Source organism: Streptomyces sp. BK79 (genome assembly GCF_044142145.1).
GTDB lineage: Bacteria > Actinomycetota > Actinomycetes > Streptomycetales > Streptomycetaceae > Streptomyces.
On the sequence record NZ_JBHVOC010000006.1, the window covers coordinates 223,710 to 279,949 of the forward strand.

53 protein-coding genes (1 of these 53 only partly in view) are annotated in these 56,240 nt (G+C 73.1%); 30 read left to right on the top strand and 23 right to left on the bottom strand.

Translation table 11 applies throughout. The annotated features are described in order from the left end of the window. Window positions 1–10: 10 nt before the first annotated feature. Window positions 11–766: a decaprenylphospho-beta-D-erythro-pentofuranosid-2-ulose 2-reductase gene (locus tag ACFIF2_RS09780; RefSeq protein ID WP_395572132.1), complete on the bottom strand. Its 756-nt coding sequence runs from the start codon at window positions 764–766 to the stop codon at window positions 11–13. Between the two features lie 19 nt (window positions 767–785). Beyond that, on the bottom strand, window positions 786–2,195 hold the full coding sequence (locus ACFIF2_RS09785; RefSeq protein WP_395572133.1) for an FAD-binding protein: 1,410 nt from the start codon (window positions 2,193–2,195) through the stop codon (window positions 786–788). 133 nt (window positions 2,196–2,328) lie between these two features. Here ACFIF2_RS09785 and ACFIF2_RS09790 point away from each other — a divergent pair, with 133 nt between their 5' ends. The 4 genes from ACFIF2_RS09790 to ACFIF2_RS09805 are packed head-to-tail and all read left to right on the top strand — an operon-like array spanning window position 2,329 to window position 5,186. Continuing rightward, on the top strand, window positions 2,329–2,838 hold the full coding sequence (locus ACFIF2_RS09790) for a phosphatase PAP2 family protein (RefSeq protein ID WP_395572134.1): 510 nt from the start codon (window positions 2,329–2,331) through the stop codon (window positions 2,836–2,838). Continuing rightward, window positions 2,831–3,781, top strand: coding sequence for a decaprenyl-phosphate phosphoribosyltransferase (locus tag ACFIF2_RS09795; RefSeq protein WP_395572135.1), 951 nt, complete (start codon window positions 2,831–2,833; stop codon window positions 3,779–3,781). The genes ACFIF2_RS09790 and ACFIF2_RS09795 overlap by 8 nt, the downstream gene beginning before the upstream one ends. Continuing rightward, window positions 3,775–4,260, top strand: coding sequence for a GtrA family protein (locus ACFIF2_RS09800; RefSeq protein ID WP_395572136.1), 486 nt, complete (start codon window positions 3,775–3,777; stop codon window positions 4,258–4,260). Before ACFIF2_RS09795 ends, ACFIF2_RS09800 begins: the two co-directional genes overlap by 7 nt. Then, window positions 4,248–5,186 (top strand): YihY/virulence factor BrkB family protein, encoded by a 939-nt coding sequence (locus ACFIF2_RS09805; protein ID WP_395572137.1) that lies wholly within the window; start codon window positions 4,248–4,250, stop codon window positions 5,184–5,186. The genes ACFIF2_RS09800 and ACFIF2_RS09805 overlap by 13 nt, the downstream gene beginning before the upstream one ends. Here the strand turns inward: ACFIF2_RS09805 and ACFIF2_RS09810 are convergent. Then, a complete protein-coding gene (locus ACFIF2_RS09810) occupies window positions 5,134–6,429 on the bottom strand; it encodes a D-alanyl-D-alanine carboxypeptidase family protein (protein ID WP_395572138.1) in 1,296 nt (431 codons plus the stop codon). The two genes, ACFIF2_RS09805 and ACFIF2_RS09810, sit on opposite strands and share 53 nt — an antisense overlap. Window positions 6,430–6,520: 91 nt before the next feature. Here ACFIF2_RS09810 and ACFIF2_RS09815 point away from each other — a divergent pair, with 91 nt between their 5' ends. Next, entirely contained in the window at window positions 6,521–6,760 is a 240-nt protein-coding gene (locus ACFIF2_RS09815) for an SCO4848 family membrane protein (protein ID WP_395572139.1), read from the top strand. 36 nt (window positions 6,761–6,796) lie between these two features. Next, window positions 6,797–8,185 (top strand): metallophosphoesterase, encoded by a 1,389-nt coding sequence (locus tag ACFIF2_RS09820; protein WP_395572140.1) that lies wholly within the window; start codon window positions 6,797–6,799, stop codon window positions 8,183–8,185. Here ACFIF2_RS09820 and ACFIF2_RS09825 read toward each other — a convergent pair. The 4 genes from ACFIF2_RS09825 to ACFIF2_RS09840 form a co-directional block, all read right to left on the bottom strand. After that, window positions 8,176–8,937, bottom strand: a complete 762-nt coding sequence (locus ACFIF2_RS09825; protein ID WP_395572141.1) for a TetR family transcriptional regulator — start codon at window positions 8,935–8,937, stop codon at window positions 8,176–8,178. The two genes, ACFIF2_RS09820 and ACFIF2_RS09825, sit on opposite strands and share 10 nt — an antisense overlap. A gap of 10 nt (window positions 8,938–8,947) precedes the next feature. Next, entirely contained in the window at window positions 8,948–9,433 is a 486-nt protein-coding gene (locus ACFIF2_RS09830) for a thiol-disulfide oxidoreductase DCC family protein (RefSeq protein ID WP_395572142.1), read from the bottom strand. Window positions 9,434–9,437: 4 nt separating this feature from the next. After that, on the bottom strand, window positions 9,438–9,845 hold the full coding sequence (locus ACFIF2_RS09835) for a hypothetical protein (protein ID WP_395572143.1): 408 nt from the start codon (window positions 9,843–9,845) through the stop codon (window positions 9,438–9,440). Between the two features lie 98 nt (window positions 9,846–9,943). Next, window positions 9,944–10,354, bottom strand: coding sequence for a VOC family protein (locus ACFIF2_RS09840; protein ID WP_395572144.1), 411 nt, complete (start codon window positions 10,352–10,354; stop codon window positions 9,944–9,946). A gap of 168 nt (window positions 10,355–10,522) precedes the next feature. Between ACFIF2_RS09840 and ACFIF2_RS09845 the strand changes: the two genes are divergently transcribed. The 3 genes from ACFIF2_RS09845 (at window position 10,523) to ACFIF2_RS09855 (ending at window position 11,898) form a co-directional block, all read left to right on the top strand. Then, the gene (locus ACFIF2_RS09845) at window positions 10,523–10,981 is read left to right on the top strand and encodes an NINE protein (protein WP_395572145.1); all 459 of its coding nucleotides are present in this window, start codon (window positions 10,523–10,525) and stop codon (window positions 10,979–10,981) included. After that, window positions 10,974–11,393, top strand: a complete 420-nt coding sequence (locus tag ACFIF2_RS09850; RefSeq protein ID WP_395572146.1) for a DUF2752 domain-containing protein — start codon at window positions 10,974–10,976, stop codon at window positions 11,391–11,393. Before ACFIF2_RS09845 ends, ACFIF2_RS09850 begins: the two co-directional genes overlap by 8 nt. A gap of 232 nt (window positions 11,394–11,625) precedes the next feature. After that, the gene (locus ACFIF2_RS09855; protein ID WP_395572147.1) at window positions 11,626–11,898 is read left to right on the top strand and encodes a TM2 domain-containing protein; all 273 of its coding nucleotides are present in this window, start codon (window positions 11,626–11,628) and stop codon (window positions 11,896–11,898) included. A 104-nt stretch (window positions 11,899–12,002) separates the two neighbouring features. On the opposite strand, the gene ACFIF2_RS09860 is transcribed toward ACFIF2_RS09855, so the two are convergent. The 5 genes from ACFIF2_RS09860 to ACFIF2_RS09880 all read right to left on the bottom strand — a co-directional run bounded on the left by ACFIF2_RS09860 (window position 12,003) and on the right by ACFIF2_RS09880 (window position 16,157). Beyond that, the gene (locus ACFIF2_RS09860) at window positions 12,003–12,776 is read right to left on the bottom strand and encodes a succinate dehydrogenase iron-sulfur subunit (RefSeq protein WP_395572148.1); all 774 of its coding nucleotides are present in this window, start codon (window positions 12,774–12,776) and stop codon (window positions 12,003–12,005) included. Then, window positions 12,776–14,530, bottom strand: coding sequence for a succinate dehydrogenase flavoprotein subunit (gene sdhA, locus ACFIF2_RS09865; RefSeq protein WP_395572149.1), 1,755 nt, complete (start codon window positions 14,528–14,530; stop codon window positions 12,776–12,778). The genes ACFIF2_RS09860 and sdhA overlap by 1 nt, the downstream gene beginning before the upstream one ends. Before the next feature lie 19 nt (window positions 14,531–14,549). Beyond that, complete coding sequence (locus ACFIF2_RS09870) at window positions 14,550–15,038, bottom strand: succinate dehydrogenase hydrophobic membrane anchor subunit (RefSeq protein WP_019330052.1); 489 nt, start codon at window positions 15,036–15,038, stop codon at window positions 14,550–14,552. A 5-nt stretch (window positions 15,039–15,043) separates the two neighbouring features. After that, window positions 15,044–15,424, bottom strand: coding sequence for a succinate dehydrogenase, cytochrome b556 subunit (gene sdhC, locus ACFIF2_RS09875; protein WP_079163643.1), 381 nt, complete (start codon window positions 15,422–15,424; stop codon window positions 15,044–15,046). A 181-nt stretch (window positions 15,425–15,605) separates the two neighbouring features. After that, window positions 15,606–16,157 carry a 2-oxo-4-hydroxy-4-carboxy-5-ureidoimidazoline decarboxylase gene (locus tag ACFIF2_RS09880; protein WP_395572150.1) on the bottom strand — a complete coding sequence of 184 codons (552 nt, stop codon included), beginning with the start codon at window positions 16,155–16,157 and terminating at the stop codon, window positions 15,606–15,608. A gap of 230 nt (window positions 16,158–16,387) precedes the next feature. Between ACFIF2_RS09880 and ACFIF2_RS09885 the strand changes: the two genes are divergently transcribed. The 4 genes from ACFIF2_RS09885 to ACFIF2_RS09900 all read left to right on the top strand — a co-directional run bounded on the left by ACFIF2_RS09885 (window position 16,388) and on the right by ACFIF2_RS09900 (window position 19,907). Continuing rightward, entirely contained in the window at window positions 16,388–18,004 is a 1,617-nt protein-coding gene (locus ACFIF2_RS09885; protein WP_395572151.1) for a glycoside hydrolase family 20 protein, read from the top strand. 113 nt (window positions 18,005–18,117) lie between these two features. Beyond that, entirely contained in the window at window positions 18,118–18,663 is a 546-nt protein-coding gene (locus ACFIF2_RS09890; RefSeq protein WP_395572152.1) for a hypothetical protein, read from the top strand. Window positions 18,664–18,761: 98 nt separating this feature from the next. Continuing rightward, entirely contained in the window at window positions 18,762–19,343 is a 582-nt protein-coding gene (locus ACFIF2_RS09895) for a hypothetical protein (protein WP_395572153.1), read from the top strand. Window positions 19,344–19,499: 156 nt separating this feature from the next. Beyond that, on the top strand, window positions 19,500–19,907 hold the full coding sequence (locus ACFIF2_RS09900; protein WP_395572154.1) for a hypothetical protein: 408 nt from the start codon (window positions 19,500–19,502) through the stop codon (window positions 19,905–19,907). Between the two features lie 61 nt (window positions 19,908–19,968). Here ACFIF2_RS09900 and ACFIF2_RS09905 read toward each other — a convergent pair whose 3' ends face one another. Further along, on the bottom strand, window positions 19,969–22,665 hold the full coding sequence (locus ACFIF2_RS09905; RefSeq protein ID WP_395572155.1) for an N-acetylmuramoyl-L-alanine amidase: 2,697 nt from the start codon (window positions 22,663–22,665) through the stop codon (window positions 19,969–19,971). A 408-nt stretch (window positions 22,666–23,073) separates the two neighbouring features. On the opposite strand from ACFIF2_RS09905, the gene ACFIF2_RS09910 reads away from it, so the two are divergent. The 5 genes from ACFIF2_RS09910 to ACFIF2_RS09930 all read left to right on the top strand — a co-directional run bounded on the left by ACFIF2_RS09910 (window position 23,074) and on the right by ACFIF2_RS09930 (window position 27,556). Further along, window positions 23,074–23,502 carry a hypothetical protein gene (locus tag ACFIF2_RS09910; protein WP_395572156.1) on the top strand — a complete coding sequence of 143 codons (429 nt, stop codon included), beginning with the start codon at window positions 23,074–23,076 and terminating at the stop codon, window positions 23,500–23,502. Between the two features lie 214 nt (window positions 23,503–23,716). Then, window positions 23,717–24,334 carry an RNA polymerase sigma factor gene (locus ACFIF2_RS09915; RefSeq protein ID WP_395572157.1) on the top strand — a complete coding sequence of 206 codons (618 nt, stop codon included), beginning with the start codon at window positions 23,717–23,719 and terminating at the stop codon, window positions 24,332–24,334. Between the two features lie 50 nt (window positions 24,335–24,384). Beyond that, window positions 24,385–25,281, top strand: coding sequence for a hypothetical protein (locus ACFIF2_RS09920; RefSeq protein ID WP_395572158.1), 897 nt, complete (start codon window positions 24,385–24,387; stop codon window positions 25,279–25,281). Window positions 25,282–25,643: 362 nt separating this feature from the next. Further along, the gene (locus ACFIF2_RS09925; protein WP_395572159.1) at window positions 25,644–26,306 is read left to right on the top strand and encodes an RNA polymerase sigma factor; all 663 of its coding nucleotides are present in this window, start codon (window positions 25,644–25,646) and stop codon (window positions 26,304–26,306) included. After that, window positions 26,306–27,556, top strand: coding sequence for a hypothetical protein (locus tag ACFIF2_RS09930; protein WP_395572160.1), 1,251 nt, complete (start codon window positions 26,306–26,308; stop codon window positions 27,554–27,556). The genes ACFIF2_RS09925 and ACFIF2_RS09930 overlap by 1 nt, the downstream gene beginning before the upstream one ends. A gap of 171 nt (window positions 27,557–27,727) precedes the next feature. Here the strand turns inward: ACFIF2_RS09930 and ACFIF2_RS09935 are convergent, their stop codons facing one another. After that, window positions 27,728–28,588, bottom strand: a complete 861-nt coding sequence (locus ACFIF2_RS09935; RefSeq protein WP_395572161.1) for a L,D-transpeptidase family protein — start codon at window positions 28,586–28,588, stop codon at window positions 27,728–27,730. Between the two features lie 250 nt (window positions 28,589–28,838). On the opposite strand from ACFIF2_RS09935, the gene ACFIF2_RS09940 reads away from it, so the two are divergent. Beyond that, window positions 28,839–30,419: a methylmalonyl-CoA mutase gene (locus ACFIF2_RS09940; protein WP_395572162.1), complete on the top strand. Its 1,581-nt coding sequence runs from the start codon at window positions 28,839–28,841 to the stop codon at window positions 30,417–30,419. An 87-nt stretch (window positions 30,420–30,506) separates the two neighbouring features. Further along, window positions 30,507–31,157, top strand: coding sequence for a leucine efflux protein LeuE (leuE, locus tag ACFIF2_RS09945; RefSeq protein WP_395572163.1), 651 nt, complete (start codon window positions 30,507–30,509; stop codon window positions 31,155–31,157). A 50-nt stretch (window positions 31,158–31,207) separates the two neighbouring features. Here the strand turns inward: leuE and ACFIF2_RS09950 are convergent, their stop codons facing one another. The 3 genes from ACFIF2_RS09950 to ACFIF2_RS09960 all read right to left on the bottom strand — a co-directional run bounded on the left by ACFIF2_RS09950 (window position 31,208) and on the right by ACFIF2_RS09960 (window position 34,402). Beyond that, window positions 31,208–32,233 carry a class I SAM-dependent methyltransferase gene (locus ACFIF2_RS09950; RefSeq protein ID WP_395572164.1) on the bottom strand — a complete coding sequence of 342 codons (1,026 nt, stop codon included), beginning with the start codon at window positions 32,231–32,233 and terminating at the stop codon, window positions 31,208–31,210. Window positions 32,234–32,310: 77 nt separating this feature from the next. After that, window positions 32,311–33,453 (bottom strand): acyltransferase family protein, encoded by a 1,143-nt coding sequence (locus ACFIF2_RS09955; RefSeq protein ID WP_395572165.1) that lies wholly within the window; start codon window positions 33,451–33,453, stop codon window positions 32,311–32,313. A 40-nt stretch (window positions 33,454–33,493) separates the two neighbouring features. After that, window positions 33,494–34,402 (bottom strand): class I SAM-dependent methyltransferase, encoded by a 909-nt coding sequence (locus tag ACFIF2_RS09960; protein ID WP_395572166.1) that lies wholly within the window; start codon window positions 34,400–34,402, stop codon window positions 33,494–33,496. A 384-nt stretch (window positions 34,403–34,786) separates the two neighbouring features. Between ACFIF2_RS09960 and ACFIF2_RS09965 the strand changes: the two genes are divergently transcribed. Next, window positions 34,787–35,875 (top strand): acyltransferase, encoded by a 1,089-nt coding sequence (locus tag ACFIF2_RS09965; protein ID WP_395572167.1) that lies wholly within the window; start codon window positions 34,787–34,789, stop codon window positions 35,873–35,875. 76 nt (window positions 35,876–35,951) lie between these two features. On the opposite strand, the gene ACFIF2_RS09970 is transcribed toward ACFIF2_RS09965, so the two are convergent. The 6 genes from ACFIF2_RS09970 to ACFIF2_RS09995 all read right to left on the bottom strand — a co-directional run bounded on the left by ACFIF2_RS09970 (window position 35,952) and on the right by ACFIF2_RS09995 (window position 44,582). After that, window positions 35,952–37,307: a polysialyltransferase family glycosyltransferase gene (locus ACFIF2_RS09970; protein WP_395572168.1), complete on the bottom strand. Its 1,356-nt coding sequence runs from the start codon at window positions 37,305–37,307 to the stop codon at window positions 35,952–35,954. Window positions 37,308–37,310: 3 nt separating this feature from the next. Next, window positions 37,311–38,276 carry a glycosyltransferase family 2 protein gene (locus ACFIF2_RS09975; protein WP_395572169.1) on the bottom strand — a complete coding sequence of 322 codons (966 nt, stop codon included), beginning with the start codon at window positions 38,274–38,276 and terminating at the stop codon, window positions 37,311–37,313. A 123-nt stretch (window positions 38,277–38,399) separates the two neighbouring features. After that, window positions 38,400–40,691 (bottom strand): polysaccharide pyruvyl transferase family protein, encoded by a 2,292-nt coding sequence (locus tag ACFIF2_RS09980; RefSeq protein ID WP_395572170.1) that lies wholly within the window; start codon window positions 40,689–40,691, stop codon window positions 38,400–38,402. Beyond that, window positions 40,688–41,953, bottom strand: a complete 1,266-nt coding sequence (locus ACFIF2_RS09985; protein ID WP_395572171.1) for a hypothetical protein — start codon at window positions 41,951–41,953, stop codon at window positions 40,688–40,690. The genes ACFIF2_RS09980 and ACFIF2_RS09985 overlap by 4 nt, the downstream gene beginning before the upstream one ends. 305 nt (window positions 41,954–42,258) lie before the next feature. Next, window positions 42,259–43,593 (bottom strand): polysialyltransferase family glycosyltransferase, encoded by a 1,335-nt coding sequence (locus ACFIF2_RS09990; protein WP_395572172.1) that lies wholly within the window; start codon window positions 43,591–43,593, stop codon window positions 42,259–42,261. Beyond that, on the bottom strand, window positions 43,590–44,582 hold the full coding sequence (locus ACFIF2_RS09995; RefSeq protein ID WP_395572173.1) for a glycosyltransferase family 2 protein: 993 nt from the start codon (window positions 44,580–44,582) through the stop codon (window positions 43,590–43,592). Before ACFIF2_RS09995 ends, ACFIF2_RS09990 begins: the two co-directional genes overlap by 4 nt. Window positions 44,583–44,780: 198 nt before the next feature. On the opposite strand from ACFIF2_RS09995, the gene ACFIF2_RS10000 reads away from it, so the two are divergent. From ACFIF2_RS10000 to ACFIF2_RS10040, 9 genes are all read left to right on the top strand, one after another. Beyond that, entirely contained in the window at window positions 44,781–46,118 is a 1,338-nt protein-coding gene (locus ACFIF2_RS10000) for a DUF6716 putative glycosyltransferase (protein WP_395572174.1), read from the top strand. A 332-nt stretch (window positions 46,119–46,450) separates the two neighbouring features. Continuing rightward, on the top strand, window positions 46,451–47,743 hold the full coding sequence (locus tag ACFIF2_RS10005) for a cytidylyltransferase domain-containing protein (protein WP_395572175.1): 1,293 nt from the start codon (window positions 46,451–46,453) through the stop codon (window positions 47,741–47,743). Between the two features lie 13 nt (window positions 47,744–47,756). Next, complete coding sequence (locus ACFIF2_RS10010) at window positions 47,757–48,695, top strand: N-acetylneuraminate synthase family protein (RefSeq protein WP_395572176.1); 939 nt, start codon at window positions 47,757–47,759, stop codon at window positions 48,693–48,695. 52 nt (window positions 48,696–48,747) lie between these two features. Further along, window positions 48,748–49,815, top strand: a complete 1,068-nt coding sequence (locus ACFIF2_RS10015) for a hypothetical protein (RefSeq protein WP_395572177.1) — start codon at window positions 48,748–48,750, stop codon at window positions 49,813–49,815. Window positions 49,816–50,054: 239 nt separating this feature from the next. Next, window positions 50,055–51,290, top strand: a complete 1,236-nt coding sequence (locus ACFIF2_RS10020) for a M20 family metallopeptidase (protein WP_395572214.1) — start codon at window positions 50,055–50,057, stop codon at window positions 51,288–51,290. A gap of 262 nt (window positions 51,291–51,552) precedes the next feature. Further along, on the top strand, window positions 51,553–52,605 hold the full coding sequence (locus ACFIF2_RS10025) for a BMP family protein (protein WP_395572178.1): 1,053 nt from the start codon (window positions 51,553–51,555) through the stop codon (window positions 52,603–52,605). A 269-nt stretch (window positions 52,606–52,874) separates the two neighbouring features. Next, window positions 52,875–53,924: a BMP family protein gene (locus ACFIF2_RS10030; protein ID WP_395572179.1), complete on the top strand. Its 1,050-nt coding sequence runs from the start codon at window positions 52,875–52,877 to the stop codon at window positions 53,922–53,924. 414 nt (window positions 53,925–54,338) lie between these two features. Continuing rightward, a complete protein-coding gene (locus tag ACFIF2_RS10035) occupies window positions 54,339–55,895 on the top strand; it encodes an ABC transporter ATP-binding protein (RefSeq protein WP_395572180.1) in 1,557 nt (518 codons plus the stop codon). Then, window positions 55,895–56,240 carry the start of an ABC transporter permease gene (locus ACFIF2_RS10040; RefSeq protein ID WP_395572181.1) on the top strand. 779 nt of this gene lie beyond the right edge of the window, so 346 of the gene's 1,125 nt are visible here — the first part of the coding sequence; it begins with the start codon at window positions 55,895–55,897; the stop codon falls past the right edge of the window. Before ACFIF2_RS10035 ends, ACFIF2_RS10040 begins: the two co-directional genes overlap by 1 nt.

Genomic DNA, 56,240 nt, shown 5'->3' on the forward strand with positions numbered 1-56,240 from the left:
CCAGGGGCCCTCACACCGGCAGCCGCCGGAACACCGACCGGGGCAGGTGCCGCAGCGCCGACATCACCACGCGCAGCGCCCCCGGCACCCACACCGTCTCCGAGCGCCGCCGCAGCCCCAGCTCGATGGCGGTGGCCACCGCCTCCGGCGTCGTGGCGAGCGGCGCCTCCTCCAGACCCTCGGTCATCCGCGACCGCACGAAGCCGGGGCGTACGACCATGACGTGCACGCCCGTGCCGTGCAGGGCGTCGCCGAGCCCCTGCGCGAAGGCGTCCAGGCCGGCCTTGCTGGAGCCGTAGATGAAGTTGGCGCGCCGGGCCCGCTCCCCGGCCACCGAGGACAGCACCACCAGGGAGCCGTGCCCCTGCGCCTGGAGCGCGCGGGCGCTGACCAGCCCGGCCGAGACCGCGCCGGTGTAGTTGGTCTGCGCGACCCGCACGGCGTTCAGCGGCTCGCGCTCGTCGTGCGCCTGGTCGCCCAGGATGCCGAAGGCGAGCAGCACCAGGTCGACGTCTCCCTCGGCGAAGACCTTGCCGAGGACGGCCTCGTGGGACTCGGGGTCGAGCGCGTCGAAGGCGACGGTGCGCACCTCGGCGCCCAGGCCGCGCAGCTGCTCGGCGGCCCGGTCCAGGGCGGGGGAGGGACGGCCCGCCAGCCACACCGTGCGGGCGCGGCGGGCGACCAGACGGCGCGCGGTGGCGAGCGCGATCTCGGACGTACCGCCGAGGACGAGGAGGGACTGGGGGATGCCGAAGGCGTCCTTCACGACAGCTCCTGACGATTGCTCAGAGGTGGAGGCGGCGGGCGAGGTCGGACACGAACACCCCGCGCGGGTCCAGCTCCGCGCGCAGCGCGCGGAAGTCGTCCAGGCGCGGGTACATCGCGTCGAGCAGCTCGGGCCGCAGCCGGGAGTCCTTGGCGAGGTAGACCCGGCCGCCGGCCCCGGCGACCTCCTCGTCCAGCTCGTCCAGGAAGGCGCCGAGCCCCGGCAGGCCCGCCGGGATGTCCAGGGCGAGGGTCCAGCCGGGCACCGGGAACGACAGCCAGCCCGGGTCGGCGTCCCCGAAGCGCTTGAGGACGGCCAGGAAGGACGGGCAGCGGTGCTCGGAGATGCGCCGCACGATCCGGCGCAGGGCGTCCTCCTGGTCGTGACCGACGACGAACTGGTACTGCACGAAGCCGCCGCGGCCGTAGATCCGGTTCCAGTGCGGGACGCCGTCCAGGGGGTGGAAGAAGGTGGAGATCCGCTGGAGCCGCCCCCGGCTCTCCCGGGGCGCCTTGCGGTACCACAGCTCGTTGAACAGGCCCACCGTCGTCCGGCTCAGCAGGCCCTCCGGCACGACGTCGGGGGCGGCCGGGAGGCGGGAGGTGCGGAAGGCCAGCGGGTCGCGCCGGGCGCGCGAACGCCTCGGCAGCGCGTCCAGCGGGGCGTGGTCGCCGCGGGTGAGCACCGCGCGGCCGGTCGCCGCCCCGCGCGCGAGGAGGTCGATCCAGGCGACCGAGTAGCGGTAGCGGTGGTCCGTGGCGGTGAGGCGGGCCATCAGGTCGTCGAGGTCGCCGGCGCGCTCGGTGTCGACCGACATCAGCGCGGTCTCGACCGGCTGGAGCCGCACGGTCGCGGTGAGGATCACCCCGGTCAGGCCCATGCCGCCGGCGGTCGCGTCGAACAGCGGGGTGCCCCGCTCCACGGTGCGGACCCGGCCGTCGGCGGTGAGCAGCTCCAGGGCGAGCACGTGCCGGGAGAAGGACCCGGACACGTGGTGGTTCTTGCCGTGGATGTCGGCGCCGATCGCCCCGCCGACCGTCACGTAGCGGGTGCCGGGCGTCACCGGCACGAACCAGCCCAGCGGCAGCAGGACCTCCATCAGCCGGTGCAGGGAGACGCCGGCGTCGCAGAGCACGGTGCCGCCGTCGGCGTCGATGGCGTGGACGCGGTCCAGGGCCGTCATGTCGAGCACGGCACCGCCCGCGTTCTGCGCGGCGTCCCCGTACGCCCGCCCCAGTCCCCGGGGGATGCCGCCGCGGGCCCCGCAGTCCCGGACGGCGTCCGCGGCCTCCTGGTAGGTCCGGGGGCGGATCAGCCGGGCGGCGGTGGGCGCGGTGCGGCCCCAGCCGGTGACGGGACCCCAGACGGTCGTGGGGTCCCAGGCGGTCGCGGGGTCCCCGTCGGCGGCGGGAGCGGTGTCGGCGGACATGCCGGTGACCGTATCGCCACCATCTAAGCGATTAGTTCCAAAACATCCCGGCCATCCCCGAAACGGGTGATTAATGGTATGTCGCTCGATCGTGCCGGACTTCCCGCGCCGTCGGCGTGAACAGTGAGTCCCCATGGACGACCTCGACGACATGGACCACCGGATCGTGACGGCGCTCAGAGCCTGCGGCACGGACCCGCGCGTGGCCGGTGCCGCGCGTGCCCTGTCCTTTGCCGGGGAGCACGGAGCGCTGTGGCTCGCGGCGGGACTCACCGCGGCGGCCGTGGACGGCCCGCGGCGCCGCGCCTGGCTGCGCGGCACCGCCCTGACCGCGGGCGCGCACCTCGTCAGCATGGGCGTGAAGCGGGTCGTGCGCCGTCCGCGTCCCGCGCACGTCGTCCCCCTGGTGCGCACCGCCGGCCGCCACTCCTTCCCCAGCTCCCACGCCACCTCCGCCGCGGCGGCCGCCGTCGCCTTCGGCGCCCTCGGCGTCCACGCCGCCTGGCCGCTCGCCGCCGCGGTGTGCGCCTCCCGGCTGGTCGCCGGCGTCCACTACCCCTCCGACGTCGCGGCGGGCGCCGCCCTGGGCGCGCTCACCGCCCGGCTCGGCACCGACTGGATGCGCGGAGGCCCCCGTGACTGAGACGGCCCTCCTGCGGCAACGCGCCCCCGAGCGGCAGCGGGAGCCCGCCCCGCCCCGCGAGAAGGGGCTGCTGTCCGGTCTGCTCCGGACCGCGCGCCCCCGCCAGTGGGTCAAGAACATCCTGGTCGTCGCCGCCCCGGCCGCCGCCGGTGAGCTGTTCGCCCCGCACGTCCTGCCCCGGCTGGCCCTGGTCTTCGTGCTGTTCACCGCCTGCGCCGCCGCCGTCTACCTCGTCAACGACGCCCGCGACGCCGAGGCCGACCGCGCCCACCCGGTCAAGCGCCACCGCCCCGTCGCCGCCGGACAGGTCCCGGTGCCGGTCGCGTACGCCGTCGGGGGCGCCCTGGGCGTCCTCGCGCCCCTCGCCGCGGCCTGGCTGTGCCCGCCGGCCGTCGCCGCCCTGCTGACCGCCTACCTCGCGATGCAGCTGGCGTACTGCGTCAGCCTCAAGCACGTCCTGGTCGTCGACCTCGCCGTGGTCACCACCGGCTTCCTGATGCGGGCGATGATCGGCGGACTCGCGCTCGGCATCCCGCTGTCGCGCTGGTTCCTCATCACGACCGGCTTCGGCGCGCTGTTCATGGTCTCCGCCAAGCGCTACTCCGAAGCCGTCCAGATGGCCGGGAAGGCGGGCGCCACCCGCGCGCTGCTCACCGAGTACACCACCGGCTACCTCCGCTTCGTCTGGCAGCTCGCGGCCGGCGTCGCGGTCCTCGGCTACTGCCTGTGGGCGATGGAGGAGGGCGGCGTCCCGCACACCAGCGTGCTGCCCTGGCGCCAGCTGTCCATGGTCGCCTTCGTCCTCGCCGTCCTCCGGTACGCCGTCTTCGCCGACCGCGGGACCGCCGGGGAGCCCGAGGACGTCGTCCTGCGCGACCGGGCCCTCACCCTGATCGGCGGGGTGTGGATCGCGATGTACGGCCTGGCGGTGGCCAATTGGTAGACGGCCCCACCAGGGAAACCCGGCGCGAACTGATCGGCTTCGCCACCGCCGGCCTCCTCGCCTACGCCGTCGACCTCGGCCTCTTCACCGTCCTGCGCGGCCCGGCGGGCCTCGACCCGCTCACCGCCAAGACGCTCTCCTTCGTCGCCGGCTGCTCCGTGGCCTACGCGGGCAACGCCTTCGGCACCTACCGGCACGCCCGCCCGCGGGGCCTGCGCCCCTACGCCGTCTTCTTCGCCGTGAACGCCGCCGGAGCCGCCGTACAACTGCTGTGCCTGGCCGTCAGCCACTACGGCCTCGGCCTCACCTCCCAGCGCGCCGACACGGTCTCCGGCGCGGGAATCGGCATGGTCCTGGCCACCATCCTGCGTTTTTGGGGCACAAGGACACTGGTCTTCCGTGCCGGGGCAGGAACCGGTGACACGACGGGATCATGGACCCAGGCGAGCGGGGGCAGAGTCGGATCATGGACTGGCTGAAGAAGCTCCCCGTGGTCGGGCCGTGGGCGACGCGGCTGATGACCACGCACGCGTGGCGCTCGTACGAACGGCTGGACCGGGTGAAGTGGACGCGGCTGGCCGCCGCCATGACCTTCACCAGCTTCGTGGCGCTCTTCCCGCTGCTCAGCCTGGCCGCCGCCATCGCCGCCGCCACGCTCAGCAAGGACCAGCAGGACAAGCTCCAGGACAAGATCGCCGAGCAGATCCCCGGCATCTCCGACCAGCTGAACATCCAGAGCCTCATCGACAACGCCGGCACCGTCGGCCTCATCGCCGGCGCCCTGCTGCTGTTCACCGGCATCGGCTGGGTCGACGCCACCCGGGGCTGTCTGCGCGCCGTGTGGGAGCTGCCCGACGAGGAGGAGAACCCCGTCCTGCACCGGGCCAAGGACGCGGGCGTCCTCGTCGGTCTCGGCGGCGCCCTCCTGGTCACGGTCGCCATCTCCACCGTCGCCTCGGCGCTGGTCGGCTGGATCATCCGCCAGCTGGGCATCGCCGAGGGCGGCTTCGGCGGCGTCCTGCTCTACGTCGCCGCCTTCGCCGTCGCCGTACTGGCCGACTTCCTGCTGCTCCTGTACGTCCTGACCCTGCTCCCCGGCGTCCAGCCCTCGCGCCGCCGCCTGGTGGTGGCCGCGCTGATCGGCGCGGTCGGCTTCGAGCTGCTGAAGCTGCTGCTGAGCGGCTACATGCAGGGCGTCGCCGCGAAGAGCATGTACGGCGCCTTCGGCGTCCCCGTGGCACTGCTGCTGTGGATCAACTTCACCTGCAAGCTGGTGCTGTTCTGCGCCGCCTGGACGGCGACGGGCAGCAAGGAGCAGGAGCTCGGGGACGAGGAGGGCGGCGAGCAGGGCGTCACGGGCGCGTCCGGCGACGGACCAGGTCCGGCAGCGGCCATTTCCGGTTGATGAGGAACGCGCCGCCCGCGAGCAGCACCAGCACCCCGGCGGTGATGCCGGCCGCGATCCCGACCCCGCCGGAGCCGTCCGCCGCCCGGGCGCCCACCACCGGCCGCGTGCCCGCCGCGCCCCTCCCGGCGCCGCCGCCCGCCTCCCCGGCGCCACTCGCGTCCGGCCCCGGACTCGCCTGCGCGGCGCTCCTCGGCGGCACCAGCTCACCGACCGGCTCCACCTTGCCGGCCGCCGCGAAGCCCCAGTCGAACAGGCGGGCGGTCTCCTTGTAGACCTCGTTGTGCTCGTCCTTCGCCGGGTTCATCACCGTGACGAGCAGCACCTTGCCGCCGCGCTCGGCGACGCCCGTGAAGGTGGCGCCGGCGTTGCTGGTGTTGCCGTTCTTCACCCCCGCGATGCCCGGGTAGACGTCCATGTCCGCGTCGCCGGACAGCAGCCGGTTGGTGTTCTGGATCTCGAAGGGCTGCCGGGACGTCTTGCCCTTCTTGTTCTTCTTCGTCTCGCCCGGGAACTTCGCGCTGACCGTCGAGGCGTACTCGCGGAAGTCCTTCTTCTGGAGCCCCGAGCGGGCGAACAGCGTCAGGTCGTACGCCGAGGAGACCTGCTCGGGCGCGTCGTAGCCGTCGGGACTGACCACGTGCGTGTCCAGGGCCTGCAGCTCCTCGGCGTGGTCGTTCATCTCCGCCACGGTGTTCGCGACGCCGCCGTTCATCGCGGACAGCACGTGCACGGCGTCGTTGCCCGAGCGCAGGAAGACACCCAGCCACAGGTCGTGGACGGTGTAGGTCTCCTCCTCCTTGATGCCGACCATGCTGGAGCCCGCGCCGATGCCCGCCAGGTCCGAGGGGGCGACCTTGTGCTTGGTCGTCTTGGGCCACTTCGGCAGCAGCGTGTCGGCGAACAGCATCTTCAGCGTGCTCGCGGGGGCCAGCCGCCAGTGCGCGTTGTGCGCGGCGAGCACGTCGCCGGACTCCGCGTCGGCCACGATCCACGACCGGGCGGTGAGGTCCTTCGGCAGCACGGGCGCCCCGCCCGCCAGGTCCACCTGCGTCCCGGGCCTGCCGAGCCGCGCCCCGCCCACGGTCGACATCGACGCGGGGGGAGAGGCCGACGGACTCGCCGAGGGGCTGGCCGAGGGGCTCGGCGCGGCGAACGCCGTGGGGGACAGGACGCACAGAGTGGTCAGGGCGGCGGCGGTGACCGACAGGGCGCGCCTGGCGGTCTTCTCGGGTGCGGGCACGAGCGAGAACGTACCTCCCGTCAGCGGCTTCCTCCCACCCCCCTCCCCACCCCGCGCACGGATCCGGACACCGGGCGGAGATACTGAAACCATGAAGCTCAGCCGCCCCGTCTCCTGGTTCCTGCTCGCTTTCGGGGTGTGGAGCTGGGTCATCTGGATCACTTTCGTCAAAAACCTGGTCAAGGACGGCAGCGGGCTTGCCTTCGAGGACGGCGACCCCACGGCGTACTTCTGGGTGCATCTGCTGCTCGCCGTCGTGTCCTTCGTATTGGGGACGGTCGTCGGGGTCATCGGGTTGCGCGGTCTGCGCGCACTGCGCCGAACGTCATAGGCGTCGGGGACGTCACAACTGAGGGGAATCGACGGCATGGTGGTCGTCTTCGCGCTGGTCGCGCTGGCCGTGGTGAGCGTCCTCGTCACGGCGAACTGGTACGTGTGGCGGCGCCTGTTCCGTGACACGACCCGGGGTCCCGGCCCCGTGCGCCGCCTCGGCGCGGTCCTGATCGCCGGCGGGTGGCTGCTGGCCGTCGTGGCGCTGGCCGGCGGGCGGGCGGGCGCGCCGTTCTGGCTCCAGCGCGTCCTGGCGTGGCCCGGCTACCTCTGGCTGGCCCTGTCGATCTACCTGCTGCTGGGGGTGCTGGCGGGCGAGGCCGTCCGCCCGTTGCTGCGGCGGTTCCTGGAGCGGCGGGCGGCCCGCCGCGCCGTCGTCGGGGAGGCGGCCGGCACCGAGGCGGCGAGGGCCGCGGACCCCGAGCGCATACCGGCGGGCACCGCGCCGCCCAGGAAGCCGGAACCCGCGCCCGACGCGGGAACGCCCGGCCCCACACCGGACAGCGAGCCGGGCCCCGCCCCGGACACCGGGCCCGGTACCGCACCGGACACCGCATCCGGTGTCACGTCCGACGGCCCGTCCGGGAGCACGCTGGCCCTCCCCTCCCGTCGCCTCTTCGTCTCCCGCGTCGTCGCCGGTGCCGCCGCCGCGGCGGCCGTCGGGACCGTCGGCGCCGGCACGTACGGCGTCCTGAACGGTCCGTCCGTGAAGCGGGTCACCGTGCCGCTGGCCAAGCTCCCGCGCGCGGCGCACGGGTTCCGCATCGCCGTGGTCAGCGACATCCATCTCGGGCCGGTGCTCGGCCGGGGCTTCGCGCAGAAGGTCGTCGACACGATCAACTCCACGCAGCCCGACCTCATCGCCGTCGTCGGCGACCTGGTCGACGGCAGCGTGAAGGACCTCGGTCCGGCCGCGGCCCCGCTGGCCCGGCTCAGGGCCCGGCACGGCGCGTACTTCGTCACCGGCAACCACGAGTACTTCTCCGGCGCCGAGCAGTGGGTCGCCGAGGTGCGGCGCCTCGGCCTGATCCCGCTGGAGAACGCCCGCACAGAGCTGCCCCACTTCGACCTGGCCGGGGTCAACGACGTGGCGGGCGAGGAGGAGGGCCAGGGCCCCGACTACGCCAAGGCCCTCGGCGACCGGGACCGCTCCCGCGCCTGTGTGCTGCTCGCCCACCAGCCGGTGCAGATCCACGACGCCGTCGACCACGGCGTCGACCTCCAGCTCTCCGGCCACACCCACGGCGGCCAGCTCTGGCCCGGCAACCTCCTCGCCGGCCTCGCCAACCCCACCGTCGCGGGCCTGGAGCACTACGGCGACACCCAGCTCTACGTCAGCCGCGGCGCGGGCGCCTGGGGCCCGCCCACCCGCGTGGGGGCGGAGTCGGACATCACCGTGATCGAGCTGGCGTCCCGTCAGGCCTGACCGGGGGCCCGCTCCGTGGGCGCCGCCTTCCTCGCGGGGTCGGGGAGCGCCTTCGTCATCCCCGGCAGGAAGTCCGTGAACAACTCGTGCACCTCGCGCACCAGCGGGCGCAGCACCCGGAAACGGGCCAGCACGACCCCTCGCGCGGTGAGCCGGGCGCCGCGCTCGGCGAGGCGGTAACTGCGCTCCCGGCCCTCGGTGCGGTCGAAGATCCAGTACAGGACCAGGCCCATCTGGGAGAGCCACATCAGCTCGGGCAGGATGTCCCGCAGATCCTCGGGCACCTTGGTCCTCGCGCCGGCGAGCACCGCGCGGTGGAGGCTGATGGCCTCCTCCCGCGCGTGCTCCGACTCGGGGGAGAAGGGGCTGAGCGGGCTGTCCGGGTCGGCGGCGTTCTTGAAGAACTGCACCGCGAACTCGTGGTACGGCGTCGCGATGTCCAGCCACACCTTGAGCACGCCCGCCAGCCGCTTCTCCAGGTCGGTCTCCCGGGCCAGGACCTCCCGGGCCGCCGCCCGGTGCTCGGCGGCGATCCGGTCGTAGAAGCCCTGGATCAGATGCTCCTTGCCGGCGAAGTAGTAGTACGCGTTGCCGACGGAGACCCCGGCCTCCTGGGCGATGGCCCGCATCGTCGTCCGGTCGTAGCCGCGTTCCTGGAACAGCCGCATGGCCGTCTCCAGGATCAGCGCGCGGGTCTGCTCGGACTTGCTGAGGGGGGCGCCGTCGCCGGGGCCGTCGTTCTTCGCGGGCACGGACCAGAGCCTAACGACTGGCACAGGTGCCGTCGTCACAGCCGCCTCGGGTGTACCTCCACCCGAGCCCCGGCTCGTAGACCCACCCGTCGGCCCGGCGGTACCCGCCGCCGCCCCACCGCTGCTGCCCGCCCCGCCACTTCGCGGCGGCCAGGACCGCTCCCCGGGCCAGCCTCGCCCCGGCGGGTGTGCTGAGCCGGTGGGCGAGCGCGCGGTGCTCGCGCAACGCCCACAGGACCACGACCCAGGCGGCGGCGCCCCGGTAGACCTGCCCGGCGTCGCCCACGGCGGTGACCTCGTCGAGGGTGGCCGCGTGGTCGAGGCCGGGGAAGCGCCGGCGGGCCTCGTCCGACCCGGCCGGGACCGGCTCCAGCGGCACGAGCCGGGGCTGGCGCAGCAGCCAGTCCCGTACGTGGACGCACAGGGAGCACTCGGCGTCGTAGAGGACGGTGAGCCGGCGCACCGGGGCGCCGGCCGTCGCTCGGGAGGCGGCCACCGGATCAGGCCCCGGCCGTCGGGGCCACCCAGCCCTGCGGCGGGACCGGCGGCACCTGCTCGCGCTCCATCATCCCGCGCCGCCGGATCTTGTTGAGGACGTACACGTTGCCCAGGTGCATCACGCCGAGCACCAGCAGCACCACACCGAGCTTGGTCGACAGGGCCTCGAAGATGCCACGGGTGTCGGCGATGGTCTCGTCGCCGCTCAGGTAGAGGGCGACGAAGCCGAGGTTGACGAGGTAGAAGCCGACCACCAGGAGGTGGTTGACGGCGTCGGCGAGCTTCTCGTTGCCGTGCAGCACGTCGGCGAGGAAGACCCGGCCGTTGCGGCTGAGCGTGCGGGCCACCCAGATGGTCAGACCGATGCTGACCAGCAGGTAGATGACGTAGGCGATGACGGTGCGGTCCATGCCCCACCCCTTCTTGAACGCGTTCAAAACGCTGACGGGAGTGACTCTAGACCCGTTTTTGAACGCGTTCAAGTGGCGGGGTTACGGCGGCCGGTCCCTCAGGGGCGGCGGCCCAGCTCCGGTCGCTTGGAGTAGTCCGTGAGGCCGACGACGTTCCCCCACGGGTCGGCGAACTCGACGGTCCAGCCGGTCGCCACGGGGAACGGCTCGTCCAGCGGCTCCACTCCCGCCGCCCGCAGGGCGCGGGCCGCCGTGCGGGCGTCCGTCACCTCCAGCCACACCCGCGCGGCGGGCCCCAGCGGCGGGCGCCGCCCGAACTCGTCCTCGGCCCGCAGCAGGATGCCCGGCGTCTCGCCCCCGGCCCGCAGCAGCGCGATCCCGGCCTCGTCGAGCCGGAAGGCGACGGGGAAGCCGGCCCGCTCGTAGAAGCCGACGGCCTCGCCGAGGTCTCCGACCGGCAGCAGCACGTTGTCGAACCCGAGCAGTTCGTACGACTCATGATCTGACATGACGTCAGATTAGGTGTGCGCGGGACGAAGTGGGCGCGACCGGCGGCCGGGCGGGCGCACGGTCACCCGCCCGGGCGGACGCCCGCTGACGGGACCCGACTTCTCTTTACCGACGCAGTCCTGCAATATGACCGGCAGTTTCCCGCGTCTTCCAGGAGTGACACCACTGTGAGCGAGCAGCCGCAGCAGCCGTCCCAGCCGCCCGGTTACGGCTACCCGAACCAGGCCCCCGGCCCGTCCGGCCAGGCCGGCCCCTACGGCTACCCGCAGGGCGGCCAGCCGGGCTACCAGCAGCCCCCCGGCGGCTACCAGCAGCCCGGGTACCAGCAGGCGCCCGGCTACTACGGCGGCGACCCCGCGGCCGCTTACGGCTACGACCCGGGCGCCCCCTACGGCTACGACCCCTACGGCCGCCCGTACTCCGACAAGTCGAAGATCGTCGCCGGAGTCCTCCAGCTCTTCCTCGGCACCTTCGGCATCGGCCGCTTCTACGTCGGCTCCGTGGGCATGGGCATAGCCCAGCTGTTCACCTGCGGCGGGCTCGGCTTCTGGGCGCTGATCGACGGCATCATGTACCTGGTCAGCAACGACCGCACGGACGCCCAGGGGCGGATCCTGCGTGGCTGAAACGGCCCGCCCCGCGCCACCGAGCGGGCGTCGCCCGCCGTGGCACCCCGCGGCGGCACCCCTCGCGGTGCTCGCGGCGGGTGCCGCGGGCGCCGGGTACCTGTGGGTCACCGACCCGCACGAGCCCGGCCACCTCCTGCCCCGCTGCCCGTTCCGGTACGTCACCGGGCTGCTGTGCCCGGCCTGCGGCGGCACCCGCATGGTGTACGACCTGATGCACGGTCACTTCGCCGCGGCCTGGCTGGACAACCGCGCCCTGCTGCTCGCCGCGCCGTTCGCGCTGGCGCTGTGGGGCCGCTGGACGCTGGAGGGCCTGCGCGGCCGCTCCTACCGGCCCCGGATCGCCCCGTGGGTCCAGGCGCTGATCCTGCTGACGGCCGTGGCCTGGACGGTGGCGCGCAACCTCGTCTGAGGAGCCGGGCGGTGGACGCCGGAGACGTCGAATGATCACGGAATGGGAACGTTCACTCGATTCCACTCCCGCCCGCCCCACTGGTCTCTCTATGCTCCTCTCGCACAGGGGGGACGGCCAGACCGACGTGTCGTGGGCCGCCGTGCACGGTCAGTGTGTGATCAGCGGTGTTCCTTCCTGGACCGCCGGGCAATCCGTCCGGCACCTCTCACTTCTTCCCAGGAGCACCACCGTGACCGTCCCCCCGAACGCCAGCCCCGCCGCCCCCTTCGGCTTCGACCCGCAGGGTCGTCCGTACTCCGACAAGTCGAAGATCGTCGCCGGTATCCTCCAGCTCTTCCTGGGCACCCTGGGCATCGGCCGCTTCTACGTCGGCTCCGTCGGCGTCGGTGTCGCCCAGCTCCTCACCTGCGGTGGCCTGGGCGTCTGGGCGCTGATCGACGGCATCATGTTCCTGGTCAGCAGCGACCGCACCGACAAGGAAGGCCGCGTCCTGCGCGGCTGACACCTCGTCGGCCTCCGGGCCCAGGGACCGCTCCCCGCGGCCCGCACGGCGAAGGGCCCCGGTCATCCCGACCGGGGCCCTTCGCCGTACGCGCGGCGCGCGGGTCAGAAGCGGCGCGTGATCAGCGCCCGCTTCACCTCCGCGATCGCCTTGGTGACCTCGATGCCGCGCGGGCAGGCGTCCGTGCAGTTGAAGGTCGTGCGGCAGCGCCAGACGCCGTCGCGGTCGTTCAGGATCTCCAGCCGCTGCTCGCCGGCCTCGTCACGCGAGTCGAAGATGAAGCGGTGGGCGTTGACGATCGCCGCCGGGCCGAAGTACTGCCCGTCGTTCCAGAACACCGGGCACGAGGACGTGCAGGCGGCGCACAGGATGCACTTCGTCGTGTCGTCGAAGCGCTCGCGGTCCTCGGCGGACTGGAGGCGCTCACGCGTCGGCTCGTTGGTGTCCTTCGTGATCAGGAAGGGCATCACGTCCCGGTACGCCTGGAAGAACGGCTCCATGTCGACCACGAGGTCCTTCAGGACCGTCAGGCCCTTGATGGCCTCGACCGTGATCGGCTTCTCCGGGTTGATGTCCTTGATCAGCGTCTTGCAGGCGAGCCGGTTCTTGCCATTGATCCGCATGGCGTCCGACCCGCAGATGCCGTGCGCGCAGGAACGGCGGAAGGTCAGACTTCCGTCGAGGTCCCACTTGATCTTGTGCAGCGCGTCGAGGACGCGCTCCTTCGGGTCGATCTCCAGCTGGAAGTCCTCCCAGGACGCCTCGGCCGAGACCTCCGGGTTGAAGCGCCGGACGCGGAAGGTGACCGTGATGTACGGGGAGTCGGCGAAGCCGGGCTCGGGGGCCTTGTCGCTCTTCTCCATGACAGGGGTAGCCATCAGTACTTACGCTCCATCGGCTGGTAGCGGGTCTGGACGACCGGCTTGTAGTCGAGCCGGATGGACTCGGTGCCGTCGTCGCCCACCTCGCGGTACGCCATGGTGTGGCGCATGAAGTTGACGTCGTCGCGGTTGGGGAAGTCCTCGCGGTAGTGACCGCCGCGCGACTCCTTGCGGGCGAGCGCGGACACCGCCATGACCTCCGCCAGGTCGAGCAGGTTGCCCAGCTCCACGGCCTCCAGCAGGTCGGTGTTGAAGCGCCGGCCCTTGTCCTGGATCGCCACGTTCTTGTAGCGGGCGCGCAGCTCGCCGATCTTCTCGACGGCCGTCTTGATCGTCTGCTCGGTGCGGAACACCATCACGTTGGCGTCCATGCACTCCTGCAGCTCGCGGCGGAGCGTGGCGACCCGCTCGGTGCCGGTGGAGGAGCGCAGCCGCTCGATCTGCTCGACGACCAGGGACTCCGGGTCCGCGGGCAGCTCGACGAAGTCCGCCTTCTGCGCGTACTCCGCCGCCGCGATGCCGGCCCGCTTGCCGAACACGTTGATGTCCAGCAGCGAGTTGGTGCCCAGGCGGTTGGCGCCGTGCACGGACACGCAGGCCACCTCGCCGGCCGCGTACAGGCCCGGCACGACGGTGGTGTTGTCCGCGAGGACCTCGCCCTCGACGTTGGTCGGGATGCCGCCCATCGCGTAGTGCGCGGTGGGCTGGATCGGGATCGGGTCCGTGTAGGGCTCGATGCCGAGGTAGGTCCGCGCGAACTCCGTGATGTCGGGCAGCTTGGCGTCCAGCTGCTCCGGCGGGAGGTGGGTGAGGTCCAGGTAGACGTGGTCGCCCTCGGGACCGCAGCCGCGGCCCTCGCGGATCTCGGTGTAGATGGACCGGGACACGACGTCACGGGAGGCCAGGTCCTTCATGACCGGCGCGTACTTCTCCATGAAGCGCTCGCCGTCCTTGTTGCGGAGGATGCCGCCCTCACCGCGGGCGCCCTCCGTCAGCAGGATGCCCATGCGCCAGATGCCGGTCGGGTGGAACTGGAAGAACTCCATGTCCTCCAGCGGCAGCCCGCGCCGGTACACGGCGGCCTGGCCGTCGCCGGTCAGCGTGTGCGCGTTGGACGTCACCTTGAAGAACTTGCCGGTGCCACCGGACGCGTAGATCACGGACTTCGCCTGGAAGACGTGGATCTCGCCGGTCGCCAGCTCGTAGGCCACCACACCGGCGGACTTCTTGACGCCGTCGACCTCGGTGATGAGCTGGTCCAGGACGTAGAACTCGTTGAAGAACTCCACGCCCTCCTTGACGCAGTTCTGGTACAGCGTCTGGAGGATCATGTGGCCGGTGCGGTCGGCCGCGTAGCAGGACCGGCGGACCGGCGCCTCGCCGTGGTTGCGGGAGTGACCGCCGAAGCGGCGCTGGTCGATCGTCCCGTTCGGCGTCCGGTTGAACGGCAGGCCCATCTTCTCCAGGTCGAGGACCGAGTCGATGGCCTCCTTCGCCAGGATCTCGGCGGCGTCCTGGTCGACCAGGTAGTCACCGCCCTTGACCGTGTCGAAGGTGTGCCACTCCCAGTTGTCCTCCTCCACGTTGGCCAGCGCGGCGGCCATGCCGCCCTGCGCGGCGCCCGTGTGGGAGCGGGTGGGGTAGAGCTTCGTCAGGACGGCCGTGCGGCTGCGCTTGGTCGCCTCGATGGCGGCCCGCATACCGGCGCCACCGGCGCCGACGATGACGGTGTCGTACTTGTGTACCTTCATGATTTTCGCAGCCCCGTGCCTAGCGGATGTTCGGGTCGAAGGTGAAGATCACCAGCGTGCCCAGCAGGATGGTGAACACCGTGGCGGTGTAGAGCAGGCCCTTGAGCCACAGGCGGGTGTTCGGGCGCTCCGCGTAGTCGTTGATGACCGTGCGCAGGCCGTTCGCGCCGTGCAGCATCGCGAGCCAGAGCATCAGGAGGTCCCAGACCTGCCAGAACGGCGAGGCCCAGCGGCCGGCCACGAAGGCGAAGCCGATCTTCGAGACGCCGCCGTCCAGCACCAGCTGGATGAGCAGGTGCCCGATGACCAGGACGACCAGGACGACGCCGGACAGGCGCATGAAGAGCCAGGCGGCCATCTCGAAGTTGCCGCGCGTGGACTTCGGGGACTTCTTGGTCCGCTTGCGGGGCGGCTCGATCAGCGGCGCCGGGTTGTCCACGGTGTAGACGGAGGCGCCCGCGCCCTCGACGGGGCCGATGCCGGAGGCGGTGGTTTCAGTGGTCGACATGTGCGTCAGCTCCCGAACAGTTCACGAGCGGCGTGGCCGAGGACGGGGTAGATCGCCCCGATCATCAGCACGACCCACAGGGCGACGACGGTCCAGAGCATCTGCTTCTGGTAGCGGGCGCCCTTGACCCAGAAGTCGACGGCGATGACACGCAGGCCGTTGAGCGCGTGGAAGAGGATGGCGGCGACGAGGCCGTACTCCAGCAGCGCGACGATCGGCGTCTTGTACGTGGCTACGACGGTGTCGTACGCCTCGGGGGACACCCGCACGAGAGCGGTGTCCAGCACGTGAACGAACAGGAAGAAGAAAATGAGGACGCCGGTGACTCGGTGAGCCACCCAGGACCACATTCCTTCCCGGCCGCGGTACAGCGTTCCAGCCGGCACGGAAGTTTCCTCCGGGAGCGGGGATTGGGGCCGCGCCGGCTTTCCTTGTCGGTCGGGCCCGGCCGGGTACGGTCCACCGGCCCCCAGCATCGTAGCGACGGTTGCCCGCGGCGCTTACGGGGGGCCTGCTTGTGTGATCAAAGTTGCACTCAAAGGAGCAGTGGGGTGAGTGCGGGGGCGGCTACCGGGGCGGGGGTTTGTCTTGTATGCCGGGTGCGGGTGGTCGGTGGCTTGTCGCGCAGTTCCCCGCGCCCCTTACGGCGCCGGTCAGCCGTGCCCTTGCCAGTCGACGGAGTTCGTCTGCCGCCACCTGGCGTTCCTCCTCCGGATCGTTTGTCAATCGTGACCGGATGCCTGCCAGTACGTGGTCGAGGGTCTCCTCCGTGCCCAAGCCGTCCAGGCAGATGACGAACACGTGTCCGAACCGGGCCTCGTACGCGGCGTACGCCGCGCTCAGGGCCGTGTGGGCCGCCGCGTACGTGTCCTCGGGGAGGGGTGGCAGGGACTCCGCCGCCAGCGCCTCCGTCAGGTCGTCCGGAGAGAGGTCGTACGCCGCCTCGTCGGCCGCCGCCAGCAGGGACGGGAGGTCCGGATAGGGGCGGTGGGAGGTGAGGCGGCGGGCCCAATGGCGACTGTTCAGGCACGTCAGGAGCGTGGCGACGGCTTCCTCGGCGGGCGCGGTGTTGAGGCGCTCCAGTGAGGTCGGCGATACCGGTGTGGCGCGGGTTTGCACCGGTACCGGTATGGCCACTCGGCCGGGGAGGTCTGGGAGACGGTGCGCAGGCAGCGTGGGTCCTCGTGGGCTTCGCGTGTGTGTCGGCAGGGGATTGTGCGAAGGGTGTGGCGTCACGTTATCGAGTGACGGCACGACGTGTCCGTACGGTGCCCGAATTTCACTCGAACGGGAGAGTTTCGGAACATGTGGTGGACGCATGGTGAAGCTCACGGCCGTAGGTTGGCGCTGTGAGCCAGCACGGACGCCGGATACCGGCGCACAAGGTGAGGCAGCGGGCCGTGATCGCCGCGACGGTGGTCGCCGCCCTCGGTGTGGGAGTCGGCCTGTGGGCCACCGACGGTGACGGCGACGGCGGGGCGGTGGGCTCGGCCGGGCGGGCGACCGAGGAGGCCGCCGCGCCCAGTCCCAGCCGCTCCTACCCGCTGTCCGAGGAGCCGCGCACCATACCCGCCGTACGCGAGCACACCCCGGCCCGCGGCCCCGGCTGGCAGCCGGAGAAGGCGCACCGCGTCGTCGTCGCCGACTCCGGACTCGCCGACGAGGGACGCCAGATCGCCGGGGACCTGGGGCTGACGTACGCGGGGGAGAAGGACGACGAGCGGGCCGGGGACGTGCTGCTGGACGTCAGACAGGACAAGGGCGCGAACCCGGAGTCGTACACCATGACCGTGCGCGACGGGCGGGTCACCGTCACCGGACCGGCCGAGGCCGGCGTCTACTACGGCACCCGCACCCTGAAGCAGGCCGTGGACGGCGGCGGCACCGCCCCGGAGGGCGAGGTGCGCGACGAGCCGGCCAAGCCGAAGCGCGGTTTCTCGCTCGACATCGCCCGCAAGCACTACGACGCCGACTGGATCAAGGACCGGATACGCGAGCTGGGCGACCTGAAGTTCAACGAGCTGGGCCTGCACTTCTCCGACGACCAGGCCTTCCGCATCGAGTCCGACTCGCACCCCGAGATCGTCTCCGGCGACCACCTGACCAAGGCCGAGGTCAAGGAGATCATCGACCTCGCCGCGTCCCGGCACATCACCGTGGTCCCCGAGATCGACTCGCCCGGACATCTGGGCGCCGTGCTCGCCGCCCACCCGGACCTCCAGCTGCGCAACGCGCAGGGCACGCCCACGCGCGGCGCGATCGACATCTCCAAGCCGGAGGCCGCCGAGATCGTCGACGACCTGCTCGACGAGTACGCCGACCTCTTCCCCGGCTCGCAGTTCCACCTGGGCGCCGACGAGTACCAGGCGCTCGTGGTGTCCGACCCGGAGGCGTCCTACCCGGGCCTGGCCGCCGCCGCCCGCGAGGCGTACGGCCCCGGCGGCACCGTCGCCGACCTCACCACCGGCTGGCTCAACGGCCGCGCCAAGACGGTCATGGCGCACGACCGCACGCCGCGCGCCTGGAACGACGGCTTCTTCAAGGACACGTCCGTCGAGCCCCTGAAGGACATCAAGGTCGCCTACTGGACCGGCAAGGAGATCGGCGCCCGCCAGCCGGCCGAGTACCTGAGCGAGGGCCGCGAGGTCCTCAACTACAACGACGAGTTCCTCTACTACGTGCTCGGCGAGCCGCAGACCTTCGTCTACCCCACCGGCGAGCGCATCTACGAGCAGTGGACCCCGCGCGTGATCCGGGGCACGACGCCGGTCGACGCGAAGTACGACGACCAGATACTCGGCGGCAGCTTCGCGGTCTGGGGGGACATCCCGAGCGCCCAGACCCAGGCGCAGGTCGCCGAGGGCATCCGGCTGCCGCTGGCGGCGACGGTCCAGAAGCTGTGGGACGCGGACGAGCCCGAGCTGTCCTGGGCGGACTTCAGGGCGCTGGCGAACCGCCTCGACTGATCCCGCGCGCCCCCGGCGGGAGCCGCGCGGATTGTCCGATACGGCTGTGAACTCACGTACGCCTGTGGTGGTCTTTGGGCGAGCCGAACCGTCACGCCGGGGGGAGCCGGGACATGGGCTACTGGGGGTACTTCGTCGTGGGCCGCGCCGAACGGCCGCTCGCGGAGCTGGACGCGCTGCCGGGCGCCGCGGACATGACCCTGCGGGTGTCCGCGCCGGACGGCTGGCAGGTGTGGGAGTTCCCGGGCGGCGACGGGGACGTCGGGAACATGAACGACCTGGCGGGCCAGACCGGCTCGCCCGCGCTGTTCGGGTACGTCATGGACAGCGACTGCGTGGTCGTGGAGGCGGCGGCGCCCGAGAGCGGGGCGTGGACGACCTGCCTGGTGCGGTCCGCGATGGCCGGGTACCTCGGCGCCGAGAGGGAGGGCCTCACCCTGGAGGACTACTTCCTGGAACCCCGCGACGCCGCCGAGCGGGCCGTCGCCTGGGCCGCCGAGGCCGGACGCACCGCGCACGCCGGAGACCTGGCGGAGGTGCTGTCGGCCGACCCCCGCGCCGAGCCCGACGCGGGTGCCGGTGCCGGTGCCGCGTCCGACCGTGTGGCCGAAAATCTCTTCTTCCGGTTCCTCGACCGCCTCGGCGTGGTGCCCCTGTGACACTCCCGCCCCGTCGCACGCAGTAAGGGGAAGTGCGGGCTCCGTGGTGGTGTCCGCGAGGTGAGCGGGTCGAAGCGGTACGAACAGGGAGGCGCCGGATGAGCCTGGTGGAACTGATCGCGCGGGCCGACGCACGCGGGCTCGCCGGCAGTGGGCTGGCTTGTTTGGATCGCTGCGTCCCCCTCCTGGACGGCGACGACGAGGTCCTGCGGCCCCTCTGGGCGACCCTCGCCGACGAGGCGGGCGACCGGGACGGGACCGGACCCGGGGGCGACTGGGCGCGGCGGCTGGAGCAGGTGCGCGACAAGCTCGCCGGACCCGGCGCCGCCGACGAGGACGAGGCCGTGCTCCTGGCCCGCCGGATGCTGGCCGCCGCGCCGGCCGAGTGCTCCGGCGCGGGACTGCGGGCGTGGGCCGACGCCTGCTCGGTCGCCTCGCTCCGCATCCACCGGCTCCTCGACCCCGCCGCGGACGCCGGTGCCGGGGGCGACCCTCACCGGGCCGCCCGCACGGAGGCGCTCGCCCCGCTGGTCGCCGCCGAACTGCGCCGCCAGGTCACCGTCCTCGACGTGCTCGCCGGTCACGGCCCGGCCGGGCTGCGCAGGGCGCTGGAGATCTCCACGGAGGGCCGCCGGGTGCTGCGCGCGGTGGTCTCCCGCCGGGCGCGCGGGCGGGCCTGACCGCCCCTCCCGGCCCCGGGCCGCCTGTGACCGTCGTGCGGGGAACGCGCGGGGGCTGTGCGGCGGTCGTGGCGGAGGTGGGGTGGTCCTGCGCCGGTTGCGGAACGGCCGCCGCCGCCGTGTGACGAAACGCCGCCCGGCGGCGCTCTAGCGGATGTGACGACTCTGACCAGCGGATGGACGACCCAGCAGGAGCCCCGGCCGTCGGCCGCCGCCAAGCCGGTGCGGTGGGCGGCGGACGCGGTGGCCACGATGCGGGAGGGCGCGCGGCTGCGCCTGGACTACTCGGCGCAGAGCCTGTGGCGCGTCGACCGGATGATCGACGGCATCCGCGGGGAGGGAGCGCCGTACGCGGCGGTGGAGTCGGTGCTGCGCGGACTCGGCGCGTACGCCGGTGAGGTGATCGTGCGTCAGGCCGGCGGCGAGTGGTGGGCGACCGGCGGGGAGCACTGGGTCCGCACCCCCGACGGCCGGCTGTGGGACCCGATCGACGAGGCCCGCCGCTGCTTCGCCGGCGACGGGTCGCTGCGGCTGCTGTGCCGGGACGCGACCGGGGACCGCTGACGCCGCGCGGACGACGCCGGCCGGGGACCGCACGGTCGCGGTCCCCGGCCGGCTCCGGCGGCTACGGGGTCAGCGTCTGACCCAGCCGTCCGTCGGTCGGGGTGCCCAGCGTGCTCTTGCTCCAGATCGCGGACTGGGAGTAGCCGAGCCCGCCGCCGTTGCTGGGGACGTGGTGCACGAGGCCGTCCGTGCCGTCCTCGCCCTCGGCGCCGAAGGTGAGGTCGGCGCGTCCGTACCCGGACAGGTCGGTGAGGGACGCGGACGTCCCGACCCGGTCGTCGGTCTCCGAGGAGCCGGCGATGCCGGAGGTGTCCTGGGAGAGGTAGACCGAGCCGGTGCCGGTGAGGCCGGACGCGGTGCCCTTGACCAGGACCACGGAGCCGGAGTTCACCCGGTTGACCCCGTCGCGGCTCGCGTCCTCGCCGGTGACGCCGGTGAGGAGGTCCGCGTACCCGTCGGCGTTGTAGTCGCCCAGCGACACCGACATGCCGAAGGAGTCGTAGGCCTCGTTGGCGCCCGGGACGCCGGAGGTGTCCTGGTGGACGACCCGCATGCCGGTGGTGGTGAACCCGGTGGACGTGCCGAGCAGCATGGTGACCTGGCCGCCGGAGATGCCGCCGGACTCCTTGGCGACCGGCTGGCCGATGACGATGTCGTCGTAGCCGTTGTTGTTGACGTCGCCCGCCGTGATGGACCGGCCGCCCTTGACGGAGATGACGCCGGCCATGGTCAGGCCGGACGCCGAGCCGGCGAAGCGGGCCACGCGGGCCACACCGGCGTTGTCGCGGTAGTTCAGGGCGACGTCGGCGTAGCCGTCCCGGTTGAAGTCGCCGGTGGCGGCGTCCACGTACCCGACGGAGCCGGTGGCCGAGGTGAGCCTGCCGTAGGCGGTGGCGCCGCCGGTCAGCTTGACGTTGTAGTTGCCGCCCCGGCCGGTGCCGGCGGAGAACACGTCCGCCTTGCCGTCGCCGTTGAAGTCGCCGACCGTGACCGCGGTGCCGAGCTTCGCGCCGGCCCACGTCACCCCGGTCGCGTAGTACGAGAAACCGGTGTCGAGGGCGGGGCCGTACAGCACCGTGACCGAGCCGCGGTCGGCGTTGCCGCCGGTGTCGTCCTCGCCGGGGGCGCCGATCGCGAGGTCGGCGTGGCCGTCGCCGTTGACGTCGCCCCAGGCGGTGGAGGCGCCGAAGGAGTCGCCGGACTCGGTGGAGTCGGGGACGCCCGCGCTGTTCTGGGTGAGCGTCACCTTCGACGCCGTCACCGGGCCGTCGACGCCACCCGGGACCACCTTCACCACGTTGCCCGCGGGCACGCCCACGGCCAGGTCGGTCACGCCGTCGCGGTTGTAATCGGCGGTGGGCAGGGCGTGCGAGATGCCCGGGGTCTTCGCCAGCGTGGCGATCCGGGAGAGCTTCGGGTAGAGGTTCGCGCCGGGGCAGGCCGTGGCGTTGGTGTCGCGGTGGCCGAAGACCCGGGGCAGGGTGATCGACTGGCCCTTGTCGACGAGGTTGCCGTCCTGGCCCTTCGGCGTGCCGGAGGTCAGCGTGACCTTGCCGGTCGGGTCGATGCCGTACATCCCGAACTTCCACGCGACGATCCGCGCGATGGCGTCCAGCCCGGCCCGGCTGGGCTGCGCCTTCTCGAAGTTGCCGAGGTAGGAGATGCCGAGCGTGTTGGTGTTGAAGCCGACGTCGTGCGCGCCGGTCACCGGGAGGTCCATGCCGCCGCTGCGGCCCTCGAAGATCTGACCGCACCGGTCGACGACGAAGTTGTAGCCGATGTCGTAGTAGCCGCGCTCGAAGTGCGCCTGCTGGATGGAGCGCATCCGGGCGCGCGACTCGGCGCAGGACAGGCCGTTGTCGCTGTCCACGCCGGTGTGGTGGACGACGGCGGCCTTGATGTCGGTGCCGTAGCTCGGCGTGCCGTCGTAGTCCGTGGAGGCACCCCACTGGGCCTGCGTGATGACCGGCGGCTTGACGACCTTCGACGGGCGCGGCGCGGGGACCGTCGGAGTGGGAGAGGGCGAGGCGGACGGGGAGGCGGAGCCGCTGGGGCTGGCGGTGGGCGCCCCGGTGACCGTCTCCGTGGGCGAGGCGGCCGGCGAGGCCGGCTCCGTGGCCGTACCCGCTCCGGGGACGGTGGTCGTCGCCGCGTCGGTGGGCGCCGGGGACTCGGTCGTCGGCGGCGTGGTCTCGGCCGTGAACGCCGCGGGCCGGACCGCGCCCTCGGGGTCGGTGCCGGGGTCCAGCAGCCTGACGTCCATGCCGGCCGGCTGGCCGCCCGCCTCGGTGCCGTCCGCCTTCACGACGCGCACCTCGACGCCGTCGGCGTCCCCGGTCCACAGTGAGCCGGTACCGCCGCGCGCCGCGGCCCGCTCACCCTCGGCGCCGTCGGCCTGGTTCGGCTCGACGTCCAGCTCCTGCCAGCCGGACCACTCGCCGGTCTCCAGGTCCCGGGTCCGCACCTCGGGCGTGCCCTTGGCCTTGACGTCGGGGTCGTCCCAGGTCACCACCACGGCGCTGAAGCGCTTGGTGCCCCGCCGGTCGAGCCCCTTGCGGCCCGCGCCCTCGTTCTCCAGCTTCAGCGTGTGGATGGACGGCTTGCGCGCCGCGGCGCCCTTGTCGTCGTCCGGCACGCCCGGGTCCGCCACCGCGTAGGTCACGACACCCGCGGCGCTCAGGACGACGGCTCCGGTCGTCAGCCAGACACGCTTCTTGAGACTGAGCGGTCTGTACGCATGGGTCCTGCGAGGACTCAACTACCCCACCCCTAGAAAGGAACACGAACGAATCACCTGTCACACAGGTGTCAGTGACTCAGCGTCCGGAGCTTACGGAACGTCCTGGGACGACCGGGCCCCTCGGCTGCCGAAGGCGGCCCGGGAAGGCCGCCGGAGAGAAGTCACGCGGGGCGCGCCCGTCACAGGGGCGGCCCCCACTCTCCAGCGGAACGCGGACGGAGAACATCACCGTGCGCGGGCATGACATGGGTCACGCCCACGGAGGTCAGACGCGTGAGACGCGGAAAGGTTGTGCGGGGCGAGGTGCTTGCGGTGTGTGTCGATCACCACCTCGGTGCCCTGTGACGTTGCCGCGGCGCCGCCCGCTGGGGCTGCGGGAGGAGCGGCGGCGCTCCTCCCGCTCCGCCGAACGAAGGGTGAGCCCCCATGGGCAGAGTGGACGGCCGTGCCGTGCGCGCGGACGAGATGCGGGCCTGCGCGGCGGCCCTCGTCGCGCGGGTCACCGACCGCGACCGGCTGCCGCTGGACTACTCCGTGGGCAGCCTGCGGGTCGTCGACTTCCTGCTCGACGGGCTGCGCAAGGGCGGGGCCGGCCGGGAACGCGTGCGGGGTCCCCTCCTCGGGCTCGGCGCGTACGTCGGTGAGGTGCTGGTCCGCCGGGCGGGAGCGGTCTGGATGGACTTCGACGCCGACCAGCGGGCCTACTTCGGGCAGCCGGCGGGCGTGCGGATGCCGGACGGGCGGGTGTGGAACCCGCTCGGCAGGGTCGTCAACCGGTTCGAGACCGGTGGTCCGGAGGATTCCCTGCGGACCTTCTACCTGACCTTGCACGGGCGGGTCCGCAGGGGCGGCTGAGGACGGCGGCGCCTTCCGCCGACGCGGGCCGGCCGGCTCGGTCCGGCGGGCTGCCGGTCCCGGCGCGCGGCGTGCTCGGCCCGGCGCGTGACGAGCTGTGACATTTCTGTGGGGCCCGACGCTGATGACCATGAAGGCGTGCGCACGGGCCAGTGGTGCGTTCCGCACGGGTTCGACAGAGCCCGTTCCCGCAATCGGCACGAACGAGGAAGCGGTGGGCCAAAGGGGCGGCGTCCGCCGCGTACCCGCGTACGACGGGGAGCTGGGCGCGGCCGTCGCGCGGGCCCAGGAAGGTGACGAGGCCGCTTTCGCGGTCGCCTACCGGCTCGTGCAGCCCGGTCTGCTGGGTTATCTGCGCGGGCTGGTCGGGGACGACGCCGAGGACGTGGCGTCGGACGCCTGGCTGGAGATAGCGCGGGACCTCAGGCGCTTCAGGGGGGACGGGGCCGGCTTCCGGGGCTGGACGGCGACGATCGCCCGGCACCGGGCCCTGGACCACCTGCGGCGCCAGAAGGTACGGCCCCGGCCGACGGCGCTGGAGCAGGACGTCCTGGACCTGCCCGGCCCGCACTCCACGCACGACCAGGCCCTGGAGACGCTGTCCACGGAGGCCGCCCTCGCCCTGATCGCGGGCCTGCCGCGCGACCAGGCCGAGGCCGTGCTGCTGCGGGTCGTCGTCGGCCTCGACGGGCCGTCCGCCGCGCGCGTCCTCGGCAAGCGGCCGGGAGCGGTGCGCACGGCGACGTACCGGGGTCTGAGGCGGCTGGCCGGCCGGCTGGGCGCCGACGGTGTGACGGACGAGGCGCCCGGGACGCTGGGGGAGTCGACATGACGGGCACCGGACACGGTGGCCCGGCGCGACGGGCGGGAACGGAGGCGGGCATGAGCGCAGGGCACGGCGAAGGCGACGGCGGCCCCGCCGTCACCCGGCCCGCGCTCCACGGCACGCCCGGGACCGAGCGGCTGCTCGCCGCCGCCCTGCGGGACGAGCGCGTCGACGCCGAGGGCGAGCGCAGGGCCGTGGCCGCCTACCTGGCCGCCCGGGACGCGGCACCCGCCCGGGCGGCCCGCGCCAGGCGGCGCGACGACTGGCGTCCCCGCGAGCGGCGTAGTGCCGGACGCCCGCTGAGGACCGCGCTGTCCGTGCTGCTGGCGAGCCTCACCCTGGGCGGCGTCACCTACGCGGCGATCGGCGGGGGCGGCGCGGCCCCGGACTCCGCCCGGCCGGACCGTGCGCGTCCGTCCGCCACCGCCGACGGCACCACGGACGGCACCGCGGACGGGACAGCGGACGGGATCGCGGTCCGGCCGCTCCCCACCCCGCGCCCCGCCTCCACGTCCCTGGGCGTTCCCGCCCGGCCGGACGGTGCGGCCGATGCGGACCGGGACACGGTGGCCGCCCGGTGCCGCGCCTACGAACGACTGGTGGGCCGGGGCCGGGTGGTGGACGCCACCGCCTGGCAGCGGCTGGTCGCGGACGCCGGCGGCGAGGAGAAGGTCGCCGCCCACTGCGCCGGGCAGCGGCGGACCGGACCGGCGGGCCCGAGCGGGGCGGCCGGCCCCGCCGTACCGGCAGGACCCGACGGTCCGGCCGCTCCTGCGGACCCGTCCGTGCCCGCCGTTCCCGCCGCGCCCGGACGGCCGGACGGCAGCGCGGGCGGCCCGGGCGAGGGAAACGGCGACGCGGACGGAACGGGTGGAGGGAACAGCGGTGCCGCGAGCGAGGGCGACGGCGGCGACGCGCGGCGGGCGGACGGCGGGCCCGGCACGGACAAGTAGCCTCGCACCAGGGGCGATCGCGGCGGCCAAGGCAACGGCCGGGGCCGCCACCCCCCACAGGAGAGGCCCCGGCCGTCGCGCGGCACGGGCCGCGCGGCGGCCCGTACTCCCTACAGCGCCGCCGACGCGTTTTCTGTCACACCTCACCGCGTCACGGCTTAGTTGCATCTTGTACGGCGATGCGATGAGGACATGGACGAGCGGCGGTTTCAAGACGTAACGTGCCATTCGCGCCGATCAGCGGGGGGATCGCTCCCGCGACGGGGTCGCGGGAGACCACCGCGACCATCCATGGGGACACCACGACGGCGAGGACCACGTCCGCGAGAGCGGCGCCGGTTTAGGCGCAGAAAGGCTTCTCGGTGCTGGGGGACGACGCGGAGCTGACCGCCGCGGTGCGCGCGGCACAGCACGGGGACGAGACGGCGTTCCGGACCGTGTACCGCGCGGTGCATCCGCGGCTGCTGGGGTACGTGCGGACCCTGGTCGGCGATCCGGACGCCGAGGACGTGGCGTCCGAGGCCTGGCTGCAGATCGCCCGCGACCTCGAACGGTTCGACGGCGACGCCGACCGGTTCCGCGGCTGGGCCGCCCGCATCGCCCGCAACCGCGCCCTGGACCACATCCGCATGCGCGGACGCCGGCCGGCGATCGGCGGTGACGAGACGGAACTGACCGGCAAACCGGCCGAGTCCGACACCGCGGACGAGGCCATGGAGGCCCTGGCCACCGACGGCGCCCTCTCCCTCATCGCCCGGCTGCCCCAGGACCAGGCCGAGGCCGTGGTCCTGCGCGTGGTGGTGGGCCTCGACGCCAAGAGCGCCGCCGAGACGCTCGGCAAGCGGCCCGGTGCCGTCCGGACGGCGGCGCACCGCGGCCTGAAGAAGCTGGCCGAACTGCTCGGCGGCGATCCGGAATCGGCCGGCGGGCTCGACGCCCTGCCGCCGCAGCGAGAACCGCACCGCCGTGCGGTGACGTCCGCGAGTGTGACGCATACGCGCGCGCGGACGCAGAAGGACATGTGATGGCCGACGAGCAGGACAGGTGGCTGGACCGCGAAACGGCGGAGATCTTGCTGCGCGGAGAGTCCCTGGAGGCTGTCGACCCCGCCGTCCGTGACCGGGCCCGACGACTCGCCGGGGCCCTGGGCGCGCTCTCCGGTCCACCCGTGCCCACCAGCGAGGAACTCCCCGGCGAGGCCGCCGCGCTGGCCGCCTTCCGCACGGCGCGCGCCGAGCGGCCCGACGGGGCGGCCCGGGCATCGGCGGTCTCCGGCCCCGGACGCGCAGGCACCCCGGCACCGCCCGCCGGCGCCGGGCTGGTCCGCATCGGTCCGCGCGGCGACGACGCCCGGCGCCCCCGGTGGAGCCGTCCCCTGCGCCTCGGGCTGGCCGCCGCGCTCACCGTCGGCATGGTCGGCGGGGTGGCGGTGGCCGCCGGAACCGGAGTCCTGCCGACGCCGTTCGAGGGCGCCCGGCCGGAACCGGCGGCGACGGTCTCGGCGCCGTCCCCCGACCGCCCGCCCGCCTCACCGACGCCGCTGGACGGGGCGCGGGGCGGGACGGTGCCCGGCGGCCCCACGACCGGCGCCCCCGAGCGGGGCGGCGCGCGCGGCGACGCGGAGGGCGGTACGGCCCCCGACCGCGGCCGGGGCCACGACTCCGGCTCCGACTCCGACTCCGGCGCCCGCTCCGACTCCGATGCCGACGGCCGGGCGACGGGCGGTCCCGGCGGCTCCGGCGGCTCGCACCGGACCCTCGCCGCGTCCTGCCGTGACGTACGCGCCGGCAAGCAGCTCGACGCCGGCCGCCTGCGGGCGCTGAAGGAGGCCGCGGGGGGTGCCGGCCGGGTCGGGACGTACTGCCGCGACCTTCTCGGCCATTCCGGTGCCGCCCAGGACCGCAAGGGCGGACGGGGCGCCGGGGAGTCCGGCGAAACGGAGGAGACGGCAGGGGGCCACGGGACCCGGAAGGACGACGACAAGGGCGGCAAGGGCGGCAACGGCGACCGGGACGACGACAGCGGCAAGGGAGACAAGGGCGACAAGGGCGGAGCGGACGGCAAGGGAGGCAAGGATGAGGACGAGGACGAGGACGACGACGGTCACATAGCGCCGCCCGTCGGGCGGACGTACGGTCCGCGCGCCCCCTCGGCCGTCGATCCGCTCCCGCGGCGGCGGCCGGCCCGCCCGTCGCACCTGGCGTCCACCGCCGGTCACCAGCCCTCCGACCTGCGACTTCACGGCCAACGGCAGATTTTCTCGCTCAGGGTGTGACACTTTCGGCCGCCCCGGCGCAGTAATGAGTGAGCCGACTGGTCATCGGCTTTCGCACCGAGCCGGGGTTCCCCCCGTACCTACGGCTCGTGCACTCGGCGCGGGCGGGACACGTTCCCCCGGTCCCGCCCGCGCCCATTCCGCCCGGCCCCGGCCCAGCCCCTCCCCGCCTCACCGGTACACGACGACCTTGTCGCCGTTGCGCACCCACGCGTACAGATCCGCGATCGCCGCCTCGTCCCGTACGTTGACGCAGCCGTGCGAGGCGCCCGCGTAGCCGCGTACGGCGAAGTCCTCCGAGTAGTGCACCGCCTGGCCGCCGCTGAAGAACATGGCGTACGGCATGGCCGAGTCGTAGAGCGTCGACACGTGGTGGCGGGACTTCCAGTAGACGTGGAACACACCGTCGCGGGTGGGTGTGTACTGCGAGCCGAAGCGCACCGGCATCGTCGACACGGTCCGCCCGTCGACCATCCAGCGCAGCGTGCGGCTCGACTTGCTGACGCACAGCACCCGGCCGGTCAGACAGCGCGGGTCCGGCGGGGCGGCCGGCTGCCCGCCCATCAGGTACAGCTCCCACTTGCCCGGCTCACGGCTCATCCCCAGCAGGCGCTGCCAGGTGACGGTGTCGGTCCTGCCCGTCCGGGGCAGTCCGCGCTTGCCCTGGAAGCCGCTCACCGCGCGTTCCGTCAGGTCGTCGTACGTCCCGGTCGGCCCGTCGACGAGCCACTCCACCTGACGCAGCCGGGCCTGGAGTTCCCGCACGTCCCGGCCGGTGTCGCCGTGCCGCCACAGCACCCGCGGTGCCGTGCGGGCGGGCGGTGCGCTCGACGGCCCGCCGTCGTCCCCGTCGTCGCCCCCGTCGTCCGGTGCGTCCTTCGGCGGCGTGCCGGTGACCTCTATACGCACCGGCGCGCGCCCCTTGCCGTCGGGGCCGGTGCCCTGCACCGTGCAGCCGCCGGCCGCCAGCGCGGCCCCCAGCGCGACGGCGACCGCCCTCCTCGCGCTCCCCATGCCCCTCGTACGCACCATGGCCCCCCGTCGTCTCACGACCCCGCACGGATGTCCCCTGAGATGTTCCCCGCGGATGACGTGCCGCGAACGGCGGGGCATCGTTGTGACCGGGACCGCATCGAGGTTGTGAGCAAGGTCCCAGCGTGCACCCCTGCACCGGGCGGCGCGCGCGCCGATACAGTCCGTCGGAAGGCTGGCCTGTACTGGCGAGTAACTGACGGGTAGTTCGAGCGCTTTCGAACATGTGCTCAGCGGGAGGCAACACACCATGACGCGCGAGTCGGAGTCCGGGCTGCCCATCGATCCGGTGTACGGGCCCGACGCCCTGGCGGAGTGGGACGCGGCCGAGAAGCTGGGCGAGCCCGGGAAGTACCCCTTCACCCGGGGTGTGTACCCGTCGATGTACACGGGCCGGCCGTGGACGATGCGTCAGTACGCGGGGTTCGGTACGGCGACGGAGTCGAACGCCCGGTACAAGCAGCTGATCGCGAACGGGACGATGGGGTTGTCGGTCGCCTTCGACCTGCCGACCCAGATGGGTCACGACTCGGATGCCCCGATCGCGAGTGGTGAGGTCGGCAAGGTCGGTGTCGCGATCGACTCGATCGACGACATGCGGGTGCTGTTCGGCGGGATTCCGCTGGACAAGGTCTCGACGTCGATGACGATCAACGCGCCGGCGTCCCTGCTGCTCCTGCTCTACCAACTCGTCGCCGAGGAGCAGGGTGTCAGTGCGGACCAGCTGACGGGGACGATCCAGAACGATGTGCTGAAGGAGTACATCGCGCGGGGGACGTACATCTTCCCGCCGAAGCCGTCGTTGCGGCTGATCGCGGACATCTTCAAGTACTGCAGGGCCGAGATCCCGAAGTGGAACACGATCTCGATCTCCGGCTATCACATGGCGGAGGCGGGGGCGTCTCCCGCGCAGGAGATCGCGTTCACGCTGGCGGACGGTATCGAGTACGTGCGTACGGCGGTGGCGGCCGGGATGGACGTGGACGACTTCGCGCCGCGCCTGTCCTTCTTCTTCGTGGCGCGGACGACGATCCTGGAGGAGGTCGCGAAGTTCCGTGCGGCGCGCCGGATCTGGGCGCGGGTGATGCGGGAGGAGTTCGGGGCGAAGAACCCGAAGTCGCTGATGCTGCGCTTCCACACCCAGACGGCGGGCGTGCAGCTGACGGCCCAGCAGCCGGAGGTCAACCTCGTCCGTGTCGCCGTGCAGGGCCTGGGTGCCGTCCTCGGTGGTACGCAGTCGCTGCACACCAACTCCTTCGACGAGGCCATCGCGCTGCCCACCGACAAGTCCGCGCGCCTGGCGCTGCGTACGCAGCAGGTGCTGGCGTACGAGACGGACGTGACCGCGACCGTCGACCCCTTCGCCGGTTCCTACGTCGTCGAGAAGATGACCGACGACGTCGAGGCGGCGGCGCTGGAGCTGATGCGGAAGGTCGAGGACCTCGGCGGCGCGGTCAGCGCCATCGAGCACGGTTTCCAGAAGGCCGAGATCGAGCGCAGCGCCTACCGCATCGCGCAGGAGACCGACTCCGGCGAGCGGGTGGTGGTCGGTGTCAACCGCTTCCAGCTCGACGAGGAGGAGCCGTACGAGCCGCTCCGCGTCGACCCGGCCATCGAGGCCCAGCAGGCCGAACGCCTCGCCAGGCTCCGCGCCGAACGCGACCAGCGGGCGGTCGACACGGCGCTCGCCGCCCTGAAGAAGGCCGCCGAGGGCGAGGACAACGTCCTCTACCCGATGAAGGACGCCCTGCGCGCCCGAGCCACCGTCGGCGAGGTCTGCAACGCCCTGCGCGAGGTCTGGGGCACGTACGTGCCCTCGGACGCCTTCTGAGGGCCCCCTCGGCGGGGCGCGCTCCCGGCGTTCTCGACGAATGAAACAGCCGTGCGGAGTGTCGTACGACCGTGCGACACTCCCCGCATGTTCGGCGTCATCGATCTCCCCACCTACCTCGCGGGCCTCGCACTGATCATTCTGCTTCCGGGCCCCAACTCCCTGTACGTCCTCTCCGTGGCCGCCCGTCGCGGTGTGCGCGCCGGGTACACGGCCGCCGCCGGCGTCTGGTGCGGGGACACGGTGCTGATGACGCTGTCGGCCGCCGGGGTCGCCTCGCTGCTCCAGGCCAACTCCCTGCTGTTCGGCATCGTGAAGTACGTGGGCGCCGGCTATCTCACCTGGCTCGCGATCGGGATGCTGCGGGCCGCGTGGGGGATGTGGCGGACGCGCCGGGAGCACGCCGGGCGGGAGGCCGACGCGCCGGTCGCCGGTGAGGAGCGGCCCTTCCGCCGGGCCTTGGTCGTCAGCCTCGTCAACCCGAAGGCGATCCTCTTCTTCGTCGCCTTCTTCGTGCAGTTCGTCGACCCGGGCTACGCCTACCCCGCCCTGTCCTTCGTCGTCCTCGGTGCCTTCGCCCAGCTCGCCAGCTTCCTGTACCTCAGCGCGCTGATCTTCAGCGGCACCAAGCTGGCCGCCGCCTTCCGCCGCCGCAAGCGGCTCTCGGCGGGGGCCACCTCGGCGGCGGGCGCGCTGTTCCTGGGCTTCGCGGTGAAGCTGTCCCTGGCGAGCGCGTAGCGGGCCCGCGCTCCGGCGCGGCCCTCGGTGACCGAGGGCAACGGTGCCGGCTACGGCCTCGACTGAGCCGTACCCCCCGCCGAACTCCCCGCCGAACTCCCCGCCGAACCTCCCGCCTGCGCCCGCCGCGCCGCCCGGTACCGGCGCACCGCGCGGGTGACCACCGGCGGCAGCACGTCCAGTGCGAGCCGGCGGGCACGGTCGCGCGGGGTCCGCGGCCCCACCGGGCGCGCCTGCGCGGCCCGGCCCGCCGCGGGCCCGGCGCCCGCGCGCCGCGCCGGCGAGGCGGGGGCCGCCGCGGACGCGGGCGCCGGGTGCCGCGAGGACGGCAGCGACGGCGGCTGCATCCGCTTGCCCTTGGCGCGGGTCCGGACCAGCCGGTGCCCCGCGGCCCGCTCCACGGTCACGGCGATGTCGTCGCGCCCGCGCAGCGCCGCGAGCAGCTCCTCCTGGACCGGCTCGGGGTCGCCCCAGGTGCCGTACAGCTTCTGGCTGCTGAGGCAGACGGGACGCAGGCCCCGGTTGAGCACGGCCTCCCAGGCGGCGACGGACACGCCCGGGGTGTGCTCGCTGCGGAAGTCGTCGAGGACGACGATGCCCTCGGGCAGCAGCAGCTCGCGGGCCGCGCCGATGTCGCCCTGGACGTGCTCGTACAGGTGCGAGGCGTCGATGTGGGCGAAGCGGCAGCTGCCGGGCCCGACCTCGTCGGTGATCGCGGAGCTGGGGGCCTGCACGATCGCCGGGAGGCTGTCGTGGAAGGACAGGTAGTTCCGCTCGAAGGCCTGCCGGGTCAGCGTGGAGTACGACTTCGCCGCCTCCGCCCGGTTGGCCGCGTCCGGCGGTTCGCTCTCGAACAGGTCGCAGACGGTGAGCGTCTCGCCGTCCCGCAGGTGGTGCCCCAGCAGGATCGCGCTCTTGCCCAGATAGGCGCCCAGTTCGAGCAGGTCGCCGCGGGTGCCCAGGCGCTCCTGACGCTCCAGGAACCAGGAGAACAGCACCTGGTCGAGCGGCCAGAACCAGCCGGGGACGTCGTTCAGCTCGCCGGGGTACTTGTGCGTCTCTTGCGCAGTGGCCATGCAGGGAGGATGCCTCCTCGGGGCCGGAAATGGAGTCGGCGCGCGCGATCCGGTGGGCGGAAAATCGCACGAATCGCTCAACGCGTCCGTCCGAGCGCGCCGCGCAGCCACGGCGACAGCGGCCGCTCGACGTACCGGTGCAGCAGCCACGCCAGCGCCAGCATCGCGGCGGCCGTCAGGGCGAAGGCCGCCGCCGACGGCACCCCCAGACCGCGGTGCAGGGCGCCGATCACCACCCAGCCGAGGTGCTCGTGGACCAGGTAGAAGGGGTACGTCAGCGCCCCGGCCACCGTCAGACCGCGCCAGTTCACCCGGTCCAGCAGGCCCAGCGCCACCGCCGCGACCGCCGCGAAACCGAGGGCGACGACGAGGACGATGCCGAACGAGGTGCGGTGCGCGAAGGCGTGCGGGTCGGCGGCGTTCCACAGCTCGCGCACCGCCTGGTGCTGCCCGACCAGGAACCCGGCGGCCACGATGCCCCACGCGTGGGCGTCCCGCCGGTCGCGGTGGACGAGGTACAGGCCGATCCCGCCGATGAAGAACGGGGCGTACCCGGGCATCAGCACCAGGTCGAGCAGCGGCTCGTGCGCGGCCCGCGCGAGCGCCGAGGCCGACAGCCAGCCGGCGCAGAACACCACGACCCGCCGGCGGTTCGCGCCCGGCAGGACGACACACAGCGCGAACAGCGCGTAGAAGCGGATCTCCGCCCACAGCGTCCAGCACACGCCCAGCACCCGGTCCGCGCCCAGCGGCTGCTGGAGCATGGTCAGGTTGACCAGCGCGTCGCTCGGCGACACCGCGTCGTAGGCGACCACCGGCAGCGCGAACACCGCCGTCACCAGGACGACCGCCGCCCAGTAGGCGGGCAGCAGCCGGGCGGCGCGGGAGGTGACGAAGGCCGTGGCGGACCGGCCCCAGCCGCTCATACAGATCACGAACCCGCTGATCAGGAAGAAGACCTGCACCCCGAGGCAGCCGTAGGCGAACAGACCGTGCAGCGTCGGGAACTGGAACCGCGGCGAGCCGCCCCACGCCTCGGCCACGGCACCGTCGCGTCCGCCGTAGTGGTACGCCGCCACCATCAGGGCGGCCACCAGCCGCAGCCCGTCGAGGGCGCGCAGCCGTCCGGGCGCGCCCTTCACGTGCGGCGCGTGCGCCGGGGCAGGGGTGGTGTCTGCGACGGGACGCGCCGCCGACGCGCTCACGGCCGCCTCGGTCACTGGTGCTGCTCCTTCGGCCGCGGGGGTCGTACGTCGGTGCTCAGGACGCGCGCAGGAAGGCGGAGTGGGCCGCCTTGCCCAGGAAGGTGAAGCGGGTGTCGTCCTTCAGGTGCTCGTCCAGGGCCTCCTCGATCCCCGGCCAGCTGGGGTCGCCGAAGTCGTCCAGGACGACGATCGCGCCCGGCGCGGCGATCTCCTCGGCCCACTGGAGGTCCTGGCGCACGCCCTTCGCCGAGTGGTCGCCGTCGACGACGATCACGCCGTAGGAGCGGTCGGAGACGGCGGCCCGGGTCTCGGGGTCCTCGGAGAACCCCTGCCGGATGCGGGCCGCCGTGCCGGCCGGACCGGCGAGGGCGAGGTTGGTGCGCACGGCGTGCTCGTCCACCGGGGTGCCCGTCGGGTCGGGGCGCACGGTGGTGCCGGGCTGGAGCTGGACGCCGGCGAACGGGTCCACGATGGTCAGGCTCGGGCTGCGGCCGTCGCGCTCCATCGTCCGGATCAGCCCGGTGGAGAACATGCCGTACAGCGTGCCTATCTCCAGGATCTCGTCGTTCGGCGGGTCGAGCAGCGGCACGGTGGCGAGCTTGCCGCAGATGTTCATGGTGCCGCCCGCGATCCGGCCCACGCCCAGCGACTCCAGCGCGATAAGCAGCCGGTAGGCGGTGGCCACGTTGCGCTCCGCCGCCCGGCGGTCCCCGCACAGGGCGGCGACCTCGCGGTGCAGACGCTCCAGGGAGCCCTTGGCCACCATCCGGGAGATGCCGCGCCCGGACGGGCCGACGAGCAGCTCGAAGGTGAGTTGCCGCTTGTCGGCCGCCTCGGTGTCGGGCACCGGCCGCCGGGCGTCCGCCGCGCGGATCCGTCGCTCGATGCGCTGATCGATGAGATCGGCGACGGGACGCAGCAGACGCCGGGAGACGGTGCTGCGGAGCAGGGTGCGGCTGTTCATGGGTCAACGACCTCAATCCGTCACTGAGTGAACGTGAATGAACGTGAATGAACGTGAGTACGCAGTGCGCCAGTGGGGTGGGTGGGGCCAGACTAGGGATCTCCCCGCCGGAAGCGGAGCTCTCGAACAGACCGGGCGGGGAACTTCTGCGGAACGGTGGGTGGCCGGACGGTGGAGGGACCCGTCGTTCACCGGAAGGCCACGCAGATGTGGCCGATGTTCACCCGGCGGCGCTTTCGGCCGCGCACGGGGCTCTCATAGCCTGCACCGACGTGCGCCCCGAGGGCGTTTTCGATTCCCCCTCGCACCACCCACCCCCGGCCCGGCCCACCGGCCGGGCCCGCGCGACCCGTCCGGGAGTGACCACCCATCGCCGCCGAGCCCTTGACCGCCGCCGAGCCCGCGCGCCCCTCCGCCCCCGCCGCCGAGGCACCGGCGACGCGCCCCCGCGGGGAACACCGGTACGACATCGACCTCCTGCGGGTCCTGGCCTCCGTCGGGGTCATCGTCTGCCACGCCGCCGGCGAACTCATGAAGGCCGTGGGCGGCACACCGGAGCAGGGCGGGCCCGTCTACTGGACCGCGCTCGCCGGGGACGCGCTGAGCCGGTGCGCCGTGCCGCTGTTCTTCGCGATCGCCGGCTGGGTCGTGCTGAGCGGGGCGCCGCCCCGGGACGGCGGACAGGTCCGCAAGCGCCTGACCCGCATCCTCGTGCCGATGGCCGTGTGGACCGCCGCCTACCTGCTGTGGGACTGGGTGCGCGGCGCCAACACCGACCCCACCCGGCAGCTCGCCCTGGACGCGCTGTTCGGCTCCGTGCGGCCCGCCTTCCACCTCTGGTACCTGTACGCGTACGTCCCGGTGATCCTGCTGCTGTCGGTGGCCGTCCTGGTCCGGGCAGGCAAGCGGCCCTGGGGCGCGGGCGCCGCCCTGCTCGCCCTGGCACTCGCCCCGACCCTGCTCGGCGACCTCGCCCGCCTCCTCGACGCCGACTTCCCGCCCTTCGCCTGGCAGTTCGGCCTCTACCAGATCGCGTACGCGGTCGCCGGCGCCGTCCTGCTGTCGCTGCCCCGTGCCGCGCTCGCCGGCCGGAGGCGGCGCCTGCTGTGGCTGGCCGCCGGACTGTGCGCGTGGGGCGCGGTGGCGGTGTACGAGCACCGGGTGCACTTCCCGAGCCCGTACGCCTCGCTCGTGGTGGCGCTGCTCGCGGGGACGCTGCTGACGGCCCTCGACCGGATCCGGGTGCCCGAGCGGTTCCGTCCCCTGATGGGCAGGCTCGCCGGGGCCTCCTTCGGCGCCTACCTGGTCCACCTGCTCTTCCTGGAGGCGCTCGCCCCGCGCCTGGTGTCGGCGGACGCCGGGTGGCCCGCCGCCGTGGGCGCGCTCGCCGGGCTCACCCTGGCCACGGTCGCCCTGTCGTTCGCCGCCGCCCTGCTGTGGACCCGGCTGCGACTGGGCCGCTGGCTGGGCTGAGCCGGGCGGACACCGGCACGCACGCGAAAGGACCCCCACCGGGTGGCGGGGGTCCTTTCGCGTACGCCGGTCCGCGTCACTTCTTCCCGGTGCCGCGCCGGACCGCCCTGCGCACCACGCGCCGGGCCCGCCGCACCTGGAGCTTCGCGCGCAGCTGCGGGCTGCTGCCGGGCAGGCCCAGCTCGGTCAGCCGCAGCTCGGGGAAGTAGTAGGCGGGGACGGTGGCCAGGTTGCCCCGCAGCCAGGTCTCCGTAGGCTCCCGCAGGTCGGCGTACGTCTTGGGCTGCATGCAGAACCCCATCGCCCGCACCAGCGGCGCCAGCGAGTCCGGCGCCGCCTCCACGCGGGCCGGCGGCCGGCCCAGCTCCAGGTCGGGCACCAGGTGGTCGACGACGGCCAGCGGGACGCGGTTGCTGTTCGGGTAGGGCTTGAGCCGCTCCATCACCAGCGCCGTTCCCACCCGGGCGATGGGCACGTCGTAGTACGCGGAGGCGGTCACCATCGCCGTGGAGAAGCAGCCGACGACGAGTTCGGGGGCGCAGTGGTGGTACAGCGTCTCGGCCAGCAGGGGCGCGTCCAGCACGGTGAGCCGTACGCCCGCGTCCGCCGCCGCCTTGCTCAGCGCCGCCGTGTAGCCGGCGGGGGCGGTCGGGTGCGGCTTGAACACCACGGACCGGTGCCCGGCACGCGCGGCCGAGCCGAGCATGCGGACGTGGAGGTCCTCCTCCTCCTCGGCGCTCAGGATGTTGATCGCCGCGAGGTACTGGCCGAGCAGGACGGCCGTCGGCTTCTCCCGCACCACGGGTGCGAGCCGCGGGTCGTCCGCCGCCTCCCGGGAGATCTCGTCGAGCACCGCGCGGAACGCGTCGTCCGGGACCACCTCGGGCGCCACCCCGAACTCGGAGAGCAGCAGCGGCTTCAGACCCGGTATCAGGTCGAGGTGGAGCAGGCGCCGGATGCGGCGCGCGAGGGTCAGGGGCAGCTTCTCGCGGGTCGGGCCGTAGCTCATCAGACCGTCGGCGTACACGTGCAGGGCGGCCTCGGAGAAGATGGCCGCCAGCGCGCGGGCCGGGTTGACCTGGATCGACTCGACGGCCAGCTCGACCAGGTCCCGCTCGCCGATGCCCCAGGCGAGCCGGAACGCCTTCTGCCACAGCACCGTGTCGTTGCCGCGCGGGCCCCAGACGCTGGGGTGGTGCGGGCGGATTGCCTCGTTCCAGCTGACCACGGAGTCGAACCGGCCGGATATCCGCCCGTACCCGTGCATCTCGTCGAGGCGCAGGGCGGTCTCGGGTATCGCGGCGTTGTTGGAGACCAGCAGGATGCGGCGGGTCCCGTCGCGCGGCCCGAACAGGCCCGCGTCGAGCGCCGCGGCGAGGGTGGCCGCCCCGTACAGGGTGGAGACCTGGAATATCTGGGTCGTGTGGGGCATGGATCAGGCAGCCTTCCGCCCGTCACGCAGGCGGCTGAGCAACCTGCTCCGAGTGCTGTCGATGGTCCTGAGGGTCTCGTCCAGGACGTGCTGGGGCATGCGGTGCAGGGCGTCGCGCGCCTCACGGCGCAGCCGCTGCGCCGCCGAGGTCTCGTACTCGTTCACCTTGCCGAGGTGGAAGGCGATCATCGCGCAGTACGTCCGTACCGCCTTCGGGAGGAAGCGCTCGGCCTCCGGGTCCTTGAGCAGGTCCTTCAGGAGCAGGTCGTAGGCCGGGATGAAGTCGAGCTGGCGGTCGTCCTTGATCTGGGTGAGCGAGGTGGCGACGCCCCGCCGGTAGAAGACGCCGTGCAGGCCGACGGACGCGTACGAGGCGGCCTTCAGGTGCAGGCGCCAGATCCACAACCGGTCCTCCGCCGTGCGCAGTTCGGTGGCGAAGCGCATACCGCCGTCGTCGAAGAGGTGCCGCCGGTAGATCCCCGCCCAGACGAAGGGGTAGTCGACCATCGTCTCCATGTGGGGCGGCGCTATGCCCTCGCGCGGGTCCATCACCACGTTGCGCGCCGGGGCCGGGGGCCGCCGGATCACCCGGTCGGTGCCGGTGGCCTGGACGTGGTCGGTGCGGGCGAAGTCGCAGCCCAACTCCTCGATCATGGACACCAGTTCGGTGAGGTAGCCCGGCCCGTACCAGTCGTCGCCGTCCAGGAACGTGACGAACTCGCCCCGGGCCGCGTCGATACCGCTGTTGCGCGCCTGGGCGATGCCCTGGTTCGTCTCGTGCCGGATCACCCGGGTGTCGGTACGGTTCTCCGCCCAGCGGTCCACCGCCCATGACGTGGCGTCCGTGGAGCAGTCGTCGACGAGCAGGAACTCGAAGTCGGGGCCCGCGTTGTTGGCGAGACTTCTCAGAGTGCTCTCGGCGAAGGCTTCCACATTGTGCATGGGGACGACGACGGACAGTTTCGGCACGCGGGCCTCTCACGCTCGAAGGTTGGAGATGGGAACAGGCTAACGACGCTCCCGTGTCGAGCGGTGGCGGAAAGGGCGCGGGAAGGAGAACTCCATTCGCAGTGGAAGTGAATTCTCGGTGTTTCAGGCCGTTCCGAAGACGCCGTGCAGTTCCTCGATGTTCGACCGGGTGGTCTTCCACAGGAATTCCTGGGCGGCGTGCACGTCCGCCACCGCCGCCGCGTGGTCGTCGAGGACCGCCGACGCCCGCTCCACGAGCCGGGGCCCCAGGTCCCGGTCGTGCACGGACAGTCCCCACTCCGGGTGCCCGATGTCGGACAGGAAGTAGGCGAGCTTGGGGTGGGAGACGAGGCTGAGGATCGGTGTCCCGCAGCCGAAGGGGATCATCCCGGCGTGCCCGCGCATCCCGATCACCAGCCGCGCACGGGCGTACAGGTCGCGGACGGCGTCGTTGGACAGGTCGTGGAGCTGCTCCACGGGCAGCGCGAGGCCGTGCTCCCGGCGCAGGTCGTGCACGAACTTCTCGTCGGCCGGCATGTGGGCCGCGTACCGCACGTCCGCCCGTTCCCCGAGGCTGCGCAGGGCGCCGGCCGTCTGGGCGAGGAAGTGGCCGTAGTCGTGCCCGAACCGCAGGCCCGCGCGGTCGTACGCGCAGTTGACCAGGACGGTGTCCGAGCGCTCCACCGACGCGAACCGGTCCGGGTCGAGCAGCCGGGCCACCGTGGTCGGACAGGGCTGGTAGCGCACCCGGTCGCGCAGGGCGGCGGGGAGCAGCTCGCGGACCCGGTCGATCGAACCGTGGTTGCGCAGCCCGAAGAACGCGGACCGTTCCACCAGGACCCGCAGGCTCTCGGCGAACCGGTCGCGGCGGTAGAGCTGCCCGTCGAAGACGTTGTAGCCGACGGCGAACACCGCCAGCGGCGCGGTGAGCCGGGCCAGCAGGTCGTCCGGGACGTTCCACTGCCAGTGGCTGTTGCCGTTGGGCGAGGTGTCCGGCAGGAACAGCCCGCCGCCGCCCACGACCACCCCGCGCCGGGCGTTCAGCCGCTCCAGCGACTCCTCGTCGACCAGCCGGTGCACGGGCTGCGCGTACCAGTGGCGCGGGCCGGTGTCGGCGCCGAAGCACCTGCGCACGGCCTCGGGCAGGACCTTGTCCCCGGCGTTCTCCTTGCCCTCCGCGAACAGCGCCACGTGCGCCAGCTGCCGCCCGGCGTCGTCGTCCGGCCGCCGGGGATCCGGCACGTCGGGGCGGGTGCGCACGTGCCAGGCGTGGCAGCCGGCGTCGGTCGGGTCGGACTCCAGGCCCTCGCGGGCGTAGGCGTGCGCCTCCTCCTCCCGTCCGCACAGCCAGGACAGCCGGGCGAGCTGCGCGAAGGCGCGCGGCGCGACGTCGGGGGCGGCCGCCGCCAGCAGCAGGTGCGCCTCGGCCTCGTCGTAGCGCGACAGCGCCATCAGGCACACGCCGAGCGTCTCGTGGCAGCGCGGCGCGTCCAGCCGGTCCGCCACGACCGGGGCGAGGACCTCGACGGCCTCGTCGTAGCGGCCCTGCTGCCGGTACACGTCGGCGACCGTGCGGGCGAGGTCGAGGGAGGGGCGGGCCGCCAGCAGGGGCGGCGCGCAGTGCGCCAGCAGTTCGGGGTGCCGGCGGCCGCGCAGGGCGCAGTAGGCGGCGCGGAACTCCTCGTCGCTCATCTCGAAGCGGCGCCGCGCCTCGGCCGCCGGCCCGTACCCGGGCGCGTCGAACGGGCCCGTGAACCGCAGCACCGCGACGTGCGCGGGCACCGGCGTGTCGTCGTACAGGCGGCGGGTGAGGAAGTCGTACCGCGCGTCCAGCGGCACCAGTACGCCGCCGAGCACGGCACCGAGGTCCGCGGCACGGGCGCCGGAGTCCTCGGCACCGGCGCCGGAGTGTGCGTCACGGGTGCCGGAGCCCTCGGCGCAGGCGTCGGCGAGCCGGTCCGCCAAGGCGTCGTCCACGTCGGCGCGCTGGACGACCAGGAGACCGTCCGGCAGCACCGCGCGCCGCTCCCCGGCCGCCCCGTCGCCCACCACCTGGGGGACCGCGGCCACCCCGTGGCGCAGCCGCAGCAGCTCGCCGAGGTCGCCCAGGACGACCATCGAGGGCCGCAGGACGACGACGGTGTCGTACCCCTCCAGCCGGAAGAGGTCCCCACGGCTCTCCGCCCGGCGCGTGACGAGGCGCGGGTGCAGGGCCCGCAGCGCGTCGAACGAGGCGTCGGGCAGACCGGGGTGGAGGACGACGAAGTCCTCGCAGACCCCCGGGTTGGTCAGCGCGAGGCTGCGGATCAGCGCGGGGAGGGCGGACAGGCCGTCCTCGCCGGTGTGGACGGCGAAGGCGATCCGGCGTCTTCCGGTGACGGTGCTCCGGTCGTCCGCGGAGGCGGCGTGGGTCATCGCAGGGCGATCCTCATCGTGCGGTCGTCGACGTGGGTGGCGCGGTCCATGACCCACTCGGCCTCCCGGGGGCGCAGGCGGCCCGGCAGGGTGAAGCCGACGAGGTCCAGGCGGGGGCTGACGTCCAGGAAGTCCAGGAGCCTGAGCACGGTGAAGGCGGTGGTCGGCGCCGCCCCCCAGCCGTCCTCGCCCAGCAGGGCGGGGTCGGTCAGCGGCCGGCGCAGCGAGACGTCGCCGACGTACTCCTGCGCTCCGGGCACCAGCCGCTGCCGGGCGGCGCGGCGCCAGCCGGCGGCCGGGTCGCCGAACACCAGCCGGATGTCCGCCCGCCGGGACCAGGCGGGCCCCTCCCACGGGGCGTCGCCGCGCAGCGAGACGGCGTGCAGGCCGGTGCGCTCGCCCGTGCCCCCGGCGCGGATACGGAACGCGTCGCAGCGCACCACCAGGTCGTAGCCGTCGATCTCGGCGCCCAGGGCGCTGTCGGCGACGTCGCCCGCGTTGGCGACCACGCAGACCGTCCGGCCCGCGACCAGGCCCCGCAGCCCGCTCACGCCGACCGGCGTGCCGCCGCCGAGCAGCGGGTCGGGCGTCTGGGCCCGCTCGACGAGCCGCCGGTACGAGCCGTACAGCGCCAGGAGGCGGCGCACGGCGGGGTCGCCGAGGCCCTGTTCGGCCACCGCCGCCCGCACGTACGCGGCGAACCGCGGGGCGACGGCGGTGGTGGTCGCGTGGGGCTGTCCGAGCACCTCGGACAGCGGGGAACCGGTCTCGGGGAAGAGCGCGAGGGCCGCGTCGAGACACGCCCGCCGGCGCCGCAGGGTGTCCATCCTGCGGGCGACCTCCGGCGCCGCCTCGCCGTCCGGCAGCAGCGCGATGTAGCGGTCGTAGCACTCCAGGGCCTCGTCGCCGCGGCCCAGCCCGTCCAGCGCCAGGCCGCGCAGCCGCCAGGCGCCCTTGGACCGCTGCCGGATCAGCGTCGCGGTCTCGGCGACGCCGAGCGCGAGGCCGAGCCCGTCGTCCCCGCCCGCCTCCAGCGCGCGCTCGCCGACCTGGAGCAGGGCGTCGAAGGGATCGCCCGCCGGGTCGTCCAGGGCGGCCGCGAAGGCGCCGACGGCCTGGACCAGCCGGACGTGCGGGGCAGCGGTCCCGGCGCCGCGCCCGGCGAGGTACTCGCCGCACAGGCGCAGTCCCCGGGTGAACAGCGCCGGCCTGGCGGCCTCTTTCTGCCGAGCCTTGAACAAACCCGCCAGGGGCATCGTCATGCGTTCCACCGTTCTCCGACCGGAGGCCGAATGTGCCCGAGGCCGACGGTCCGCGGGTGACCTCCCGGCGGACGGCGGGTGAACACTCTTCCCGGCCGGGGTGGCCGGGTCGTTCCCGGCCGGGTGCCGGGTGCCGGGTGCCGGGTGCCGGGTGCCGGGTGCCGGGTGCCGGGTGCCGGGTGCCGGGGTGCCGGGGTCGGTGGTTCGGGCCACCGGCTCGCCCCGCCGCCGCCCGCCCTGGCCTTACCGCCCGCGCCCGCGCCCGCCGCGCCCGCGCCCGCCGCGCCCGCGCCCGCCGCCCCCGCTCACCGCCCCATCGAGCGCCGGATGGCCCGGGCCCGGCGTACCACCTTGCGGGCCGTGGAGTTGTGCGGCAGGAAGCCGAGGCGGGCCGGGATACCGCCCGGCAGGCCCAGCGAGGTGAGCCGCCGCTTCTTGAAGTACCGCCAGGTGCGCGCGTCCAGGTGCCCGCGCAGGTACTCCTCGGCCACCGGACGCAGCTCGGGCAGCACCTTCGGCTGCATCGCGAACCCGACCGTCCGCACCAGCGCGGCGAGCGCGCCGGCGTCCACGTCCGGCCGCCCCCCGGCGACCGCGGCGGCGTCGGCCAGGTCCGGGAGGAGCGCGTCCACCAGGGTCGCGGGGACGCGGTTGCTGTTCTCGTACGGCGTCAGCCGGTCCAGCAGCGTCTCGGTGCCGACCCGGGCGACCGGCAGGCCGTACAGCGCGGACGCGGTGAGCAGCGCCGTGGAGAAGCAGCCGACGACCAGCGCCGGACGTGTCCGCTGGTACAGCACCTCGGCGAGGACCGGCGTCTCCACCACGGTGAGGTCGACCCCGAGCCTGAGGGCCTCCTCCTCCAGTACGCGGGTCCAGCGGGCCGGCGCGGTGGGGTGCGCCTTGAACACCACGCGCGTGTGCCCGAGCGCGGCGACGCCGGTCAGCATCCGCACGTGCAGGGCCTCCTCCTCCTCGGCGGAGAGGATGCCGAGCGCCGACAGGTACTGGCCGAGCAGCACCGCGGGCCGCTCCACGTCCGGCAGCCCGGTACCGGTGTCCGCCAGTTCCGCGAGCACCTTGGTGAACGCCGGCGTCGGCACGATCTCGGGCCCGACACCGAACTCGGTGAGCAGCAGCGGCGTGAGCCCCGGCACCAGGTCGAGGTGGAGCAGCCGCTCCACGCGCGTGCCGACCAGCGGGGCGAGCTTGGTGCGGGTGGGCCCGTAGCTCATCAGGCCGTCCGCGTAGACGGTCAGCGGCGCGTCGGTGAAGATCTGCGCCACGCCGAGCGCCGGGTGCACCTGGATGGACTCCACGGCCAGCGCCACGTCGTCCTCACCGAGCCCCCAGGCCAGCCGCAGGTGCCGCTCCCACAGGGGTACGTCCTCCGTCCGGGGCGACCAGCCACCGGGGTGGAACGGGGCGATCGTCTCGTTCCACGACACCACGTCGTCGAACCGGCCCCGCAGCCGCTCGAACCCGGGCATCGCGTCCAGCGACGGCGTCGTCTCCGGCGTCGCCGCGTTGTTGGCGACCAGCAGGATCCGCCGGTCGGCCGCGTCGAAGCAGCCGCTGTCCAGGGCCGCGGCCAGCGTGGCCGTGCCGTACAGCGTCGACGCCAGGAAGATCTGCGTGGTCATGCCGCCGCCCCCTCGTCCAGCCGTCCCGCGGCGGCCGCGCGGCGTCGCAGCCGCCGCAGCCGCACGGCGCGCTCGGCGTCCATCGAGCCGAGCACCTCCTCCAGCGCCTCCTGCGGCATCCGCCGCAGCGCCGCCGCGCTCCTCGCCCGCAGTATCCGGGCCACGGCGGGCTCGAACCGCTCGATGGAACCGAGGTGGTGGGAGATGATCGCGCAGTACGTGCGCACCGCCTTCGGCACCAGCCGCGCGGCGTCCGGGTCCCCGGCCGCCCCCGCGAGGACCTCGTCGAAGGCGCGGATGAAGTCGAGCTGGCGGACGTCCCCGATCTGGGTGAGCGAGGACGCCACCCCCCGCCGGTAGAACACCCCGAGCAGCCCGGTCACCGCGAAGGACTCCGCCTCCCGGTGCAGCTTCCAGATCCACGGCCGGTCCTCGGCGGTGCGCAGCCCGTCGGTGAAGTGCAGCAGACCGCGCTCGGCCAGCCGGCGGTGGTAGATCCCCGCCCACGCGTAGGCGTAGTCGACGGAGGTGGTGCGGTGGGCGGGCAGGATCGCGTCGCGCGGACGCAGCGCCACGTTGCGGCGGCCGTGCGGCACCCGGTGCAGGGTGCGGTTGCGTCCCGTGCACTGCACGTGGTCGGTGCGTACGAAGTCCACGCCCAGGCGCTCGATCGCCGCCACCAGCCGCTCGTAGTGGCCGGGCGCCAGCCAGTCGTCGCCGTCCAGGAAGGTGAGGTACTCGCCGCGCGCCCGGTCGATGCCGGTGTTGCGGGCGGTCGCCAGGCCACCGTTCTTCTCGTGTATGACCAGCACCGCCCCCGGCAGCTCGCGCTCGGCGCGCGCGAGGAGGTCCGCGGTCCCGTCGGTGGAGCAGTCGTCGACGAGAATGAATTCGACGTCGTCCCGCGCGTTGGCGCGGAGACTCCGCAGGGTGTCTGGTGTGTATTGCCGCACGTTGTAGAACGGCACGATGACGGAGAGCTTGGGCACGTGAGCGACGTTATGCGGCGTCCCGTCATTCGGCTTTACCTGCGCCTTGATACCGGGTGAACGCGGCGTGGCGAAGCGGTGAAGCGAACATTTTTCCGGGCGCCGGACGAGCCGATTCCCCATTCGGCGATGTGCTGTTCACCCTTTGTTGGATTCCGGTTGGGCGGTTCCTAGAAATGGCTTCCTAGCGTCTACGGCGTGCCAGCAAGTGCAACGAAGGCCCTGCGAGTCGCCGTCCTGGCGGACTCCGACACCCGGTGGAAATGGGGCGCGCTCACCGCGAGCCGCATCTCCCCCGGGTCCCCGGAGAACACGGACATCCACCTGGACGGCTACCTCCTGCGCGGCCGAGCCACCCCCACCGCCCGCCAGCTGCGGGAAGTCGGCGTCACCGCCCACTCGCTCCGCGAGGTGACCGCCGTCGAGTTCCTGCGCGCCATGGACGACGCGACGGGGGAGGAGTCCTACGACGTCCTCGTCCTCGCCCTGGTCGGCGGCGGCGTCCAGGCGATGCTGCACGGCCTCGGGCGGGTCTGGCGGGAGCGCGCCGACCGGCCCGTGGTCGTCACCGGCTACGTCGGCGTCGTCTACGAGAAGCTCGCCGACGGCCTGCTGCTGCGCCACGGCGCCGACCTGGTCCTCGCCAACTCCCGCCAGGACGCGGACCGTTTCCGGGCCGTGTACGAGGGGGTCGGCGCCGACGCCATCGGGGTGACCGAGGTCGCGCTGCCCTTCCTGGGCGGGGCCGCCTACACCGGCGAACACGAGCCGTACACGGTCGTCTTCGCCGCCCAGCCCTCCGTGCCGGACAACCGCAGGGACCGCACGTACCTCCTCGAACGCCTGATCCGGCACGCCCGCCGGCACCCGGAGCGCGAGGTGCTGCTCAAGCTGCGCTCCAAGCCCGGCGAACACACCACGCACATCGAGGAACTGCCCTACCAGAAGCTGGTGCAGCGGGCCGACCCGCCGCCCAACTTCCGCCTGGTCTACGGGCACATGGGCGAGGTCCTCGACCGCACCGACCTGCTGGTCACCGTCAGCTCCACGGCGGCCCTGGAGTCCCTGCACCGCCGCATCCCCACGGTCGTCCTCACCGACCTGGGCGTGCGCGAGGCGCTCGGCAACCACCACTTCGTCGGCTCCGGCTGCCTCGCCTCCTGGGACCAGCTCGACGAGGGCCACCGCCCGGCACCCGACCCCGACTGGGTCGCCCGGCAGGGCGTCGCGGCCGAGGGGGGCGCGTACGAGACCGCCTTCGACGAGGCCCGGGAGCGCATCGCCGGACTGCTCGGCCGGCCCGGCGGCCTGCCCCCGCTCGCCCCGTACTACACGCCCGTCACCGCCCCCGGCTACCTCCCCGGCATCCTCGCCCGCCACCACCTCGCCCCCGACGGCACGCCCCTGCCCGGCGCACCGGCCGCCGACAAGGCCCCGGGCCCGGTCCGCCAGGTGGTCCGCCGCGCGGCCCGCGGCGCCTACCGCCACGGCGTCCAGCGCGTCGCCCCGGTGATCCGCCGGATGGGGGAGCTGTGACCACCCCGATACGGAGCACCTCCGCCCCGACCCCGACCCCGCCGCCCACCGCCCCGGCCTCCGGACCCGGCGGACCCACCCCGGCCTCCGAGACCAGCGCGAGCGCCCCGGCTGCCGGGTCCTGTGAGAGCACCTCGACTTCCGAGACCCGCGCGAGCGCCCTGGCCTCGGCGCCCGGCGCCCTGGCCTCCGGGACCAACGCACCCGCCCCGGCCTCCGCGCCCGCCCCGGCCTCCGGACCCGGCGGACCCACCCCGGCCTCCGCGACCACCACCCCCGCGCCCCCCGCCACTCCCGCGCCCCCCGCCACCCCAGCCCAAGGAGCAGAACCCATGTCCACCCCGGAAGCGGGTCAGGGCGCCTCGGTGCGCCGGGTGCTCGCGGTGATCCCCGCGCGCGGCGGCTCCAAGGGCGTGCCCGCGAAGAACCTCGCCCCCGTCGGCGGCGTCCCCCTGGTGGCCCGCGCGGTGCGCGAGTGCCGGGCCACCCGGCTGGTCACGGACGTCGTGGTCTCCACGGACGACCAGGCCATCGCCGCCGCGGCCCGCCAGGCCGGCGCCGAGGTCGTGCTGCGGCCCGCCGCCATCGCCGGCGACACGGCCACCTCCGAGGCCGCCGTCCTGCACGCCATGGACGCCCACGAGGCCCTGCACGGCGCCGCCGTCGACGTGGTGCTGCTCGTGCAGTGCACCAGCCCCTTCATCGCCCGCGAGGACATCGACGGCGTGGCCGGCGCGGTCGCCGAGGGCGGCGCCGACACCGCGGTGACCGTCGCGCCGTTCCACGGCTTCGTGTGGCGCGACGGCGCGGACGACGCGGACCGCACCGGAGCGGACGGCGGCTACGGCGTCAACCACGACAAGTCGTACCGCCCCCGCCGCCAGGACCGCCCCCAGGACCTCCTGGAGACCGGCGCCGCCTACGCCATGGCCGCCCCCGGCTTCCGCGAGCACCGGCACCGCTTCTTCGGCCGCACCGAACTGGTCCGCACCGACCCGGCCCGCGTCCTGGAGATCGACGACCCGCACGACCTGGCCCGTGCCCGCGCCCTGGCGCCCCTCTTCGACGCTGCCCGGCCCGGCGCCCTGCCCACCGCCGCCGACATCGACGCGGTGGTCCTCGACTTCGACGGCACCCAGACCGACGACCGGGTGCTGGTCGACTCCGACGGACGGGAGTTCGTCTCCGTGCACCGCGGCGACGGACTCGGCATCGCCGCCCTGCGCCGCAGCGGCCTGACGATGCTCATCCTGTCCACGGAACAGAACCCGGTCGTCGCCGCCCGCGCCCGGAAGCTCAAGCTCCCCGTGCTGCACGGCATCGACCGCAAGGACCTCGCCCTCAAGCAGTGGTGCGAGGAACAGGGCATCGCGCCCGAGCGCGTGCTCTACGTCGGCAACGACGTCAACGACCTCCCGTGCTTCGCCCTCGTCGGCTGGCCCGTGGCGGTCGCCAGCGCCCACGACGCCGTACGCGGCGCCGCCCGCGCCGTCACCACCGTCGCCGGCGGAGACGGCGCCATCCGGGAGATCGCGAGCTGGATCCTCGGCCCCTCACTCGACGCGCTCGACTCCCTCGACGTACTCGACTCCCTTGAATCCCCCACGATCACCCAGTCCAAGTAAGGAACCCCCTGACATGAGCACCAACTCCCGCATCCGCACCTTCGGCACCCGCGAGGCCGGCCCCGGCCGCCCCGTCTACATCACCGGCGAGATCGGCATCAACCACAACGGTGAGCTGGAGAACGCCTTCAAGCTCATCGACGCCGCCGCCGAGGCCGGCTGCGACGCCGTCAAGTTCCAGAAGCGCACGCCCGAGATCTGCACCCCGCGCGACCAGTGGGACATCGAGCGCGACACGCCCTGGGGCCGGATGACGTACATCGACTACCGCCACCGCGTGGAGTTCGGCGAGGACGAGTACCGCCAGATCGACGAGTACTGCAAGAGCAAGAACATCGACTGGTTCGCCTCCCCGTGGGACACCGAGGCCGTCGCCTTCCTGGAGAAGTTCGACGTCCCCGCCCACAAGGTCGCCTCCGCCTCGCTGACCGACGACGAGCTGCTGCGCGCCCTGCGCGCCACCGGCCGCACGATCATCCTCTCCACCGGCATGTCGACCCCGAAGCAGATCCGCCACGCGGTCGAGGTCCTGGGCAGCGACAACATCCTCATGTGCCACGCCACGTCGACCTACCCGGCGCAGGCCGAGGAGCTGAACCTCCGCGTCATCAACACCCTCCAGCAGGAGTTCCCGAACGTCCCGATCGGCTACTCCGGCCACGAGACCGGCCTGCAGACCACGCTGGCCGCCGTCGCCCTCGGCGCCACCTTCGTCGAGCGCCACATCACCCTCGACCGCGCCATGTGGGGCTCCGACCAGGCCGCCTCGGTCGAGCCGCAGGGCCTGACCCGCCTGGTCCGCGACATCCGCACCATCGAGGCCTCCCTCGGCGACGGCGTCAAGAAGGTCTACGAGTCCGAGCTGGGCCCCATGAAGAAGCTGCGCCGCGTCCCCGGTGTCGTCGCCGAGGCGGAGATCGCCGACGCCGCGGGCGAGCCGGTCACCGTCTGACACCCGGCCCGACACCCCCACCCCACCCCCACCACGGGACGGTCCCACACCGATGAGCCCCCGCGCCGGGAACGCCGGCCCCCGCACTCTCGCCTTCGTCGAGAGCCCGGTACAACTGCTGAACGTGCTGGAGTGGGCGCACACCCGCGCTCCCGGCGCGGAGCTCACCCTCGTGGTCCTGTCCCCGGTCGATCCGATGACCCGGGGCCAGCTGCGCCGCATGGCGGAACTGGCCCGGCGGGAGGGCCACGAGGTCCGCTGGGAGGAGGCCCGGGGTGGTGCCACGGCGCCCTTCCGCACGGTGGGCGGCCTGACCGGCGCCCTGCGCCACGCGGACCGGGTCGTCATGGGCGACCCGTTCTCCCGCTACGTACAACTGCTCCTCACCATCACCCGCGCCCGCGACCTGGTCGTCGTCGACGACGGCACGGCCACGATGGAGTTCGTCGCCCAGCTGGCCCACGGCGAACGCCTGGTGCGCTGGCACCGCAAGGGCAGCCGCCCCGGCCCGCGCGACCTGCTCTTCGCCCCGGTCTCCGGGTCCGCGCGCCGCCGCCTGACCCCGGCCCGGGGCCGCCGCGTGGAGGTGTTCTCCTCCATGCCCATCGAGGACACCCCGGACGGCGTCACCGTCACCGTCAACGACTTCGCCTGGACCCGCGCCCGCTTCGGCCCGCCCCGCATCACCAAGGGCGCCGACATGGTCGGCACCTCCCTGGTGGAGACCGGCGTGGTCGACGGCGACCGCTACCTGGACGCCGTACGCGGCCTGGCGAAGGCCCACGGCGCGACCCGCTACTTCGCCCACCGCCGCGAGAGCACCGTCAAGCTCCACCGGCTGGCGGTGGAGACCGGCCTGGAGATCGTCCGCCCGGACCTCCCGCTGGAGCTGATCGCCCGCCGTGGCCCGATCGGCCGTACGATCCTCAGTTTTCCGTCGACGGTCGTCCACACCCTCCCGCTCGCCCTGGCCGGCACCGAGGTCCGCGTCGCCGTCTGCGACATCGACCCCGCCTGGCTGACCCAGCACGCCTCGCCCCGGGCCCCGGGCTTCCTCTCCGGCGTCACGGGCTCGGCCCGGGACGTGCACCGGCTGTCGGCGGTGGCGGGCACCGCGTAGCCGCCGCCGGTACCGTCACGTGGACAGCCCCCGCGTGGTCCGGCCGTACCGTGGTATCCGTGAGGGGAGCAAGGAAACGGAGTCGGGTGCCGAGGCCGAAGGACGGGTGAGTGTACCCACCCCCGTTCAGAGCCATGCGCCGTGCGGCCAACTTTTCTTCCCCTAACGGGCTGAACTTTTGTTGATCGTGGGACAGTTGACCGCCCCGGCGTCCTACCCTTCAGAGGGTGAAGCAACTGATGTCCCGAGAGACCGAGGCCGATCCGTCCGGGGAAGCGCTGCTGCCCGGCACCCTGCCCGAGGCGCTCCGCGCGGAACTCGTCGCCTTCCGCCGCGACCTGCACATGCACCCCGAGCTGGGCAACCAGGAGTTCCGGACCACCGCGGCGATCAAGGAACGGCTCGAGCGGGCCGGCCTGAAGCCGCGGGTACTCCCCGTGGGGACCGGGCTCGTCTGCGACATCGGCACGAACACGGACTCGGGCCAGTGGGCCGGCGGGCCGCGCATGCTCGCCCTGCGGGCCGACATCGACGCCCTGCCGATCCCGGACACCAAGAGCGAGTGCCCGTACCGCTCCAGCGTCCCGGACCGCGCCCACGCCTGCGGACACGACGTGCACACCACCGTCGTCCTCGGCACCGGCCTGGTGCTCGCCGCGCTGCACGAGCGGGGCCTGCTGCCCCGGCCCGTGCGGCTGGTCTTCCAGCCGGCGGAGGAGGTGCTGCCCGGCGGCGCCGCCGACGCCATCGAGGGCGGCGCGCTCGACGGGGTGCGCCGCATCCTGGCCGTGCACTGCGACCCCCGGGTGGACGCCGGGCGGATCGGCCTCAGGGTCGGCCCCATCACCTCCGCCTGTGACCGGCTGGAGATCGCCCTGAACGGCCCCGGCGGCCACACCGCCCGCCCGCACCTCACCACCGACCTGGTCACCGCCGCCGCCCGCGTGGTCACCGACGTGCCCTCGCTGGTCGCCCGGCGCGTGGACAGCCGCAGCGGCCTCGCCCTGACCTGGGGGCGGATCGAGTCCGGCCACGCCCCGAACGTCATCCCGCAGCACGCCGAACTCGCCGGGACCGTGCGCTGCCTCGACCTCGACGCCTGGCGGCAGGCGCCCGACCTCGTGGTCGGCGCCATCGACGAGATCGCCAACCTGTACCGGGCCAAGTCCGAGATCACCTACGTCCGCGGCGTGCCCCCGGTCGTCAACGAGGTGACCAGCACCGAACTGCTCCAGGCCGCCATGGTCGCCCGGCGCGGCACGGACTCCGTGGAGACCACCGAGCAGAGCCTCGGCGGCGAGGACTTCTCCTGGTACCTGGAGCAGGTGCCCGGCGCGATGGCCCGCCTCGGTGTCCGCCCGCCCGGCGAGCGCGTCATCCGCGACCTGCACCAGGGCGACTTCGACGTGGACGAGCACGCCATCACCGTCGGTGTGGAGATGTTCACCGCGGCGGCGCTGATCGACGCGGTGTAGCGGTCCCGGAGCCCGCCCGCCCGTCGCGGTTGCGTCCGCGGCGGGCCGGAGGCAGCCTGATGCACAAGCGCACGAGGTCGCGCGGCGCGCCCCGGGCACCCCATTCGCTCCCGTTCGATCCGGTGGTTCACAAGCCCGTAACCGGCCAGCGGCACGAATGGGTAACGGCCCCGGGGAACCCCGTTCCCAGGAGTTTCTACGCGCGTTAATCTGCGCCGAACCGAGCGCCCGCTGCGGGGCTTTGGAGAATGGGGAACTTCAGATGCGTCGGACATCGAGACTGACCCGCGCCGCGGTGGGGGTCGCGTCGCTCGCACTCGCCGCCACGGCCTGCGGCGGCACCAGCGGCGAGAGCGACAGCGGTGAGGCGGGCACCAAGGACGACAAGGGCCTCGCCATCGCGTACGACATCGGCGGCAAGGGCGACCAGTCCTTCAACGACGCCGCGTACGCGGGTCTGGAGCGGGCCCAGAAGGAGTTCGGCTACAAGACCGCCGACATCGAGCCCACCGAGGGCGAGACCGACGCGGACAAGGAGCAGCGCCTGGCCTCGCTGGCCAAGCAGGGCTACAACCCGGTCATCGGCGTCGGCTTCGCCTACGGCCCCGCGATGAAGGCCATCGCCGAGAAGTACCCGGACACCACGTTCGGCATCGTGGACTCCGTGGTCGAGGGCAAGAACGTCGCGTCCCTCGTCTTCGCCGAGAACGAGGCCTCCTACCTCGCCGGCGTGGCCGCGGCCAAGGCCACCAAGACCAAGACGGTCGGCTTCGTGGGCGGCGTGGACGTCCCGCTGATCCACAAGTTCGAGGCCGGCTACAAGCAGGGCGTGCAGGACACCGACCCCAAGGTCAAGGTGGTCTCGCAGTACCTGACGCAGACGGCCGAGGAGGGCGGCTTCTCCAGCCCGGACAAGGGCCGGGCCGCCGCCGAGGGCCAGATCGAGAAGAAGGCCGACGTCGTCTACCAGGCGGCCGGCCTGTCCGGGCAGGGCGTGATCGAGGCCGCCGCGAAGGCCAAGGTCTGGGCGATCGGCGTCGACTCCGACCAGTACAAGCAGGAAGCCCTCGCGAAGTACAAGGACCACATCCTCACCTCCGCCCTGAAGGACATCAACGGCGCGGTGTACGCGCTGGCCAAGTCGGTCGAGGACGGCAAGCCGCTGAGCGGCACCCAGACCTTCGACCTGAAGTCCGACGGGGTGGGCCTGTCGGACGCCAACCCGAAGTACGCCGGGATCCCCGGCCTGACGGACGCCGTGGCCGAGGCCAAGGAGGGCATCATCGCCGGCTCCATCAAGGTCAAGACGGAGTAGCCCCGGCGGGACGGACTCCGCGAAGCGGGCGGGCGCCCAGGGGGCCCGCCCGCTTCGGCATGCCCCGGCGGGGCCGCGCCGGCGTCACCCTCCGCCACCCTCCGTTTGCGTCCGGCAAGCCTCACCCGCCCGCACACGGCTCCTTGCTCACGGGCGGATAACAAGAAGGACAGAAGGGGTTTTCAGGCAGGTCTACGCGCGTTAATCTGCGGCGAAGCCAGCGCCGTACTCGAACCGTCCCCGGCGCTTGTACGACAGGAGCACCAGACATGCGCCGGATTTCCCGGATCACGGTCGCAGGCGCAGCGACCGCCTCCCTGGCCCTCGCCCTCTCCGCCTGCGGCGGCACCTCGACCTCCTCCGGTTCGTCGGAGTCCAAGGACGACAAGGGTCTCGCCATCGCCTACGACGTCGGCGGCAAGGGCGACCAGTCCTTCAACGACGCCGCGTACGCGGGCCTGGAGCAGGCGAAGAACGAGTTCGGCTACAAGACGGCCGACGTCGAGCCCACCGACGGCGAGACCGACGCCGACAAGGAGCAGCGCCTGGTCTCCCTGGCCAAGCAGGGCTACAACCCGGTCGTCGGCGTCGGCTACGCGTACGCCGCCGCGCTGAAGAGCGCCGCCGAGAAGTACCCGGACACCACCTTCGGCATCGTGGACGACGCCACGATCGAGGCGAAGAACGTGGCCGACCTCGTCTTCAACGAGGAGCAGGCCTCCTACCTCGCCGGTGTCGCCGCCGCCAAGAGCACCAAGACCAAGACGGTCGGTTTCGTGGGCGGCGTGGACATCCCGCTGATCCACAAGTTCCAGGCCGGCTTCGAGCAGGGCGTCAAGGACACCGACCCGAAGGTCAAGGTCGTCTCGCAGTACCTGACGCAGACGGCCGAGGAGGGCGGCTTCTCCAGCCCCGACAAGGGCAAGACCGCCGCCGAGGGCCAGATCGAGAAGAAGGCCGACGTCGTCTACGCGGCGGCCGGCCTGTCCGGTCAGGGTGTCATCGAGGCCGCCGCCGCCAACAAGGTGTGGGCGATCGGCGTCGACTCCGACCAGTACAAGCAGGAAGCCCTCGCGAAGTACAAGGACAGCATCCTGACTTCGGCGACCAAGGACGTCGCGAAGGCGGTCTACAACCTCGCTAAGTCGGTCGAGGACGGCAAGCCCGAGACCGGTATCGTTCGGGGCGATCTGAAGTCCGGTGAGGTCGGCCTTTCGGACTCCAACCCGAAGTTCGCGGACAACGCCGAGCTCCAGGCAGCCATCAAGACGGCCAAGGAGAAGATCGTCAGCGGCGAGATCAAGGTCAAGAGCAGCTAGGGGGTTTCGTTTGGATCAGGCTGGCTTTGAGCTGCAGCGCCTTGTGGCCGACCCGAGCGGGGTCTGGTGCGTGCAGCTGCAAGGCGGAGGAGGGCGACAACGCGGAGCGTTGGCAACCGACGACAACGCCGCAGATGTGCGTGCCAGACCCCGCGACCCCGGCATGATCCAAACGACACCCCCTAAGAGCTGAGCACCACCTCGAACAGCGTGCAGCCGCGCCGGTCGCACCGCTCGACGGGGTACGGGGAGGACACCTCCGGGCCGTCCTCCTCGTACCCCGTCGTGTCGATGTGCCGCCGCCGCTTTGAGATGCCGTAGGGGCGCTACGCGCGTAGACGGCCCCCGTCCCCAGGAGTGTGCGCCATCAACGCGTCCAGCAGCCCTCCGGCCGGAGCGGCGGTCAACGAATCGGTGACCGCCGTCGAACTCGCCGGGATCACCAAGCGTTTCCCCGGTGTCGTGGCCAACCACGACATCCACCTCACCGTCCGCAAGGGCACCGTCCACGCCCTCGTCGGCGAGAACGGCGCCGGCAAGTCGACTCTGATGAAGATCCTCTACGGCATGCAGAAGCCGGACGAGGGCACCATCGCGATCGACGGCGAGAAGGTGGGCTTCTCCTCGCCCGCCGACGCCATCGCCCGCGGCATCGGCATGGTCCACCAGCACTTCATGCTCGCCGACAACCTCACGGTCCTCGAGAACGTGGTCCTCGGCAGCGAGAAGCTGTACGGCATCGGCGCCAAGGCCCGCCGCAAGATCAAGGAGATCTCCGAGCGCTACGGCCTCGGCGTGCGCCCCGACGTCCTCGTCGAGGAACTCGGCGTCGCCGCCCGCCAGCGCGTGGAGATCCTCAAGGTCCTCTACCGGGGTGCCCGCACGCTGATCCTCGACGAGCCCACGGCCGTCCTCGTGCCCCAGGAGGTCGACGCGCTCTTCGACAACCTGCGCGAGCTGAAGGCCGAGGGCCTGTCCGTCATCTTCATCTCCCACAAGCTGGGCGAGGTCCTCTCGGTCGCCGACGACATCACCGTCATCCGGCGCGGCACGACGGTCGGCACCGCCGTCCCGTCCGAGACCACCCCGCGCCAGCTCGCCGAGCTGATGGTCGGCAGCGAGCTGCCCACCCCCGAGACCGCCGAGTCCACGGTCACCGACCGCGCGGTCCTCACCGTCGACGCGCTGCGCCTCGCGGCCCTGGGCGGCAAGGCCCTGCTGGACGACATCTCCTTCACCATCCACGCCGGCGAGGTGCTCGGCATCGCCGGTGTCGAGGGCAACGGCCAGACCGAGCTGGTCGACGCCCTCATCGGCCTGCGCCACGCCGACTCCGGCACCATCCGCTTCCTCGACCAGGACATCACCGCGCTGCCCACCCGCAAGCGTCGCGAGCAGGGCGTCGGCTACATCCCCGAGGACCGCCACCGCCACGGCCTGCTCCTGGAGGCCCCCCTCTGGGAGAACCGCGTCCTCGGCCACGTCACCGAGAAGCCCAACAGCAAGGGCGTCTGGCTGGACCCGAAGGGCTCCCAGGAGGACACCCGCCGCATCGTCGAGACGTACGACGTCCGCACCCCCGGCATCGACGTCACCGCCGCCTCCCTGTCCGGCGGCAACCAGCAGAAGCTGATCGTCGGCCGCGAGATGAGCCACAAGCCGCGCTTCCTCATCGCCGCCCACCCCACCCGCGGCGTGGACGTCGGCGCGCAGGCCGCCATCTGGGACCACATCCGCGAGGCGCGCCGCGAGGGACTCGCCGTGCTGCTGATCTCCGCCGACCTGGACGAGCTGATCGGCCTCTCCGACACCCTCAGGGTGATCTACGACGGCAGGCTGGTCGCGGACGCCGACCCGGCCACCATCACCCCCGAGGAGCTGGGCTCGGCCATGACCGGCGCCGCGACCGGCCACCTGGAACACGAAGAGACCCCCGCTGACGGCCCGGGTACGGAAGACGAGGCCCGCTGATGAAGAAGTTCGACAAGGAGCGCGTGCTCCTCGCGGTGGCCGGGCCGGTCATCGCGCTCGCCGTGGCCTTCGTGCTGAGCGCGATCGTCCTGATCGCCTCGGGCAAGAACCCGGTCGAGCCGTTCGCCCTGATGTTCGAGCAGGCCGGGTTCTCCGACATCCAGGTCCTGATCATCAACCAGGCGTCGATGTACTACATCGCCGCCCTGGCGGTGGCCATCGGCTTCCGGATGAACCTCTTCAACATCGGCGTCGACGGCCAGTACCAGCTCGCCGCCATGATGGCCGCGATCGTCGGCGCCCACGCGAACCTGCCGGCCGCCCTGCAGATCCCGCTGCTCCTGC

What these genes read in the sequence shown, in the direction of transcription:
- ACFIF2_RS09785 (WP_395572133.1), bottom strand. Translation starts at nt 2,195, where the DNA reads ATGTCCGCCGACACCGCTCCCGCCGCCGACGGGGACCCCGCGACCGCC.
- ACFIF2_RS09790 (WP_395572134.1), top strand. Translation starts at nt 2,329, where the DNA reads ATGGACGACCTCGACGACATGGACCACCGGATCGTGACGGCGCTCAGA.
- ACFIF2_RS09805 (WP_395572137.1), top strand. Translation starts at nt 4,248, where the DNA reads ATGGACTGGCTGAAGAAGCTCCCCGTGGTCGGGCCGTGGGCGACGCGG.
- ACFIF2_RS09815 (WP_395572139.1), top strand. Translation starts at nt 6,521, where the DNA reads ATGAAGCTCAGCCGCCCCGTCTCCTGGTTCCTGCTCGCTTTCGGGGTG.
- ACFIF2_RS09820 (WP_395572140.1), top strand. Translation starts at nt 6,797, where the DNA reads ATGGTGGTCGTCTTCGCGCTGGTCGCGCTGGCCGTGGTGAGCGTCCTC.
- ACFIF2_RS09835 (WP_395572143.1), bottom strand. Translation starts at nt 9,845, where the DNA reads ATGGACCGCACCGTCATCGCCTACGTCATCTACCTGCTGGTCAGCATC.
- ACFIF2_RS09840 (WP_395572144.1), bottom strand. Translation starts at nt 10,354, where the DNA reads ATGTCAGATCATGAGTCGTACGAACTGCTCGGGTTCGACAACGTGCTG.
- ACFIF2_RS09860 (WP_395572148.1), bottom strand. Translation starts at nt 12,776, where the DNA reads ATGGCTACCCCTGTCATGGAGAAGAGCGACAAGGCCCCCGAGCCCGGC.
- sdhA (WP_395572149.1), bottom strand. Translation starts at nt 14,530, where the DNA reads ATGAAGGTACACAAGTACGACACCGTCATCGTCGGCGCCGGTGGCGCC.
- ACFIF2_RS09870 (WP_019330052.1), bottom strand. Translation starts at nt 15,038, where the DNA reads ATGTCGACCACTGAAACCACCGCCTCCGGCATCGGCCCCGTCGAGGGC.
- ACFIF2_RS09890 (WP_395572152.1), top strand. Translation starts at nt 18,118, where the DNA reads ATGGGCTACTGGGGGTACTTCGTCGTGGGCCGCGCCGAACGGCCGCTC.
- ACFIF2_RS09895 (WP_395572153.1), top strand. Translation starts at nt 18,762, where the DNA reads ATGAGCCTGGTGGAACTGATCGCGCGGGCCGACGCACGCGGGCTCGCC.
- ACFIF2_RS09910 (WP_395572156.1), top strand. Translation starts at nt 23,074, where the DNA reads ATGGGCAGAGTGGACGGCCGTGCCGTGCGCGCGGACGAGATGCGGGCC.
- ACFIF2_RS09920 (WP_395572158.1), top strand. Translation starts at nt 24,385, where the DNA reads ATGAGCGCAGGGCACGGCGAAGGCGACGGCGGCCCCGCCGTCACCCGG.
- ACFIF2_RS09930 (WP_395572160.1), top strand. Translation starts at nt 26,306, where the DNA reads ATGGCCGACGAGCAGGACAGGTGGCTGGACCGCGAAACGGCGGAGATC.
- ACFIF2_RS09935 (WP_395572161.1), bottom strand. Translation starts at nt 28,588, where the DNA reads ATGGTGCGTACGAGGGGCATGGGGAGCGCGAGGAGGGCGGTCGCCGTC.
- ACFIF2_RS09940 (WP_395572162.1), top strand. Translation starts at nt 28,839, where the DNA reads ATGACGCGCGAGTCGGAGTCCGGGCTGCCCATCGATCCGGTGTACGGG.
- leuE (WP_395572163.1), top strand. Translation starts at nt 30,507, where the DNA reads ATGTTCGGCGTCATCGATCTCCCCACCTACCTCGCGGGCCTCGCACTG.
- ACFIF2_RS09950 (WP_395572164.1), bottom strand. Translation starts at nt 32,233, where the DNA reads ATGGCCACTGCGCAAGAGACGCACAAGTACCCCGGCGAGCTGAACGAC.
- ACFIF2_RS09960 (WP_395572166.1), bottom strand. Translation starts at nt 34,402, where the DNA reads ATGAACAGCCGCACCCTGCTCCGCAGCACCGTCTCCCGGCGTCTGCTG.
- ACFIF2_RS09970 (WP_395572168.1), bottom strand. Translation starts at nt 37,307, where the DNA reads ATGCCCCACACGACCCAGATATTCCAGGTCTCCACCCTGTACGGGGCG.
- ACFIF2_RS09980 (WP_395572170.1), bottom strand. Translation starts at nt 40,691, where the DNA reads ATGACCCACGCCGCCTCCGCGGACGACCGGAGCACCGTCACCGGAAGA.
- ACFIF2_RS09985 (WP_395572171.1), bottom strand. Translation starts at nt 41,953, where the DNA reads ATGACGATGCCCCTGGCGGGTTTGTTCAAGGCTCGGCAGAAAGAGGCC.
- ACFIF2_RS09990 (WP_395572172.1), bottom strand. Translation starts at nt 43,593, where the DNA reads ATGACCACGCAGATCTTCCTGGCGTCGACGCTGTACGGCACGGCCACG.
- ACFIF2_RS10005 (WP_395572175.1), top strand. Translation starts at nt 46,451, where the DNA reads ATGTCCACCCCGGAAGCGGGTCAGGGCGCCTCGGTGCGCCGGGTGCTC.
- ACFIF2_RS10010 (WP_395572176.1), top strand. Translation starts at nt 47,757, where the DNA reads ATGAGCACCAACTCCCGCATCCGCACCTTCGGCACCCGCGAGGCCGGC.
- ACFIF2_RS10015 (WP_395572177.1), top strand. Translation starts at nt 48,748, where the DNA reads ATGAGCCCCCGCGCCGGGAACGCCGGCCCCCGCACTCTCGCCTTCGTC.
- ACFIF2_RS10020 (WP_395572214.1), top strand. Translation starts at nt 50,055, where the DNA reads ATGTCCCGAGAGACCGAGGCCGATCCGTCCGGGGAAGCGCTGCTGCCC.
- ACFIF2_RS10025 (WP_395572178.1), top strand. Translation starts at nt 51,553, where the DNA reads ATGCGTCGGACATCGAGACTGACCCGCGCCGCGGTGGGGGTCGCGTCG.
- ACFIF2_RS10030 (WP_395572179.1), top strand. Translation starts at nt 52,875, where the DNA reads ATGCGCCGGATTTCCCGGATCACGGTCGCAGGCGCAGCGACCGCCTCC.